Genomic DNA, 57,671 nt, shown 5'->3' with positions numbered 1-57,671 from the left:
TATTGAAAACCGAGTTGGATGATTAATCGAGTGATCGGTGAATTATGAATGACCTTGAACTGATATGTATGGAAGGATTTGCCATGAGGCAGATCCTTTTTTTAAACAATCTAACTTGCCAGGATGAACCGAAGTGGAATTTGTACGGGTATTGAAATCCCGCCCATTAACTAACCTCCAAGTAACATCATATTAATTTCTGCCTTCTAGATTGTTTGGCGCTTAGTTTCCCATTTTCCAACATCTAAATGATTAAGAAGGAATTAAATAGAGGCATCGCGAATAGGGCAATTAAGGAATCTTATTCAATGGAGGAATGGCAATGGGAAATTTAGAAATGGCGCTGTCCTTAAGAGGAAAGAAAGAATTCGAAAAATCCAATCGATTATTGATGGATCTGGCAAAGCAAAATCCCGTCGATGCGGTCATACAGTATCAATGTGCCTGGAGTTTGGATATTCTCGGACTGGAGGTAAAGGCGGTGCCCTATTATGAAGCTGCCCTCAAATTAGGTTTGCCGGAGGAAGACGCAAAAGGAGCCTACCTAGGGTTGGGTAGCACATATCGCACCATTGGGGAATATGAAAAAGCAAGACAGACATTGGAATCCGGGCTGACGATGTTTCCTGGGGATAAGGCTTTATTGGTATTCAGGGCCATGGCATTTTATAATTTGGGACAACATGATCTTGCGATGGAATCATTATTGAAGATAATTGCAGAAACCTCCAAGGATCAAGAAATACAATCTTATGCGAAGGCCATAGAATTCTATAGTGATAAACTGGATACAGTCTTCACATAATAGTGTTCATCCCCAAACTATCCACAAAGCCTGCATAAAACAAATCATTTTTACATATCCGAAATGAATTAATCGACAACATTCAACAAAAATGAAGGGCAATTTTTATCGATGGCTTGCTTTTAGCCATTTTACCGGATAAATGAATGTGGATAACCTTGAATTGTGGATAACTTTCTAGTGTTATTCACTACTTTTCCACAGGTCATCCACATATTCACGTTTATATGTTAAAAACACTGTAATCACGACTATGCAATCAGAAATTTGTTTTTGTAATGACTTAAGGCTAAAAGGGGATAAATATAGCGATAGCTATGATAATGGATATACAAAAAACCTGCCATTCCCTGCCCAGCTGGATAATCATTGGTCCAGCTATCTTTTTGACCGGCACGGATGAGATAGGAAATGCCCTTTTCAATTTCGGCTGTCGGCATATCGGATTGAGAAATCAATGCATCCACAGCCCAGGCTGTATGTGTCAGGGTACTGGCCCCGAGGGGGATATATTGTTCCTTGATGTCACTGTAACAAGATTCACCCCAGCCGCCATCTTTATTTTGAGTTTTTTTCAACCAAGCTAAGGCTTTTTGGATCGATGGATGTCGAGAGGATTGTCCTGCGGCCTTCATTCCAGTCAGTGCAGACCATGTGCCATATAGATAGCAGATTCCCCAGCGCCCATACCAGGATCCAGCATGCTCCTGGTTCTCCAATAGCCAATCCACCGCTCTTTTGCTGACTTCTTCAGGCTTCTTCATATTTGTATAGTTCCCTAGGAACTCCAGCGTTCTCCCTGTTAAATCGGCAGTCGAAGGGTCAGTCAGGAGATATTTGGAACCCTCTACAGGAATAAAATGCAGCCATTTATGGTCGTTATTCCGTTCGAAGGCAGGAAATCCGCCATCATCATTTTGCATGGAAATCGTGAAGGAGACGCCACGCTGCCAGCTGTCCCGATTATCAGGTTTTGTTTGCAGTTGTTTAGCCAACGCACGCAGTGAGGCAGTGGTATCATCCACATCCGGATTCATTGTATTTAAATCCGAGAACCCCCAGCCACCTGGAATTACGTTAGGGTTATGAATCTGCCAATCTCCATACATATAATGCTGGCGCGACAATAAGTATTGATTTGCATCCTCAACAGTTTGGTCTTTGGAAGGGATTCCTGCTTCTTGAAGGGCGTAACTGATTAAGGAGGTATTCCAAACATGGGGCGTTGTAAACTGGATATGTGTATGACCGTCAATAGAGCAGGCCATTCCCTTCAAACCAGCAACCGCTTTTAAAATCACCGGATCGTTTTTCGAATACCCAATTGAAAGGAGGGCAAAAATCATGAAAAAGGTAGAACCGAAATAATTGTACAGCGTTCCGTCTGGTTCCAGCCTGTCGAGCATAAACCTTTTCGTTGAATCCAAGGCTAAGGAATGCAAATAATCCGGATATCCAATTAACGTTTTGACACCTGATTGAAGTTTGGAGAAGAAGGATCGAAATTCATCGGTACGATATTCCTCCCATGCATGTTCCTCTGAACGTTCCGCCCTTGTTTGAAATAAATCTTTTAAACTAGGTGTGTTCGAGGTCTTGATCTGAAACTTTTTATGACCAAGTAAAAGCAGTGGAATCAGGTTGACCCGTCCATATACGGAAAGATCAAATATGCTGACGAAAAAGGTTGGCGGCAGTAAGACAACTTCGAGAGGAATGGGGAAAAAGCGGGGCCATTTATATTGTCCGGTGACTGTAAGCATCATTTTGGTTAACAATTTGGCCTGTTTGATTCCACCTTTGGAAAGAATGAATTGTTTGGCTTTCCTCATATGTGGATCCCGCTCATTTCGGAGTCCGCTAAAAAGAAGGCCATAGTAGGCCTCGATCGTAACTGTAACGTTACCATCCTTCTCGTCTTGGAAAAGTTTCCATGACCCGTTATCCGTTTGCCTGCTTTCGATTCTTTTCACTAAAGCTTCTATAAGTGAAGCATCGTCCATATCTAAACTTTTCAATAATATAATCATATAGGCATCTGCCGTTATTCCAGTGTCAAAGGGATAATTCCACGAACCATCAGCGGATTGGTCTTGTTTTATGCAATCAACAAGACGGTTCATTTCCAATTGTACATGTTGGTTCAAAGACGTTCCTCCTCTAAAATATTTTCAGTTTATATGTATATTCGGACGTTCCATATTGCATTCAAGAAATCATTTTTCCGAACCGTTTCTGAACACATAAAACGCTTTGGCAATGAAAGCTGCCAAAGCGTCTTTTAGGTATTATTCAAGAAGCACTATTTAACCGGTAATGAAGACTTTTGCATATAGCGGTAAATCGGGAGTTCCTTCCCCTTGTCAGCAGGGATGAAATTGAATGTCACATAACTGTCTATCCCTTCAGGTTCGAGTGCAAGGGAGATGAAGTTGGCGTCAGGCTGTGCCATGTCAAATACATAGCTACCTTTTGGGATATCCCGCTTTTTCGATGTTACGGCGGTCGTGACTTCCCTTGTGGAATGTCCGCTTTCAAGTTCAGTTGACACCTTTAAATCCTTGACTCTGTAGCTTTCGACGGATACTTTCATCGATTTTTTTAATTTTTTCACTTCTACACCCAATAGCTGAAGTTTCTTGGCGATATCTTTATATTCAGGTGGAAGGATATAAGCTGTCGGCCTATCTCTAACAAGGGTAGGGTAGGCTTCAGTAGAATCAACCCAATCTATGGAGGTATCGGCCAGTTTAGCGTTCGCTAAATCGACTACTGTCAATTTTTGATTCTTAATCAATTTGTTTTCGCTGGTAATGACAATTTTGTCCTTATCATTTACTTTTCGCCCTTTTTGTACGACTTCATTTTCTGCCTGCTTAACCGCCTTTTTAACTTTATTAGCCTGTTCGGCAGCCGTTTTTATGAATGCCGCCTGTGCTGTAGCTTGTGCAAAAACACGACGTTTAAAGTCTGCACGGCCAATATTGATTCCCCTTGTTTCAATTAAATAGGTCATTGTATTTTTCAAACCGAGGGCGTTTCGGCCGATCCGAGCTTCCGTACTCCCTTCAGTGGCGGTGAGGACTCCTTCATCAGAAGTATCGAGTGTATAGTAATCGTGATAGGAAAGCTTTTCTTTATCCAATGTTTTAAAAACATGGGGTAAAAGCAGTTCATCGGAAGCCTTTCGTAGCTGTTCTGGAATATTTAAATTTTTGGCTGAGGAGATGAGTAAATCATAGGAAGAGATCGACCCATTTGCACCTACCTTTTTAAGGGGAGCGGGATTCACAGTGTATTCATGTACATCAAGAATGACCTCAGGTTCGTACTCGTCGATTGACTGGTGTATCGTCTGAACTTCAGGGTACTCGACTTTTAAATAATCCCTATTCGCATCCATGTCATTGGAGGTATATCGTTTGAACTGATAAGAGCCGTCTGGATTCACGCGTGGGACGATGGCAATATTCACTTTATCAAGCACATCACCAAGCTTGCCTTCAGCCAACCATTGTGCAAGGACTAATGTAGATTCACCTGCAGCGGGTTCATTGCCATGAATCTGACCTTGTATCCATATCAATGGTTTATGGGTATCATTTTTCAGCTTTTTTGAATCCTTGCTGAAAAGTAGCATCGGGATATCGCGTCCTTCTGTGGATTTACCTATCGTACTGACTTGGATGTTTTTATTTTTACGGGTGAGGGACTTGATATAACCAATCATTTCTTCTTGGCTCGTAAAGGCAATCTTGTCTTGATTAAAGGCAGGGGTCTTGAAAGAAACGTTAGGGTCAGGGAAAAGGTGGGAGAGGTTATCAGGTTGAATATAGCTTGGACCATTTCCATAATAAGGGGTGAAATCTTCTGCCTTGGCGATGGTGTTCTGGCCAGGCAAGCCAGTGACAAGACCTAGTGTGACAACTGATACGATGGTTGGTATGATTTTTTTCACGAACGTCCTCCTCATTTACCTTTTTCCATAAATTATCATATATATTGCTAGTTATACAGTATAAACGCTGGAAATAGTAAAAAACAGGAAGTATCTACTAGATTGATAAAGCCGTTCCATGGCTTGTAGCCCAGGAAGTACACTCGGCTGCTCTTTATATATAGAGTGAATTTCGCAGGGGATGTTTTAGAAGGTTTTCCATAATAGGTGACTCTGATTCATCCGGCTAAACAAACGATAATAAAATAGTTGAAAGTAAAAATAGGTACGGATCAAGCAATTAGCTTGGCCGGTACCTATTTTAATTCAGCTTGTAACTGATGTAAAAGATCCTTTGAATCTTCCCCGCTCATTATTTGGCCGTTCACTTTTGCGTAGGGGGTTGTCTTACAAAGTTTACATTCACTTAAGCATTCATATTCCTTATATTGAATCCTCGGATTCGCTAGGAACTTACCATATTCAGTAACAGTTTGTTCATTAAGGAAGCGATCTAAATTATTTTGGCAAAATTCAATCTGGATTTTCTCTTTTTTAGTGAACACTTTGGAAAGGAAATTTTTCATCATATCGCTACTTTCGTTAGAAGAGTAAATATTTGTTATTTTGATTTTATCATTTTCTGTAACGAAATGCATGAAAGGATAATCCAAATTCACTACAAAAGACTATCCAGAATTTATCAAAGTAATTCCCTTGTATATGTTGACACCTGTCAAAGTAATGATAGAATAGGAGTTAATGTAATAATGATAATGAATCTCATTATCACAAGTGGAAGATCCTTGTAACTGATGATTCTGTTTCAATAGGTGTTTACAATAGTCTGTATTCATATATCTTTAATTAAAAATATTATCGCTGTATTTACTGAGATAGGAAGAGTAGGAAATGTAGATGAAGATAAGATATTTAGTCATGGCGTTAATTGTTTTATCATTTACTTCATTATTCATTGGTGTAAAAGATATTACCCCTCTTGATTTATTGAATCTAAGTGATGATAAAGTGCAAATCATGCTGCAAAGCCGTTTTCCTAGAATGGTGACAATAATCATTGCCGGCGTGGTGATGAGTATAAGCGGCCTGATCATGCAGCAATTGAGCCGCAATAAGTTTGTGTCACCGACGACTGCCGGTACCATGGATTCTGCAAGGCTTGGACTTCTTCTTGCCATTATCATTTTTCCATCGGCAGCACTTATCGAGAAAATGGCATTCGCTTTCATATTCGCATTGGCAGGTACATTCTTGTTCATGAAAATTCTTGATCAAGTTAAATATAAGGATACGATTTTCATCCCATTGGTTGGTTTGATGTTTGGCAATATCGTCGGATCCATCGCGACTTTCTTTGCCTATAGATATGATTTGATCCAAAGCCTCAACACTTGGATGAATGGGGACTTCTCGATGATCATGTCGGGAAGGTACGAACTTATATATGTAAGTATCCCTCTAGTCATTCTCGCATACTTCTTTGCCAATAAATTCACTGTGGCAGGGATGGGTGAGGAGTTTGCTATCAACCTAGGACTCAATTATAAGCTTATCGTCAATTTTGGGTTAATCATCGTTGCTTTATCCTCAACTGTCGTCCTGTTAACGGTGGGAACGATTCCTTTCATAGGCTTGATCGTACCAAATATTGTATCCCTTTACCTTGGTGACAATTTAAAAAAGAGTCTTTCTCATACAGCATTGCTAGGGGCAGTATTCCTATTGATCTGCGATATTCTGGGCAGGATCCTCATATATCCATTTGAAATCCCGATCGGACTCGTAGTTGGTGTGATAGGAAGCGCCGTATTTATCTATCTGATAATGAGGAGAAAGGCATATGAATAATAAAATTAGAATCATTATATTAGCTGTTCTTGCAGCAACTTTAACGGCAGGTTATATCTTTTGGGACCTTGGCCCGAATTGGGATTATGCACTGCCCAGAAGGGTTATCAAAATCATCGCCATCATCGTGGTTGGTTGTGCAATAGCTTTCTCAACAGTGATTTTCCAGACAGTCACGAATAATAAAATCCTGACACCAAGCATTTTAGGGTTGGACTCCATGTATATGCTGATCCAAACGGGAGTGATTTTCCTCTTCGGTTCAACGCATATCATGATCATGAATAAAAATCTCAATTTCCTGATTACACTTGCGGCCATGCTTATTTTTTCCAGCCTGCTGTTCAAGTTCATGTTCAAGAAAAACCGCAATATTTACTTCCTATTGTTGATCGGCATCATCTTCGGGACCTTATTCGGCAGCATGTCTTCATTTATGCAGGTATTGATTGACCCGAATGAATTTCAAATCATTCAAAATAAAATGTTCGCAAGCTTCAATAATGTCAACACGGACCTGTTAACGTTAGCCATTATTCTCATGATAGCTGCAATGATCTATTTCATGAGATTTTTGAAGTATTTAGATGTCATGTCCCTTGGAAGGGACCAAGCCATAAACTTGGGTGTGGATTATGATTTTGTCACGAAACGGGTTTTAATCGTTGTTACGATTTTAATTTCCATTTCAACGGCCCTGATCGGTCCGATCACGTTCCTCGGATTACTTGTTGCAAATGTGGCTTATCAATTCATTAAGTCCTATCAACATAAACATATCATCCCGGGTGCAATGCTGATCAGTGTGATTGCCTTGGTCGGCGGCCAATTCATTGTAGAGAGGATCTTTACGTTCTCTACCACATTGAGTGTCATTATCAACTTTGTTGGCGGTGTCTATTTCATCTATCTTCTATTAAAGGAGAATAAATCATGGTAGAAGTGAAAAATTTATTCAAAAAATATAATAATAAAACGGTTGTCGAGGATGTTTCCATTGAAATTAAGAAAGGGAAAATCACTTCCTTCATCGGTCCTAATGGAGCGGGGAAAAGTACAGTCCTTTCGATGATCAGCCGGCTCATTACCCGGGATTCGGGAGAAGTCTTGATTGACGGCAAGGATATGGGGAAATTCAATAGCAATGAACTTGCAAAAAAGATCGCCATCTTAAAGCAGGCTAATCACATCAATATCCGTTTAACGATTCGTGAACTCGTCGCCTTTGGCCGGTTTCCCTATTCACAAGGTAAACTGACTAAAGAGGATTGGGTTTATGTCGATGAAGCGATTGAATATATGGAGCTAGCCGATATGCAGGATAAATTTCTTGACCAGCTTAGCGGCGGACAACAACAACGGGCATTCATTGCCATGGTTATTGCACAGAACACGGAGTATGTACTTCTTGACGAACCTTTGAACAATCTGGATATGAAGCATTCCGTCCAAATCATGAAGGTATTGAGGAGATTGGCTGATGAATTAGGAAAAACGGTCATTATCGTCATTCATGATATTAATTTTGCTTCCTGTTATTCCGACTATATTGTCGCATTGAAGGATGGCAAGGTTGTTCATAATGGACCTACCGAACAAGTCATTAATTCGAATGTATTAAAGGAAATCTATGATATGGATATTGAAATCCAAAATATCAATGACAATAAGATTTGTGTGTACTTCACTTAAGTTTCATGCCATTTGGTTTTAAATTACTTTCAGTTCGTAACCGTTCCAGGATCATTTTGTACCCTCATTAAGCTATTAATAGTTGGCGGGCGCCCAAGATAATAGCCGCTTCCTGTTTATATGGCAGGGAATAATGGTGAGGGGATTCCTGGAAAGGTGAGGATTCAATATGTAATTTTAAATAATAAAATATTTTTCGAGGTGACCATAATGATTAAGAAGTTATCTTTACTGCTTTTAATTGCAATGCTGGCTGTAGTGGCTGTAGCTTGTGGAGCAGATAAGGAAAAAGAAGAATCAGGCACGAAGAAAGAAAGTGCTAAAAGCGAAGAAATTACAGTTAAGCACCAACTAGGGGAAACGAAAGTAAAAACAAACCCTAAAAAAGTCGTTGTATTCGATATGGGTGCTCTTGATACTCTTGATAAATTGGGTGTGGAAGTAGCAGCTGTTCCTCATGATGGCCTTCCAAAATACCTTTCTAAATATGAAGGCACAACTGAAAATGCTGGCGGATTAAAAGAGCCTGACTTCGAGAAAATCAACGAAATTGCTCCTGACTTAATCCTGATTTCTGGCCGTCAATCTGAAGCATATGAAGAATTAAGCAAAATTGCCCCTACTGTATTTGTGGGTGTAGATACAACAAAGTATATGGAATCCTTTAAAGAGAACGTAACACTTTTGGGTAAAATCTTCGATAAAAAAGAAGAAGCAGCTAAAGAATTGGCAAGTGTTGAAGAAAACATTAATGCTTTGAAAGAAAAAGCTCCAACTGACAAAACTGGTTTAATCGTTCTTTCCAGCGGTGGAAAAGTAAGTGCTTACGGACCCGATTCAAGATTTGGAATCATCCATGATGTATTCGGAGTACCTGCAGTAGATGATAAATTGGAAGTATCGACACATGGTCAAAGTATTTCTTTCGAATACATTGCTGAAAAGAATCCTGACTACCTATTCGTTGTAGACAGAGATGCGGTTGCCGGCGATGGTGCTGCAGCGAAAACAACAGTTGAAAATGACATCGTGAAAAATACAAAAGCTTTCAAAGAAGGCAACATCATTTATCTTGACCCTAACTACTGGTACTTATCAGGCGGCGGATTAGAATCCGTTGATGAGATGGTTACAGAAGTTTCAAAAGGTCTTAAGTAATATAAATATGGTTTAAAGCAATCCTGTCCTCGATCGAGGGCAGGATTTTTTATTTTTTTATAATAAAGCTGGCTGGAAATATATATACATAACAAGAGTTCAAAAATTCATTTGGATTGGACATCATAAAAAATGAGGAAATTAAACGTGTGTATATAACGGCTTATAGCGTCTTCCTATCTCAAGTAGGGGAAAAAGGACAAGGCTAATATAACACGCCTTTTGTAGGCTGCCAGGGCTCATTTGAGAGGTCTCGAAAGAAAATAAGGACTACATTACACAACCGAGGGGAAAAGTTTCTTCCTATTATAATGCCGCTTTTGTTTAAAATCATGATGTACGTTCTTGCATGAATGTTTCAGGATGGCTTTTGTACTTTTAATTTCAGTAAAAAGTGGAAAATAGAACCTTTAATGGGTTGAAAAATATCCACGATAAGTAAATCATGGACATCGATTAAACATAAGAAAAATCGAATTGGCGATGCTTTTCTCTTAAGGATATAAAGGAAATACTTGATGCCATATACTTTCAAGGGGAGATTAAATTAAAAAAGGAAAAATTTTAATGAAAAGAAATCAATACGGGAATGCTGTCGATATTACGCGAACTGGAAGAATGAAACAAGCTTCAAAACATTTGTTACATAATGGAATTTCAGAGTGTGAGGATCAGTTAGAAAAATGGGGGAGGCTAGGGCAGGCATTTGTTTTGAAAGGTATTTAAAAGCACGAGGGAGCCTGCCACAATGCAGCTGTCGAATTATCGGGAAAGGAATCCTGGGTATAGCTAATAGCTTTCAAAGATCCAAGAATAATATCTTTACATATTTTGTAATGTGCTGGTGTTTTTATAAAGAGTCGTTTATAATGGTAAAAGCCTGAAGGACGTAAAACTTATAAGTGACTGTCATCAGCAGTCACCGCAAAAAGTTACGGTGATATTTATTGGATTAAGACATTGAGTTCCTATATATTTGTTATAGGCGCGCTGAGCATTTGAGACGGGCGAAGCTCTGTTATTTTTCAAAGGCTTGTTCATAAGCTAAAGAAGTATTCTGGATATAAGAGTTATGGATGTGACAAAAGGTGGTTTTCACAATCTTGACTATCCGAGTGTAAGAATGCTATCATAAGTTTTGCGATTTTCCGTCTTTTGTAAGAATGTAAAAATTTATATAAATAAACCACTAGATTAATAGAGGTGAAAGCATGAATAATTTTCTTAAAAAAAGCCGGCATTTATTTGCAGATAACATACTAGGCTTTTTCTTTATTGCAGTAGTCTTGTTTTGGATAAAAACTTATATTGGATATCGAGTTGAATTTAACTTAGGTCTTGAAAATGGCCTGCAACAGTTCTTACTGTTCATAAACCCGATTAGCTCAGCCATTTTATTCTTTGGCCTGGCACTATTGGCTAAAGGGAAAAAATCGTTTAAATGGATCATCAGGTTAAACTTATTGTTGTCACTATGGTTATTTTTCAATATTGTTTACTACCGTTCATTTACCGATTTCATTACAATACCAACCTTGACGCAAGTGCAAAATGCCGGGGATTTGGGACCGAGTATTTTAGAATTATTTAAAGCTCATGATGTATTTTATTTCCTTGATACGGTTCTTTTGATTGTATTGTACAGATTCAAAGGCTTTAAAGTGGAAGACTTCAAAGTTAAACGCCGTACAGTTGGAATGGTTTACCTAGCGGGACTTGCAATTTTCGCAATCAATTTAGGACTTGCTGAAAAGGATCGCCCGCAATTATTATCAAGAACATTTGACCGGAACTATATCGTCAAATATTTGGGCATGTTCAACTATACGGTATATGATGCCGTTCAGAATACTAAAACATACGCTCAGCGTGCAACTGCAAACAGCACGGATATCGCAGAAGTGGTCAACTATACAAAGGCAACAAGCGCTGAACCGAACCCTAAGTATTTTGGTGCAGCTAAAGGGAAGAATGTCATCTATCTGCATTTGGAATCCATGCAGAATTTCTTGATTGATTATAAATTGAATGGGGAAGAAGTAACTCCATTTCTTAACTCACTTGCACATGATAAATCAGATTTCATGCACTTTGATAATTTCTTCCATCAAGTAGGCCAAGGTAAAACGGCGGATGCAGAATTCATGCTTGAAAATTCACTGTTCGGTTTACCACAGGGGGCAGCATTCACAAACAGATCCCAAAATACGTATCAAGCAGCACCAGCGATTTTAGGACAACAAGGATACACATCTGCTGTGTTCCATGGTAATTACAAATCTTTCTGGAACCGGGACAATATGTATAAGTCTCTTGGTTTTAATCAGTTCTTCGATGCAAACCATTATAATATGGAAAATAAAGAGGAAGTACTAAGTTATGGATTAATGGATAAGCCTTTCTTTAAAGAATCGATTCCAATGTTAGAAACGCTTAAACAGCCTTTCTATACAAAATTCATAACAGTATCTCATCATTTCCCATATGCCATGGACCAGGAAAAAGCAACAATCGGTAAACAAACGACAGGCGATGCTTCGGTTGATAATTACTTCCAGACTGCACGCTATGCCGATGAGGCGCTTAAAGAGTTTTTCGATTATCTGAAGGAATCTGGTCTATATGATAACTCGGTAATCGTAATGTACGGAGATCACTATGGTATTTCCGAAAACCATAAAGAAGCCATGTCGAAAGTGCTTGGCAAGGATGTTGGCGCATTTGAGAATGCCCAATTGCAACGTGTACCATTATTGATTCATGTTCCAGGTGTTGAAGGCGGGGAAATGCACCAATACGGAGGACAGATTGACCTACTTCCGACTTTATTGCATCTGTTAGGTGTTGAATCTAAAGATTATGTACAATTCGGTTCGGATTTATTGTCAAAAGATCATAATGAAGTAGTACCTTTCAGGAATGGCGATTTTGTAACACCAGATGTCACTTCCATTAAAGGGAAATACTACGATACGGATACAGGGGAATTGGTCGAGGAAAATGATGACATCCTCAATTATAAAAAGAGAGCTGAAACGATGCTCAATTTATCCGATAAAGTAGTGAACGGGGACTTACTCCGTTTCTATACTCCAAATGGTTTTAAACCGATAGACCCTACTGATTATGATTACACATATGATGAAGAAGGTTCAAAGGAAGATAAGACCGATAAATAAGGCTTTACGAAAAAACAGGCAGGAAGCAAAGGCTTCCTGCCTGTTTTTTATATGCATTAGATCATGCTTGATTGGTCATCATGGCAATATACTTTTTTATTTCTTCAGGCTTTCCTGCATACTTTTCTTCACGCTTTACGTCTTTCAACATTTTATCTTTTGCTTTCATCAGGATTTCTTCACCCATAGCTTGTGGCACGACGACGACACCATCTACATCCCCTATGATAATATCACCTGGAAATACGGTGACACCTCCACATGAGATCGGGATATTGGTTTCCCCTACACCGGCCTTACCACTTGATGCAACGGTCGTCCCTTTACTGAATACAGGGAAATTCAGATCTTTGATGGCTTTCAGATCACGAATGACACCATCGACTACGAGAGCGCCAATTTCCATAGTCTGCATCATGCCTACAACAAAGTCCCCAGCTATTGCCCGGTATGTATCTCCTTTGCTATCAACGACTATTATATCGCCCGGACGAGCCTCACCGATTGCTTTCAAGACGGCAGAATTATCACCTACGGGCACCTGTACCGTTAAAGCTCTTCCTGCAACATGATATTCTTCTTTTAAGGGTTTAATGCCCGATTCCAGATTGTTCAATCCTTCCATTGCATCCGAAATGGCTGTGGTGGGTAAATTCCTGAACTGTTGAATAAGAGTATCCATGAATATGATCCCTCCTTGAGTGTTTGAATATAGCCTAATTATACACAATTATCACAATTTTCTAATCATTAATTTCAAGGCGTTTTATTCAAGAATGATAAATGTGGAGAAGTGATATATGGAGGGTGAGGGAGCGTATGACTCAAGGAGTTCAAGGCAAATCCCTGTTTAATCAAACGTTTGATTAAACTTTATGGGACGGGAGGGTAAAATGAAATCCCCTTTTGCAGCATGTGTGATAGCCTTGGTTGGACATAGTCTTTCTAGATAGGGATCATGTTATATCGTTTAGAAAAAGTACTTGTAGACTGGATTCGAATGAGTGTGGATCATTCATCTCTCGACGCCTATTTCAAAAACAGAGGGTAACTGACCAAATAAAGAGCGGTTATAAGGATATCATCGAGTATCGGTTTTTCATGTTCATGAATGGAGTATACTATAAGCTGCTGTGTGCAGCCTTCAAGTTCCGTATGTGTATAATAGTTTGTTTCATTCCCTAGTGTCACCAAGCGGAAAATGTCAGTATTCCCTCTAACCTCTTCCTGATACGAATGCAAGTGTAGCGAAGAGGTATTTAATGGAGCCTGTTTACGGATGTTCACTAATGAGGAATCAACATTCGTCAAAGTAAGAGCAATACCAAGACAGAGGTTGCCAATGTAAGCCAAATTGGACTTAAAATTTCTGGATGAATGATTAAAAAAATGATTCCTGCTATGGTGGCAGCCTGCTGTATCGTTAGGTGTTTAATAAAGTGTATCCCAGCTTTAAAACAGGCTTTAAGCAGAGGCATATGATTCATTTTCATTCCTCCTTTTTCTTTCTTTCAATAATATGACCAGGCATAAAAGAAAATACATGGGGAATCGTTTTCTGCTTAAGTGTTACGGGTATAGTAAAGGTAAATAATGAAGGAGGAATCATAGGTGATTATTGTATACATTAGTCTTGCCCTCTTTATCGGATCAATTATCTATTTAGCTTTTTTCGCTTTCAAAACATTTAAGGAAACGAAGCCGACAATCGAAAATGTGACTGAAACGGTTACGCGCATTCAGGCAAAAACAGATCAGATTAAATCAGAGACAGATCAACTCGCCATGACACAGCAAGAAATCACTGAAGATGTACAATATAAAAAAGAGGCCGTTCAATATACAGTCGATGCTGCTAAACAAACACCTGAGCCCTTTAAACATATTTGGTTTTCAATTAAAGGTGACAAGTTAAAGCTAAGAAACAGAAGCGATGCATAATAAAATGATTAACAGGAATGGTCCAACAGTAATGTATAAAACGGAGGGAAAAAGCCCAGGAGGTTATGCTTCATGACCTTTTGGGCTTTTCCTGTAATTGGATGGATTCAAGTGGTTTAGTGTTCGTTGGTTTTGGTAGGAATTATCAGTCTGAAGGTCATTTCTTGTGAATAATCAACCCACTCCTTGCAAATAGTAATGTTAAACAATTTGAGAGGAGTGAAAAAATGAATTACAAAGCGATAGTATCAAGTGCGATGATGCTTCTACTGATTACTGGTTGTGCTACGAATAATAAGGAAGGTGCCAGTGAGAATCTTGGTCTGAATCGTACTAATCAGAATAATTATGATAATCCGATGAAGGTTAGCGACACAAGGCAAAATATAAATGATAATCAAAATAATGATAATGGCGTAAACGATATGAGGGTATCTGATGATATCTCAAATCGCGTCGAAGCCTTGAAGGATATAAAGAGCGCCAAAGTCATTGTGACTGACCATCATGCATATGTAGGTGCTGTATTAAATGACGATGCAGATAACGATAAGGATATCTCGGATGACCTGAAAAAAAGAGTAGCTGATGCAGTAAGGGGAGCCGACCCATCTGTAGACAAAGTGTATGTGTCGACTAACCCTGACTTTGTTCAAAGAATGAATGGATATGTGAATGACATTCAGAATGGAAAACCCGTTGCAGGATTCGTTGATGAGTTCCGTGAGCTTGTAACACGCATTTTTCCAAGCTCAAGGTAAAAGGTGAAAAATTAAATGAATGAAAAACAAAGACCTATCCGAGGATTTATTCCTAACTCCGGATAGGTCTTTTCCTGTTTTAAGGAATGAAATAACCATGGGTAACACAATCGGATCGGTCTTATGGATATCGGCATTCATGACTAACTTTATAGAGGGTGGTTACAATAATTGGGTAAGCTAAAAAACAAAAGGACAGGGAATAGGAGGTGGAGTAATGAAGTTTTTTAAGGGCAAAGAGGAAACGGATGCAACAGCTTTTCAGGATAATTCTAAGGATTTTTTTGAACTGCTTAAAAGGTTTGAAGCATCCAATGATTTTCTTACCTTCCAATTCCCGAATGAAGATGGGTATACCATTTCCTACTTTAAATCACTGGTTAGTGCGCAACAGCTCCACGAACAAGTATTGGCGGTCATCTCTAATCAACCAAAAAAGGATCTACAACAATTAAAAGACGATATTCCAATGGAAGATATAAAAGAGACAACGGATATAAGCGTCATTAAAAGGTTGGTTTTGGCGGGTTCGATCATGATCCGATACAAAAAATCTGATGGAAAGTGTTTGCTGATTCCATGCGGTCAAAGTGTGAAAAGGCAAACATCCATACCTGAGTCGGAATATACGGTCGCTGGCCCTAAGGAAGCCTTTGTTGAATCGCTTGATACGAATTTGAATCTAATTCGTAATCGGCTGCCCATTCCTGAATTGCAGTCCAAGGAATTTCGGGTAGGGAGCATCTCACAAACAAGGTTAGTCGTTCTTTATATAGATGGCATTGTTAATCAGCAGCTCATTGATACAGTCATGCAAAGAATAGATGATATAGATTATGATACGATCGTCGATATTTCGTTTGTAGGCCAGATGATCACGGATAATCGAAATTCGATGTTTCCGCAGCTCATTGATACTGAACGTCCTGACCATTTGGCCAGTGTATTATCGGAAGGGAAAATAGGGATAATGCTTGATGGGTCGCCACATGCATTAATTGGCCCCAACACCATCATTTCGTTTTTTTCGTCATTTGAAGATTATTTTCAAATTTGGAATCTTGGTACTTCATTTCGTTTGATTCGTCTTTTCGCCGTCCTCTTTTCCATTTTATCTTCGCCTCTGTATGTTGCCGTTTTAACCTATCATTATCAGGTGATCCCGACAGATTTGTTGCCCATTTTGATATCCTCCAGGGGAGTGATCCCTTTTCCACCGATCTTGGAAGCAATCGTTCTTGAAGGAACTATTGAATTACTGAGGGAAGCGGCGGTAAGGCTTCCTGCTAAGGTTGGCTCCACCATCGGTATTGTTGGGGGTATCGTCATTGGTTCAGCCGCTGTTGAAGCAGGATTTGTCAGTAATGTCCTATTGATGCTTGTCGCTTTGGCTGCCCTTGCTTCATTTACGTTGCCGATTTACCAAATCAGTAATACGATTCGTCTGATCCGCTTCCCTTTTCTATTTGCAGCTCAATTATACGGACTGTTTGGATTGGCTTTATGCAGTGCATTCATTTTAAGTCATTTATTGAAATTGACGTCGCTTGGCAGTCCATATTTAGAACCTCTTTACCCGTTAAGGTTACCTGACTTTAAAGATAGTTTAATTCGCCTGCCTTTTTCAAAGCAGATAAAACGCCCACAATTTCTGCGGACGGAAGATCGAATAAGGATAAGAAAGAAGGCAAAAACTCAAAACTCTCAAAGTGATATTGATGAATAAGACGTAGAAAGCGGTGAGTAGTATGGAAGTGAAACCAAATGAAACGAAATTAATTTCTCCCTTTTTAGTTTTTTTCCTCATGCCCGGTATGCAGATTGGAGTAGGGATATTGGGATTTGAACGGGTCATAGCGAAAGAAGCTGGGCAAGATGCCTGGATATCCGTCATAATTTCAGGATTAATCATAAATATTCTTCTGTGGATGTGTTACAAAATTTTAGGCAGGGGTCCACAAACGCTTGATTTGATCGCCATCCATCAAGATTTGTTTGGTAAATGGGTAGGAAATGGTTTCAATATTTTGTTCATCCTCTACTTTATCTTGATTTCCATCATTATTATCAGGACTTATTTAGAAGTCATTCAGGTTTGGATGTTCCCTAGTGTTAATGTTCTCATGCTATTAACCATCATTCTTATTCTCGTGTATAGCTATGTTGTGGGAGGGTTCAGGGTCATTACTGGCTTTTGTATAATCGGACTTATTATCGGATCGCCGTTATTTCTTTTGAATTATTTCCCACTTAAGCATGCCCACTTCGAAAACTTGGGTCCCTTTCTTGATCATTCTTTTTTGGAAATCATGAAGGCTTGTAAGAAGATGACCCTGAACTATCTTGGTTTTGAATTGATCCTGATTTATTATCCATTCATAAAAAGGCGTGAACACTCTCAAAAGTGGGCCCAATTAGGGGTGGTGTGTACAATGCTGATTTACTTAGTAACCATTATTGTTTCATTAGCCTACTATCATCAGGAACAGCTGAAGGATGTAATTTGGGCAACTTTGACGTTATGGAAAATTGTAGACCTTCCATTCATTGAAAGGTTCGAATACATAGGGGTTTCCGTATGGATGTTCATGGTTCTCCCGAATGTTTGCCTAGGGATATGGGCAGCGAGCAGAACAGCAAAAAGGGTATTCGGGGTTAGACAGAGGAAGATGCTAGTTTTCATCCTGCTTGTCATTTTAGTGTCCTGTTTTTTCTTAGATAACCGCAATAAGATCGATAGGTTTAACACACTCTTTTCTCAAATAGGTTTTTATATCATTTATTTGTACATTCCTCTTTTATTCATATGGCAGTCGATCGTTTATAAAGTAAGGGGTCATAAACCATGAAATTCCATTTGCTCTTGATTACATTAGGTTGCTTCTTAATGACGGCTTGCGGGGTGGAAAAGCAAATATTAGAAGATGTTTTAATTGCTGAAATCGTTGGTTATGATGATGCCGGCAGTAATAAAATTAAAGGTACGGTTGTTGTCAGCGTTCCTCAGCCTGGTGAGGAAAGTCTGGGTAAGGAAGTATATGAAGCGATCACCCATGATGTAAAGGCAGCTCGTCAGCAAGAAAATGCAAAAACACCATTTCCAATTGTCGGCGGGAGACTGACAGTCATTCTTTATGGCGAAGAATTGGCAAGAAAAGGTTTGAATGATTACGTCGATACATATAGGCGGGACCCAATGGTGGGACGGGATTTGTATTTAGCGATCGTCCATGGAAAAGCGGAGGATTTAGTTAAAATGGAACTGAAATTAATTAAAACTCCAGGGGTTCAAGTGAAAGAGTTGATCGAACAGAATATCAGGACTAATTTACCTGATGTAGATTTGCACAGGTATTTATATGCATGTCATGGTAAAGGAATTGATCCGGTCTTGCCGCTATTGGAAACAGCGGAAGAGCGAATACGGGTAAAAGGAATCGCCCTGTTTAAAAGGGACAGGTATATTGGTAAATACATTCCTTATGAGGATGGATTTTTATTCAAGGTCCTTAGTGAAAACTTTAAGCTGGGGAGCTATGAGATTAAATGGAAGGAAAATGAATATACAGAAATCAATAACGTGGAATCAAAAGTCCATTATGATATTTCGAATGCAAATCAAAATCCGAAGGTCAGGATTGAAGTGAATTTAAAAGCGAATCTGCTAGAGGTTCAAGGTTATGACTTGGGCAATCCGGTTGACGTGAAAAAAATTGAAGCTAAAGCAGAACATGTCATGGGTGAAAAATTAAATGAGATGGTAACTATGTTTCAGGATAACAATATAGATCCGATTGCACTTGGTGATATGGCTAAAAGTAAAACAAGGGATTTCAATCTAAAACATTGGGAGATAGCATATCCTCATATTCCAATTGAAGTGGATCTGGATATTGAAATGATTCAAACGGGAATAGCGGAATAAAAGAAGAATATTCTGAAGTTTTCCTCTTTATAATAGGGGTATTGGTGTAAATGTCAATGCGTTTAAAGAAGGGAGGAAAGGCATGTACAAAACATGGTGGAAAGAGGCAGTTGTGTATCAAGTGTACCCCCGGAGTTTTATGGATAGTAATGGAGATGGGATAGGGGATTTAAATGGAATATTGATGAAACTAGATTATTTACAGGAGTTGGGTGTGAATGTGTTATGGCTCTCACCTGTTTATCAATCTCCTAATGATGATAATGGGTATGATATCAGTGACTATCAATCAATCATGACAGAATTCGGAACCATGACTGATTTTGAATTGTTGCTGAAGGCCGTGCATGAACGAGGAATGAAAATCATAATGGATCTTGTGGTCAATCATTCCTCGGATGAACATTCTTGGTTCATGGAATCCCGATCCTCAAAAGATAATCCAAAGCGTGATTTTTATATTTGGAAACCTGGGAAGAATGGAGCCGAGCCAAATAATTGGGAGTCCATTTTTAAAGGTTCGGCATGGGGATATGATGAAGGAACGGATGAATTTTATTTACATCTATTCAGCAAGAAACAGCCGGATTTAAACTGGGAGAACCCTAAGCTTCGTGAAGAAATCTACAGCATGATGACCTGGTGGTTGGATAAAGGTGTCGATGGTTTTCGGATGGATGTCATCAACTTCCTCTCAAAAGATCAGAGCTATTCAGATGGAACCGTTCATCATGAGAAGAAGTATGGCGATGGAAGTCCTTTTTTCCTGAATGGCCCGCGTATACATGAGTTTTTACAGGAAATCAATCATCGGGTCCTATCTGGATATGACGTGATTACCGTTGGGGAAATGCCAGGCGTCACCCCGGAGGAAGCGCAATTGTTCACAGGAAAAGATCGTAATGAGCTACATATGGTCTTTCAATTCGAACATATGGATTTGGGGGGCGGACCAGCAGGGAAATGGAGTAACGATAAGTGGAAGCTAAGCGATTTAAAGCGTATTCTATCCAAGTGGCAAACTGGTTTAGAGGGCAATGGCTGGAACAGTTTATACTGGAACAACCATGATCAGCCCCGGATTGTCTCAAGGTTTGGGAATGATGGAAAGTACCGTATTGAAAGCGCAAAGATGCTTGCCGCTTGTCTTCATATGCTTCAAGGGACACCATATATATATCAAGGGGAAGAGCTGGGCATGACCAATGTTGCATTTGAAAGCATGGATGAATACCGGGATATCGAAACGCTGAATTCATATGACGAACTCGTCAATACACATGGCTGGTCAAAAGAGCGGATGATGTCAGCCGTCCATGCTCGCAGCCGGGATAATGCTAGGACACCGATGCAGTGGAATGACTCCCGGAATGCAGGATTCACGAAAGGGATTCCTTGGATTAAGGTTAATCCGAATTTTCCCGAGATTAATGCAGAAAGAGCCTACAATGATCAGAATTCCATTTTTCATTTTTATAAACGTCTTATCCAATTACGCAAACAGCATGAAATCATCGTTTACGGCCGTTTTGAACTGCTCTTGCCCGATGATGAACGAATATTTGCCTATACGAGAACGCTTGATGATGAAAAGCTGCTGGTGCTATGCAACTTTAAAGAGGAGCATGCCTCCTTTTCTTTGCCAGAAGAGCTACATTCCTATTCTAGTACAAGGCTGATCGGCAATTATGAACAGGAGGGAGAGGGGATCTCCATCAAACCTCTGAGTCCATATGAATGTCGTGTTTATCATTTGAAATGAAAAAAGGACATGGTCTCCTTCATTTGAGGAGACCATGTCCTTTTTACGTACTATTTTGATTTAAGATCACATTCCTCAAGGGGAATGATTTTCGTTTTGTGCTTAATTTTATAGCCGAACCATAGGACGAAGAATAGAACCAAGCCAATGTAGGAAACGAACATTGAATTCCAGTCGATCCCGTTGCTGCTGAAAGCCTGATAGCCTTGCCCAATGATAATGATAATACATAGAACAAGTGCGAATATAGGCCCGAATGGGAAGCCTTTGGCCCTGTATGGTAAAGCATTCAAATCAAGGCCTTGAGCTGCGTAGGCTTTGCGGAACCGATAGTGGGCAAGCGCTATCCCGACCCATGTTACGAATCCAGCCATACCTGAAGCATTCAATAACCAGATATAAACGACACCATCTCCGAAAAATGAAGCTGAGAATGCAACGCAGCCAACTAAAGAAGTCACGATAAGTGCATTCACGGGTACTCCTCTTTTATCTAACTTTCCAAGGAATTTTGGCGCTTTCCCATCACGTGCCAAGTCCCAGAGCATACGAGTTGAAGCGTACATGCCAGAGTTACCGGCAGAGAGTACGGATGATAAAATGATCGCGTTCATGATGGATGCTGCAAATGCAAGGCCAGCACGTTCAAATACGAGCGTAAATGGACTGACGGCAACATCTTGACTCAATAAACGTGAATCAGTAAACGGAATGATCATACCAATTACAAAAATGGCAAGGATATAGAATAAAATGATGCGCCAGAAAACGGATCTGATCGCCTTTGGGATATTTTTTTCTGGATCTTCGCTTTCACCAGCCGTCACTCCAAGCAATTCCGTTCCTTGGAACGAGAAACCGGCAGCCATGAAAACGCCTAAGATCGTGAAGAAACCACCGTTAAAGGGGCCATCACCCATAGTGAAATTTGAAAAACCAATTGGGTCATTCCCACCCATGATTCCGAGAATGATCAGAACCCCAGTGATCAAGAAAATGACGACTGTCACGACTTTGATCATAGCAAACCAGAACTCGGCCTCGCCAAAACCTTTAACGGACATATAATTAATAAGAAACATAATGATTAACGCGATACCACTCCAGATAAAGGAAGGACTATCAGGAAACCAGAACTTCATAATTAAGACAACGGCTGCCAATTCGGCGGCAATGGTGATTGCCCAGTTATACCAGTAGTTCCATCCAATCGCAAAACCGAAAGACGGGTCGACGAATTTGGAAGCATAAACACGGAATGAACCGGCCACCGGCATGAACGATGCCATTTCTGCGAGACTTGTCATTAAATAATAAACCATGATGCCGATGACCGCGTATGCCACCAAGGCACCGCCAGGTCCGGCCGAATGAATCGCACCGCCACTTGCTAAAAATAAACCTGTTCCAATCGTTCCACCCAATGAAATCATCATTAAGTGCCGCGCTTTCAGGCTCCTTTTCAATTCAGTAGGGCTTGATGCTTTTTCTGAATTTGACAATTGATGTTACACTCCTTTTTATTGGAAGGGAACGAAATATAAAAAAACAGCAGTCGAAAAAGATCGACGGCTGTTTATAATAAACCCGTTTATCCTTCCGAAGATAGCTCCCCACGTTTTTAGAAAAACGTGACAGTGATGTTCCTGTTCGGTAACACCGCCAGCAAGGATATACATGGAATATACCCAAACTTCGGCAACTTATCCTTTCAAACGGAGTCTTGAATTTTCCAGAATCTCGTCCGTTTTACTTTTATAAGCTGCAGCCTCTAACTCATCGGTAAATGAGGAAGTATTCAATTTTCTTAAATCGTCGCGCCAGCATTGTTGACGTCGTACGATCTTACTCAAGATATTCCTGAAATCATTAATTGATTGCTAGTAATTGAGTAAAGTTTACTATATCAAAATTATAAAATATTCTAATAGATATCGCAATCATTATTTTATGTGGTTATTTTTTCCTTGTTCTAGAAGGGTTGGCAAAAGGAAATAATCAAATTGCGACATACAAAAATAACATTAAACGCTCTTTCTTTTTATAAGGGCGTAGTCCAGCTTCACATGTTTGATTACTTCAGGATTCTCAAATAGATCCACTGCCATTTTACCGATCCATTCCAGCGGCAAGGAAATGGTCGTGATGTCGAGCATCTCACTAAGGCTATCATTATTGAAGCCGAGGATGGCGACATCGTTTGGAACTGTTATTCCCGATTTCTTAGCAGTAAGAATGAATCCTGCAGCCGTGTCATCATTAGTGATGATGATGGCTTCCGGTTTATCCATCATCGAATTCCACTCCTGAAACAATTGTTCACCGTCTTTGATGTGATAACTGCCTTCAAACTGCCATTCTTTATTGTTTATAAGTTGATGATTTCTCATGATATCATTAAAGGCCTTTGTTCGAAGAAAACTGTTCCTGCTCTTTTTACGGCCGAGACTGTAACCAATCTTCTTATATCCTTTAGCAATCACGTATTCAAGGGCACAGGAAAAGGCTGCATAATGATCTATGCTGATCGACGATAATTCAGCCTGGGCTGTATCTTCACATAAAATAATCGGACCGTATTTTTGATATTCCAATAGGACTTTCATTTCCGAAATTCTTGAACAAACGATAATGCCATCAAGTTGCTTCATTTGCAGCATGTTCAAGGCTTGAATTTCTTTCTCTCTTTCATAATGGGTTTCAAAGATGACTATATGGCAGCCTATTGCGTTAGCCTGCTTAGTAATTCCGTGCACGATTGCCCCGTAATAGGGGTGATTGGTGAAAGGGATGATAATGCCGATAAGGTTCGTTTTGCCCTTCGAAAGATGTATGGCATTGATGTTTCTTGAGTAATTCAAGCGATCGATGGCTTGTAAAACGCTCTCTCTTTTATCAGGGCTTACATATGGATGATTATTCAATACGCGAGACACTGTTGAGACAGATACACCTGCAAATTGAGCGATTTCTTTAATATTTGTCATGGGATCACCGTTTTTTCTTTTTTTATATTGTACCGTATGAAACCCATTTCAGAGCAAGAGAGCAGAATAAGGCTACTGAAGATTTTTACAGAAAGGGTCTTGTTCTGGTATGGGTTTCATCCTTTAAGATTGGTTTAAGTCTTAGAGGAGGAGGAAATCAAGATGGTCCAAACTTTAATCAGCCTGATTGTACTTTGCGGTATCGAATTGGGATTGGCGTACTTGGCAATATCTTTGAAGCCGGAAAAATGATGGAGCAGTACAAGCTTGATACTACTATGAAAATATCCCCCTTGGAATCCGCGATTACTCGTGAGTTTTAGCGCTTTACTCGTGAAATGCAGACATTTACTCGTGAGTTTTAGCGCTTTACTCGTGAAAACCGCGCATTTACTCGTGAATTTCATGTCGTCCCATCATAAACATTAGAAAAAAGCTTCCCTAGTTTATATTCACCATAACAACTCCACAATATAAATATAACTTCATCGTTACGTTTCATGTACCTATAGAAATGACTGACTGTCTGGAAGCTCCCTAGTAGAGATTCCAGACAGTTTTTGCTGTGTGTAAAAGACATTGGCCTTTTTGAAATGTTAAAAAAGAGTTGCACTTATTTCGTATAATTGTGTATAGTATAAAATAAGTTGTACAGAGGAAACTTTTTAGCATTTACGACAATGTAAAAAAATTTACACTTAAATTTGCATACGGTAAACATTTTTAGGGTAACGAAAAAGGGGAGGGAATATGATGGGTTTTCTAAAATCTATTGGGGGCGTTCTTGCTGCAATGCTGATTTTAACGGGGTGCGGCAATGACACGACCAAACAGGATAAGGACAATGGCAAGTTGAACGTAGTTGCTACGACAGGAATGATAGGGGACTTGGTTGAGAATATTGGCGGTAAACATGTCGAGGTCACCAGTTTAATGGGACCCGGAGTGGATCCCCATCTTTATAAAGCGACACAGGGCGATGTGAAGACACTGGATTCGGCAGATATGATTTTTTATAACGGGGTCCATCTAGAGGGGAAAATGACGGATATCTTTGAAATGATGAGCAAGGATAAACCGACGATTGCCGTAACGGAGGACTTCAAGGAGGAACAACTCCGTAAAGTGAGTGCAACGGAACATGATCCCCATGTATGGTTTGATGTAAAGCTCTGGATGGTTGCGGCGGAGTCAGTGAAGAAAGAGTTGATTGCCAATGATCCAGATCATGAAGCAGAGTTTCTTGATAATTATGAAGAGTATGTTCAGCAGTTGGAGGAACTTGATAAATATGTTCAAGATGAAATAAATAAAATACCAGAAGACCAACGGGTGCTAGTTACAGCACATGACGCTTTTGGATACTACGGTCAGTCCTATGGTTTGGACGTAAGAGGGCTTCAAGGGATCAATACATTATCGGAATATGGATCAAAAGATGTGACGGATATGCGGAATTACCTTGTGGAGAACAAAATAAAAGCGATTTTCATAGAGTCCAGCGTGCCAAGGAAGGCTATCGAGGCTGTCATTCAAGGAGCTGGGAAGCAAGGGCACAAAGTGAAAATCGGCGGTGAATTATTCTCGGATGCGATGGGTGAAAAAGGGACGGAAGAAGGAACATATATCGGTATGGTCCGTCATAATACAGAAACCATCGTCCATGCTTTGAAATAAGGGGAGGAAAAAAGATGGATCAAGCAGCTTTGAAGGTCGAGAATTTAACGATTGCATATCATAAGAAACCGGTTGTTGAAGATGTCTCATTTGAGGTGCCGGAAGGAAATTTAATCGGTATTATAGGCCCCAATGGAGCAGGGAAATCGACCTTGATAAAGGGAATACTCGAATTGATTCCAAAAATATCGGGAGAAATCACAATAAAGGGATCTACTTATAAATCGATGAGGAAGAGTATTGGCTATGTACCACAGCGGGAATCAGTAGATTGGGATTTTCCAACCAACGCGCTAGATGTAGTGATGATGGGTAGATATGGTCACCTCGGATGGCTGAAGCGACCAGGGAAGGCTGAAAGGCAGAAGGCGATGGAGTGCCTGGATAAAGTGGGGATGGTTGAATACGCTAACCGCCAGATCAGCCAGCTCTCGGGCGGACAGCAGCAACGGATTTTCCTGGCTCGTGCATTGGCCCAGGAAGCGGATATTTATTTTATGGATGAACCGTTCGTAGGGGTAGATGCAGCAACCGAGAAAGCAATCATACAATTGCTGATGGAATTGAAGGGAAAAGGCAAAACCGTTCTTGTTGTGCACCATGATCTATCGACTGTAAAGGAATATTTTGACTGGACGATGTTACTGAATAAAAAGGTGATGAAAATAGGTCCGACAGAAGAAGTTTTCATTCCTGAATACTTACAGGAAACTTACGGAGGCCGCCTGGCGATACTATCAGACACGAAGTCCGGCCTTTTATTAAAATGAGGTGTACACGATGAACATACTGGATATTATTACAGATCCTAATACAAGGTGGATTTTGCTTGGGACGATGTTCCTCGGATTAAGCAGTGGAGTCATCGGCAGTTTTGCCTACCTCAGAAAGCAGTCTTTGCTTGGAGACACGCTCGCACATGCAGCGTTACCCGGAATCTGCGTCGCTTTTATATTAACAGGGGTGAAATCCACTTCCTTCTTTTTGATTGGTGCGGCACTAGCAGGTTTAGTGGCTGTTTTCTTGATCAGTGTGCTCACGAGATACAGTAAGATCAAGCAGGATGCGGCCTTGGGAATTGTTTTATCTTCCTTCTTTGGTTTCGGAATTGTCATGCTTACGCAAATCCAGCAGAGCGAGTATGGAAACCAGAGTGGGTTGGATACCTTTCTATTCGGCCAGACGGCGTCAATGGTCATGTCCGATGTATATATGATGATGACGGTTTCCTTTATACTCATTTTCACTTGTACCGTGTTTTTTAAAGAATTCAAGCTACTGTCCTTTGACCCTGGTTTTGCCAAGGGGATGGGACTGCCGGTCGTTTTTCTGGATTATTTCATCATGATGCTGATCGTGGCAGCTGTAGTGATCGGTATCCAAGCCGTTGGTGTCGTATTGATGGCATCTCTACTAATCACGCCTGCGGTTTCTGCGAGGTACTGGACAGAGCGGCTGCATATCATGGTCATCCTTTCTGGGATATTCGGAATGTTGAGTGGTGTATCCGGCACGTTAATCAGTACAACTGTCAATGATTTGCCAACAGGACCGTTAATTGTTTTATCAGCGACGGTATGGTTTTTCTTTTCCATGCTTTTTGCACCTAAACGTGGAGTGCTTTCATCTGTATGGAGAAGGGTATCGACGAAAAAGAAATATTCTCTCGAACAGGAAAGAAGGAAAGGGAGCCATCCATCATGAATGATTTTTGGATTATCTTAGTAGGAGCATTAGTGGCGAGTTCATGCAGTGTATTAGGGTGTTTTTTAATAGTCAGGAAAATGACGTTGATAGGGGATGCCATCAGTCATTCCGTGTTACCCGGAATCGTATTGGCATTTTTAATAACCGGGACTCGTGACTCGGTTCCAATGCTGATCGGGGCAGCTGCGCTAGGCTTACTTACAGTATTCTTAATCCAGCTTTTCCAATCGTCGGGCGTTCAATCTGACGCAGCAATCGGAATTGTATTCACATCCCTTTTTGCAACGGGGATTGTACTGGTGAGCTTGTATACACAACAAATAGATTTTGACCTGGAACATGTCCTTTATGGAGAAATTGCCTATACACCCTGGAACACGATGACAATCGGTGGAATCGGGGCCGGACCAAAAGCGGTGTGGATTGTGGGCAGTTGTTTGATCTTGAATCTCATACTGATTTTCCTTTTCTTCAAACAGTTTAAACTCGTTTCCTTTGATCCATCACTTGCGGCTGCAATGGGAATCCCTGTCCTTTTCTTTCATTATTTATTGATGAGCCTCATTTCACTGACTACAGTGGCTTCTTTTGATAGTGTAGGCTCCATTTTAGTGGTGGGAATGCTTATCATACCTGCTGCAACAGCTTATCTGCTGTCAGACCGTTTAAGTCGGATGATTTTGGTCAGTATCGGTGTTGGAATACTGAGTTCTCTCATCGGTTATTATTCAGCTACCGTTTTGGATGCCTCGATATCTGGTTGCATGGTAAGTTCAGCCGCTTTATTATTCGGATTGGCCTTTCTCTTTTCCCCAAGCCATGGACTGGTGAGCAGATTCCTGAAACGGAGGAAGTCAAAGGAATCACATTCATAGTTTCCTCTCCCAGCAGGCTCCATGCGGATAACTTCATGGAGCCTGTAAACTATTCTTCGATATAGTTGTGATTTTATTTGTTTAAAGTATAATGAATAAGTGTATTTAAAGATATATCGCAGGAGCCTTTTTAAGGGAGAGTTAAGTATGGAAGAACAAAATAAATTTTCATCACGAATAGATTTTTCTTTGGTCACAATATTGCTGTTGTTATGCGTTGGAAGTTGCTTAGCAATCTATAGTGCCCAAACGACTGGACAGTACGCTGAAAACTTCTTAATTAAACAAATTTTTTGGTATATAGTGGGGATTGGGATCGTATTAGGTTTTATCACCCTGGATTCTGATCAGTTGAAAAAAATATCTTGGTATGCTTATGGATTCGGATTGTTTTTGTTATTATTGCTGATTCTTATGCCAAGTAGCATCGTACCAAATATAAATGGTGCAAGAAGTTGGTACGTCATTCCGGGAATTGGTTCGATTCAGCCCTCGGAATTCATGAAGGTTTTTCTGATTCTGGCTTTAGCAAATGTCATATCGAACCATCATCTTAAAAACACGCTGAAAACGATTCAAACGGATTTATGGCTGCTTGTTAAAATCGGTCTTGTGACCGGGGGCCCGCTATTGTTAATCATGCAACAGCCGGATTTAGGTACCTCGCTTGTCATCATGTCAATCATGCTCGGAATGGTTTTCATATCAGGGGTATCATGGAAGATTCTCTTGCCGATCGTATCGGGGGGAATTGTCGTTGCTTCCACGATCCTATACTTTGTCCTTTGGAAGCCAGAGCTTCTGGAAAAATACTTAGGGGTAAAATCCTATCAATTCGGACGTATCTATTCTTGGCTGGATCCATATAATTATGCGAGCTCCGAAGGGTATCACTTAACTAAATCCTTACTGGCTATCGGCTCCGGTCAGACCACAGGTAAGGGAATAGGCTCAAGGGAAGTATATCTGCCTGAGAGTCATTCGGATTTCATTTTCAGTATCATCGGTGAAGAATTTGGTTTTATCGGATCAAGCATCATAATATCCTTATTTTTCCTATTGATTTACCACATAACAAAAACGGGAATGGACACGAAAAATAACTTCTATACATATATCTGTGTTGGCGTTATAAGCATGTTGACGTTTCACGTTTTTCAAAATATCGGCATGACGGTAGGCCTTTTACCGATCACGGGCATTCCGCTTCCATTCATCAGTTATGGGGGAAGCTCGTTAATGGGGAACATGATGGCCATGGGCTTAATATTCAGCATTCGGTATCACTATAAGAAGTACATGTTTTCAACGGATATCTAAATTACAAAGCCGGCCCACCACGGGCCGGCTTTCTTTGTAGCAAAAAGACAAAAGGAGCTGAATCCAGCTCCTGCTTGCATGTTTATTGAATGTTTGATCCATATGGGAATTGGCTTTTATATCCGGAAAATTGTTGATACGACTGGCTTAAGCTGGTCGGTTGTGCACTTTCTAAACTATACCATCCTTTTTCGAACATAAGATTGTATAGCTCGCGCTGCATATCATGATTTTCTTTCGAGATGGAGAAGATGTCTTGGAATAACGATTGATTACTCATTTCATGCAAGGCAACGGAAAAGGAGTTACAGAAATACTTTTCAGTAGTAAGCATATCATTTATAAAATCCCGATCATTCATTTGCGGTGTCTTTGGCACAGGAGTTTCTGGATTTTGGACTTTGTTTTGATTGGGCATCAAGAACCCTCCTTTACTGAAATTGTTGTTGATTCTGATTTTGGTTTGGTGCCAAATGAGTCAGAATGGTATCGTAATGGCGCTGATGCATGAGTCCGCATCGGTTTAATGCATCGATGATTTGCGGGTCCTTGCATTGCGCGGCAAAAAAGTGTGCTTTTTTAATCGCATTCAGATTCCATGCAAGCATATCGGTTAAATATAAACTGTCTTTCACCGAAACCAATTCCGGCGGTTGTTTCATAAAACCGGTGGACTGCTGTGGGCTGTTAAACGAATTTTGCTGTTCCATCATTCTACCTCCTTAAGTGTTCTCTAAACGAATTTAATTTTCCCTTCATGAAATTTTTTATTCTGGCTTCTAAATATCTGAAAAATGAATTAAATGGTAAAATAATCTTGTGCATCTATTTTCCAAAAATGATTTGGAGGGAATGCAGATGGAGCAAATATTAAGAAACCTTTTTCTTTTTTTATCAAAGAATAAAAGCATGACGAAGGCAGCGAAAAAATATGGGTTACGATTTGGGGCATCCCGTTTCGTGGCTGGAGAATCATTGGAAATGGCATCTGCCGTCATTGCAGATTTAAACAGGAAAGGGCTTGCTGTAACCATTGATTATTTAGGGGAATTCATTGAAGATGAAAAAGAAGCAAGGAAGATGGCAGACCAGTGTATAGAAGCGATTCGCATGATTGCCAGAAACAGTCTGGAATCACAGTTATCTTTGAAATTGACTTCGATGGGCTTGGATTTGTCCGAACGAGTCGTGATGAATAATATGCGGAGGATTTTGGATGAAGCCAAAGCACATCAAGTGTTCGTAACACTTGACATGGAAGATTTTCCGCGCTGCAATCCGACTTTGGATGTATTCAAAAACTTAAAGGCTGAATATAATGAATTGGGGACTGTCATCCAAGCATATCTGTATCGGACTGAAAAAGATATCGAGGAGTTGAATGAATACCATCCGAATCTAAGACTTGTTAAAGGAGCTTATAAGGAATCGAGGGAAGTGGCTTTTTCCGAGAAAAATGATGTGGACGAAAATTTCAAGAAAATCATCAAGAAGCATTTGCTGAATGGCAATTACACCGCTGTTGCCACGCATGACGATAAAATCATTGATTATACGAGGGAATTGGTCAAAGAGCACGGAATTCCCGATGATCAATATGAATTTCAAATGTTATATGGCATACGTAATGAGAAGCAGCTAGAACTCGTAAAAGAAGGATATAAGGTAAGGGTATATGTTCCATATGGTACGGATTGGTATGGATACTTCATGCGCCGCCTTGCAGAGAGGCCGGCCAATATTGCTTTCGTTTTAAAAGGTCTATTCAAGAAATAGAGCGAAAGCCGGCCCGGATATGGGACGGCTGCTCAAATTAAGCATTTACTTTTTGAACTGATTGTTTTGGCTGTTCACTTTATTGATCCCATGTTGACGTTCACCGCCAGGGCCAGCATTGCCTTTAACACTTGCTGCACTTACAGCTGCTTTAGAAGGATTATCTTTACGCTTCATTTTATAGTCACCTCCTGCTCGTTATTTTCTACTGAACAGAGGAGAAATAACCAAAGGAGCTGTGGATAAAAAATATATTTTTTCCTGTTTAATCATTGCGGAATTTCCAAATATATTCTATATTAGTAATAAGAAAAAATATTCAAAATTTTTTGGATTAAAAATGAATGAGCATTCATTCAATACATTGCGTAAGGGGGATTTAAACTTGGTTCGACAAATACGAAAGGCTGCTGTTCTAGGGTCAGGAGTTATGGGATCAGGGATTGCTGCACATCTTGCTAACATCGGCATTCCGACTTTATTATTGGATATTGTACCTCGCGAACTCACTGAGGGTGAAAAGAAAAAGGGACTGACATTAGAAAATAAACAAGTACGTAACCGCATTAGCCAAACTGCGATTACAAAACTTTTAAAACAAAAACCAGCTCCGCTTTCGGCTAAGGGAAATCTTGCGTTGATCGAGGCGGGAAACTTGGAAGATGATATAAGCCGTTTAAAGGATGTCGACTGGGTCATCGAAGTGGTCGTTGAGAAACTGGAAGTTAAGCAAAGTGTATTTGCCCAAGTTGATCAACATCGTAAACCAGGAAGCATCATTTCATCGAATACATCTGGAATTTCAATCGAAGCGATGGCAGAAGGACGCTCCGAGGATTTTCAAAAGCACTTCCTGGGAACCCACTTCTTCAATCCACCGCGATATCTTAAATTGTTAGAAGTCATTCCGACTAAAGCAACTTCAACAGAAGTGCTCGATTACATGAAACGATTCGGCGAAGATGTACTGGGGAAAGGTGTCGTCGAAGCCAAGGATACACCAAACTTCATCGCTAACCGCATTGGCACTTACGGTTTGTTGGTCACCCTTCGGGAGATGCAAAAAGGCGGGTACAGTGTAGGTGAAGTCGACTCGGTTACAGGACCATTGATCGGAAGGGCAACCAGCGCGACTTTCCGGACACTTGATGTAGTTGGATTGGACACCTTTGCACATGTTGCCAAAAACGTATATGACCAGGTCGATGGTGAAGAAAAAGAAGTTTTCAAAATACCTGATTTCATGAAGGCAATGCTTAAGAATGGGTGGCTTGGAAGCAAGTCAGGCCAAGGGTTTTTCTTGAAAAAGGGCAAGGAAATCCTTGAACTGAATCCAGATACGCTTGAATATGATGCTCGAAAAAAATTAAAAACACCTTCTATGGAAATGGCAAAACAGGCCAAGGGTTTAGCTAATAAAATGAAAGCGCTCGTTTATAGCGAGGACCGTGCCGGCCAATTACTTTGGGATGTACTGAATCCAGTGCTTGTGTATTCTGCCCAATTGCTTGGAGACATTGCCGATGACATCGTGGCAATCGACCAAGCGATGAAATGGGGATTCGGTTGGTCCACAGGTCCTTTTGAAACCTGGGATGCGATAGGTGTAGAAAAATCGGTAGCACGTATGGAAACTGAAGGAATCACAGTTCCCCAATGGGTAAAGGATATGCTCGCTAAGGGCTTTACTTCATTCTATACAGAGGAAAGTGGCATCGTTCACTACTATGATAATGGTGAATATAAAGAACTCGTCGAAAATCCTAAAGTGATCAATCTTAAAGCAATCAAGAAGCAAAAAGGCGTAATCAAGAAAAACAGCGGTGCCAGCTTGATAGATATCGGTGATGGGGTGGCTCTCCTTGAATTCACTTCTCCCAATAATGCTATCGGCCTAGATATCATGCAAATGATCAATGCGGCAGTCGATGAAGCGGAAGCGAACTTTAAAGGCCTGGTCATCGGAAACCAAGGCAAAAACTTCTGTGTAGGCGCTAATATTGCAATGATGTTGATGGAAGCGCAAGATGACAATATTTTTGAACTGGATATGGTCATCAGCCAATTCCAAAAGGCCATGCTAAAAATTAAGTACAGTGCAGTTCCTGTAGTGGTGGCTCCTTTTAATATGACACTTGGCGGCGGTGCTGAAGTATCTCTTCCAGCTGCACGCATCCAGGCAACGACAGAAACATATATGGGTCTTGTAGAAGCAGGTGTAGGATTGATCCCAGGCGGTGGCGGGACAAAAGAGCTTTACGTGAAGACATTGAAGAATATGCCAAAGGGCGTCGACTTCGATTTACAAAAAGTGGCCAACCAAGTATTTGAAACGGTCGCCATGGCAAAAGTTTCGACCTCTGCTGAGGAAGCACGAGGGAATAATTTCCTTAATTCATCTGATGGAATAAGCGTGAATGCGGATCATCAGCTATATGATGCGAAGCAGGCAGTACTTTCCATGCATGAACAAGGTTATACCGCTCCAGCCCGTACAAAGATTCCTGTCGTAGGTGAAACGGGATATGCTGCACTTCTATTAGGGGCTGAATCCATGCGCCTTTCAGGATTCTTATCTGATCATGACCTCGTCATAGCGAAAGAGCTTGCATATGTCCTGGCAGGGGGAAAACTCCCATATGGTACAGAAGTAGATGAACAGTATATCTTGAACCTTGAAAAACAAGCGTTCCTAAAACTGATATCGACTCCTAAATCTCAGGCAAGGATGCAGCACATGCTTGTTAAAGGGAAACCACTGCGTAATTGATGAATAGATGAAGATATGGCCAAAACGAAGATTACTAGATCGATAGCTTAAAAATGAGTAAGGGGGATCCTCATGAAAGAAGCGGTAATAGTAGCTGGAGCAAGGACTCCGGTAGGAAGAGCGAAAAAAGGTTCTCTTGCTAGTGTACGCCCTGATGATTTAGGGGCTCTTGTTGTAAAGGAAACATTAAAGCGTGCAGGGAATTATGAGGGCACCATCGATGACCTGATTATCGGTTGTGCAATGCCTGAAGCCGAGCAAGGATTGAACATGGCGCGTAATATCGGCGCATTGGCAGGGTTGCCGTATACAGTACCGGCGATAACGATTAATCGTTATTGTTCAAGCGGGCTGCAAAGTATCGCGTATGGAGCGGAAAGGATCATGCTCGGCCAAAGTGATACAGTCATTGCAGGCGGAGCGGAATCCATGAGCCTTTTGCCAATGATGGGCCATGTAACACGTCCGAACGCGAGACTTGCGGAAACGGCACCGGAATATTATATGGGTATGGGTCACACTGCTGAAGCCGTTGCAAAAAAATACGGCATTTCCCGTGACGATCAAGATGCATTTTCAGTTAGAAGTCATCAAAAGGCGGCTAAGGCCATTGCAGAAGGAAAGTTTTCGGATGAGATCGTACCGGTTGACGTAACCCTTCGTTCAGTGGGACCAGATCTTAAGTTAAAGGAAAAATCATTTACTTTTACACAGGATGAGGGCGTTCGTCCAGGTACGACTGCTGAAGTGCTAAAAAAACTAAGACCTGCATTCTCTGTTACAGGATCCGTAACAGCAGGGAATTCATCACAAACGAGTGATGGTGCAGCCGCGGTCATGGTCATGGATGGGGAAAAGGCCTCTTCATTAGGGATGAAACCGATGGGTAAGTTCCGTTCCTTTGCTGTAGCAGGTGTACCACCTGAAATTATGGGCATCGGTCCAATCGCTGCCATTCCTAAAGCTTTGAAACTAGCAGGACTTGAGCTATCTGATATTGGTTTATTTGAATTGAACGAAGCCTTTGCTTCTCAATCCATACAAATCATTCGTGAGCTGGGATTGAATGAAGAGATTGTCAATGTTAATGGCGGAGCGATTGCCTTAGGCCACCCCCTTGGGTGTTCCGGAGCTAAATTGACATTAAGCCTGCTTCATGAAATGAAGCGAAGAAACCAACAATTCGGAGTTGTTACAATGTGTATCGGCGGCGGAATGGGCGCTGCTGGAGTATTCGAATTACTAGCGTAAACAACCTTTCCGGATGCTGTCAACATGCTTCCGGAAGATTTAATATATTTATACTTAGGAGGAAATGACATGTCCAATCAAACAAAAGATAACCTCATTAAAGGTGGAGCCTTTTTAGTAGAAGATATTTCGTATGATCAAGTGTTTACTCCGGAGGATTATTCCGATGAGCATAAAATGATTGCCAAAACTTCTGAAGATTTCGTTGTGAATGAAATTCTGCCGCAAGTTGAACATTTAGAAAACCATGAATTCGACCGTTCTGTTAAATTACTGAAGCATGCAGGTGAAATCGGTTTACTTGGTGCTGACGTTCCTGAAGAATACAGCGGATTGGGTCTAGATAAAATCAGTTCGGCGCTAATTACAGAAAAAATGGCTCTTGCAGGCGGCTTCGGAATTACGCATGGTGCACATGTAGGGATCGGATCTTTGCCAATCGTATTATTCGGCAATGAAGAACAAAAGAAAAAATACCTCCCCTTACTGGCAACAGGTGAAAAAATTGCCGCTTATGCTTTAACGGAGCCAAGCTCAGGATCGGATGCTTTAGGAGCAAAAACAACAGCGAAATTGAATGCAGAAGGAACACACTATATTTTAAATGGCGAAAAACAATGGATAACTAATGCCGGTTTTGCAGATGTCTTCTGTGTATACGCTAAAATCAACGGCGAACAATTCTCAGCCTTCATTGTTGAGCGTGAATATAAGGGCGTATCCACTGGTGCGGAAGAGAAGAAAATGGGCATTAAGAGCTCATCTACACGCACATTGATCCTGGAGGATGTTCATGTACCAATTGAAAACCTTTTGGGTGTAGCCGGAAAAGGGCATGTCATTGCTTTCAATATCTTGAATATTGGCCGTTATAAATTAGGTGTTGGTGCAGTCGGCGGATCTAAACGCGCTCTTGAAATTACAGCCGCTTATACAAATCAACGCCAACAGTTCAAAACAAAAATTTCTGATTTTAATTTGACAAAAGAGAAACTTGCAACAATGGCTTCTAAAATCTATGCAGCAGAAAGCTCAGTATACCGTACCGTTGGTCTTTATGATCAAAGACAAAGCAAGTTGACGGATGAACAAGTGAAAGATGGTAAATCAATGGCAGCAGCAATCGCTGAATATGCAATAGAGTGTTCTTTGAATAAATTCTTTGCATCTGAAGTATTGGATTACGTAACGGACGAAGGCGTGCAGCTTCATGGCGGTTATGGTTTCATGCAGGAATATGAAATTGAGAAAGCCTATCGTGATTCCCGTATTAACCGAATTTTTGAAGGCACAAATGAAATCAATCGCTTGCTTGTCCCGGGAACTTTCCTGAAAAAAGCACTTAAAGGAGAATTGCCGCTTCTTCAAAAAGCTCAAGGCCTGCAAGAGGAATTAATGATGATGATGCCGGAGGAACCTGGCGATGAGCCATTGGCACAAGAAAAAATGCTTGTTAGAAACGCCAAGAAAATCGGTATTTTGGCAGCTGGTCTTGCTGCACAGAAATACGGAACAAGACTTGATCAGGAACAAGAAATCCTCTCCAACATTGCTGATATAGCATCTCTTGCATATGCTGCAGAATCGGTGGTATTACGTACGGAAAAAGCCATTGCGGCCACCGGGCTGGAGAAGAACAAACAAAAAGTCCTTTACACTGAAATTTTCGTTCAAGAAGCTTTCAATGAAATAGAGCAGCATGCAAAGGAAACGTTAATTGCCGTAGAAACAGGCGATACTCTTCGCATCATGCTTTCTTCGCTTCGCAAGCTGACAAGACACAATCCAATCAATGTCATTGCGAAAAAACGTGAAGCTTCAGTTAAGGTTATCGAAACGGAAAAATACGCACTTTAAGAAATAAATTGAAATCTTAAAAGGGAATGCCCGTAATAGGCATTCCCTTTGCTTTGATGAAATCACGTTGGAAAATCAAAGGACATTTCGTTGTATTGCGTGGTGAAAACGGGTATTCTATTGGTAGGTGGTGAAATGATGGGATTAACATTATATTGGTACCCAAAATGCGGCACATGCCGTAATGCGAAGAAGTGGTTGGATAGTCATGAACTGCAATATGAAGCGATCCATATAGCGGAAAATCCACCTTCTCGAACTGAAATCGAACAACTTTATAAAAACAGCGGATTAGAGTTGAAGAAGTTTTTCAATACTAGCGGTCAAAAATATCGGGAGCTCGGGTTAAAGGATAAGCTGAAAGAAGCTTCTGAAACAGAGATGCTTGATATATTGTCCACTGATGGCATGCTGCTAAAAAGACCGATTGTAACGGATGGCACTAAAGTGACAGTGGGTTTCAAAGAAGAGCAATTCGAACAGGCTTGGAACTAAAATTACACAAAATATTTGGTTAATTTCTTACTTAAAACAAAGTTCTACCTTATAATGTAATAGATAAAACAAGATGTACATATGGAGGGAATTAATAATGACAACGCCAAAAGAACTTCGTTACACTAAAGAACATGAATGGGTCAAAACGGAAGATGGAACAGTCCGCATCGGAATAACAGCTTTTGCCCAGTCCGAACTTGGGGACATCGTTTTCGTCGAGCTTCCAGAGGTCGGGGATGAATTGAAAGCGAACGAGCCATTTGGAAGTGTTGAATCCGTTAAAACCGTTTCTGAGCTTTATGCTCCAATCAGTGGCAAGGTTGTTGAAGTGAACGATGATTTAAGTGACAACCCTGAGTATGTGAATGAATCTCCTTTTGAAAAAGCATGGATGATCGTGCTGGAACCAGCAAATAGCAGTGATATTGAAAACCTGATGAGCGCTGAAGAATATGAGAGCTTGATTAACGGGTAAAGCGAAGTAGAGGGGGCCAGATAATGGCCTGCTCTCTTTTTCATTTTGGTTATGGCAGTTGCGCACATAATTCGTGAGATGGAGTGATGACATGGAATGCGGCGAATTCGATAAAGTGATCATTGTAGAAGGCAGTTCCGATAGAAGAAAAGTTGCCTCCGTTTTAAATGAAGATGTGGAAATAAGATGTACGAATGGAACCATATCATTAACTAAGCTAGATGAATTTGTTGATGAATTAATGGATCGTGATGTCTATCTCCTTTTTGACGCAGATGAATCAGGAGAAAAGCTGCGGAAGCAATTCCGGAGGGAAATGCCGGAAGCGAACCACTTGTACATTAATAAAATGTACAAGGAAGTGGAAAGCTCGCCCGAACATCATATCGCAACTGTCCTTTTATCTGCCAATATGAATGTGAAAATGAAATATTTAAGTCAAAGGGTGAACGACTAATTGATGCGGGAATGGAAAGAAGAAGAGTGTCAGCTTGCTGTTGAAAAAGGGGAAACCTTTTGCTTATATTTATATACGCCTTTATGTGGTACCTGTCAGGTGGCTTCCAAGATGCTGACGATTTCATTGGAACTTTTCCCGGATTTTAAGGCAGGCAAAATGAACATGAATTATGTTCAAGCATTTGCGGAATCGTATGAAATTGAAAGCGTCCCTTGTTTATTGCTTTTCAAAGAAGGAAAGCTGTACAAAAAAATATATGCCTTTCAATCCGTTCCTTATTTGTATGGATTGCTTAAGGAAATTAGCTAAGAAACCAACCAGTTACGGGTTGGTTTTTTAGCTTTGTATAGGTAAGGGCCAAAATCTAAATAAAACAAAGAATATTCTAACTATTCATTGACTGGATAAATGTAAAATGCTATATTTTGAATTAAGAAAGTAACTGCTGAATTTAATAGTTCTTATCAAGAGTGGCGGAGGGACTGGCCCGACGAAGCCCGGCAACCGGTATAAATTTATATACGGTGCTAATTCCAGCAGAGTGTTGGCTCTGGAAGATGAGGTGTGTATGAAAACCTCTTCTTGTGGAAGTGGTTTTTTTGTTATTCAATGGATTTCCCGGTTTTATTATAATTCCAACTAAATCGATAGAAGAAGAGGAGAAAGCCTATGTCAGAGAAAAAGTTGCGTTTCGAAACATTGAGTGTTCATGGTGGTCTGCAAGCTGATGAAACAGGTGCCCGTGCAGTTCCTATTTACCAAAGCAATGCATACTTGTTCAAAGACACCGACCATGCAGCGAATTTATTTGGCTTAAAGGAGAATGGCTATATCTATTCTCGACTCCATAACCCCACGGTCAGCGTTTTCGAGGAAAGAATGGCCTTATTGGAAGGCGGGATCGGCGGATTGGCAACAGCAAGCGGAATGGCGGCCATTTCCCTGTCAATCTTAAATATTGCCGGTGCAGGGGATGAGATTGTTTCAGCCTCTACATTGTATGGTGGTACGTATAATCTTTTTGAAAATACTCTCCCTAAATATGGGATTAAAGTGAAATTCGTCTCCCCTGATGACCCTGAAAATTTTAAAAGGGCGATTACGCCAAAAACAAAAGCCATATTTGCTGAAACAATTGGAAATCCAAGCTTGAGGGTTTTAGATATCGAAGCAGTAGCGGATATCGCCCACGATGCCGGCATACCTTTAATTATCGATAATACCTTCGCTACACCATATCTTTGCAGACCCATTGATTTTGGAGCGGATATTGTCATCCACTCTGCTACAAAATGGCTATTGGGTAATGGAACGACATTAGGCGGTGTCATTGTGGACGGAGGGAAGTTCGACTGGAACTCGCCAAACTACCCTGGCTTTACCGAGCCTGATCCAAGCTACGATGGTCTCGTGTACTCGGAGGCAGTTGGACCCGCTGCTTTTATTACAAAAGCCCGTGTGCAATTACTTCGTGATTTAGGCCCTTCGTTAAGTGCCCAAAGTGCATTTCAGTTTACGCTTGGACTTGAAACGCTGCATGTAAGAATGAAAGAGCATATCTCGAACACCAAGTCTGTCATTCAATATTTGAGAAATCAACCGGCTGTGACCTGGGTTTCATATCCTGCTAATGAGGATCATCCGGATAAAGCCCTTGCAGATAAATACTTGCCTAAGGGAGCTGGAGCGGTTGTGACCTTCGGAATACAAGGTGACCGTGAGGCCGGAGCAAAACTTATCAATTCGGTTGAATTATGGTCCCATGTAGCGAATGTTGGGGATGCTAAGAGTTTAATCATCCATCCCGCCAGTACGACCCATCAACAATTGAATGAGGCAGGTCTGGCGAAAGCGGGTGTGAGTGCTGATCAAGTCCGACTATCCATTGGGATAGAAAATGTTGAGGATTTAATTGAAGATTTAGAGCAGGCAATTGAAAAAGCGACGAATATCGTCTCCTTGGCTTCTAAAACGATTTAAGGAAAAGACAAGTTCATATTATTATAGAAATATTATACATTGCACTCCTTTTTTATCTATGATAAAATTTCACCATACTAAAGAACTTAATGATGTACAAAATATTCTATATATTAGCTCTTATCAAGAGAGGTGGAGGGATGTGCCCGATGAAACCCGGCAACCGACAAGGAGATTTCCTTGGAAAGGTGCCAATTCACACAAAGTTTAATTACTTTGGAAGATGAGAGGAAGGCCAATCTTTTTACCTGCCTTTCTGCTCATGCAGAAAGGTTTTTTCTATTCCATATTGGGGTAACCTTTGCATGGGCAGCGAAATTGTTAAAAGCACAAACTAATTATGTAGAGAAATCAACTAAGTTCATAGGTTTTATTGGATAAAAGAGGTGAGTATTAATGATTACATTGACTAATGTCAGTAAGCTGTTTCGAACAGGAAAAGGAAGCAGTGAGACGATCAAGGCTGTAAATAATGTAAATGTTGAAATAAATAAAGGCGAGATTTTCGGTATTATTGGCTACAGTGGAGCTGGGAAAAGTACTTTGATCAGAATGCTCAATGGCTTGGAAACACCCACGGAGGGATCCGTTGTGGTGGCTGATAAGGAAATTTCTAAGATAAATGGGGCAAAGCTTCGTAAGGCCCGTCAAGAAATCAGCATGATTTTCCAACATTTCAATCTATTGTGGTCCAGGACCGTCCAGGAGAACATATCCTTTCCGTTGGAAATTGCAGGAGTTTCGAAATATGAACGCACCAAGCGTGTGAACGAATTAATCAAGTTAGTCGGACTGGAAGGCAGGGAAAAGGCTTATCCATCGCAATTGAGCGGTGGGCAAAAGCAAAGGGTGGGAATAGCCAGGGCTCTTGCCAATGATCCTAAAGTACTGCTATGTGATGAAGCGACTTCTGCTTTAGATCCACAGACTACTGATTCAATTCTTGAATTGCTTGTTGACATCAATCAGCGCCTTGGGCTAACGATTGTGTTGATAACACATGAGATGCATGTAATACGTAAAATCTGTCACCGTGTGGCTGTGATGGAAAGCGGGCAAGTTGTTGAACAGGGACCTGTGCTGGATGTTTTCAAGAATCCTAAAGAACAAATGACAAAGCGTTTCGTGCAACAGGTAACGGAACCGGAAGAAACGAAAGAAACAATGGACCATTTACTCGAACGCTTTCCTGCAGGTAAAGTTATTCAACTGACCTTTGTAGGGGACCATGCCGAAAGTCCGTTGATCACCAAGCTCGTACGTAACTTCGAGTTGGACGTCAATATCGTTCAAGGTAAGATATCCCAAACGAGAAGTGGTTCATATGGAACGCTGTTCATCCATCTTGATGGCACAGAGGATGAAATGCTCCGCGCAATCGAATTCATTAAAGAGCAGCAGGTAGGCGTGGAGGTGATTACTCATGCTTGAAGAATTATTGCCGAATGTGGATTGGGAAGACATTATTGAAGCAACGAAAGAAACACTATATATGACGAGCATCTCTGTAGTAGCTACCTTTTTTATAGGCATACTATTAGGGTTGATCCTGTTCTTGACAGGGAAAGGGAATATGTGGCAAAATCGGGCGGTTAACGTGGTCATGAGTGCTGTCGTTAATATATTCCGTTCCATTCCGTTTCTTATTTTGATCGTGCTGCTCATTCCATTCACTAAAGCACTTGTCGGTTCCATGATTGGTGAGAATGCTGCACTGCCAGCACTTATTATCGGTGCGGCCCCATTTTATGCACGTATGGTTGAAATCGGCCTCCGTGAAATCGATAAAGGTGTAATTGAAGCTGCTAAATCTATGGGGGCTAAAACGAGCACGATCATTTGGAAGGTACTGCTTCCAGAGTCGATGCCGGCCCTTATTTCCGGGATTACGGTAACATCGATTGCATTGGTCGGCTACACAGCAATGGCTGGTGTCATCGGTGCAGGAGGGCTTGGTAATCTAGCCTATCTGGACGGTTATCAAAGAAATCACAATGACGTTACTCTTGTAGCGACTATCGTTATTTTAATTATCGTCTTCATTATTCAAATTATTGGAGATATGATTACATCTAAATTGGACAAAAGATAAAGGGAGATGAATTGAATGAAAAAGTTTTTGGGATTTGCATTAATTTTAGTGTTATCGATCGCTTTGGCAGCTTGTGGAAGTGAAAAGGATAAAAGCGGCAGCGATACGGAAAAAGAATCGAAGAAATTAGTTGTAGGTGCATCAAATGTTCCGCATGCTGAAATCCTTGAGAAAGCAAAGCCAATACTTAAAGAAAAAGGCATCGATTTGGAAATCGAAACATTCCAGGACTATGTTTTACCGAATAAGGCGTTAAACGATAAGGAATTGGATGCTAACTATTTTCAACACTTACCTTTCTTAGAGTCGGCAATTAAAGAGAATGGATATGATTTCGTCAATGCGGGCGGGATCCACATCGAGCCTATCGGTTTATATTCACAAAAATATAAAAGCATCGATAAACTTCCTGATGGAGCAACGATCATTTTAAGCAGCTCTGTCGCTGACCATGGCCGTGCTTTATCACTGTTGGAAAGGAATGGCCTCATCAAGTTGAAAGAGGGCGTCGATAAAACGACAGCTACAACGAAAGACATCATTGAAAATAAGAAAAACTTTAAATTCGACGCTGAATATGAGGCGGCATTACTTCCGAAAATCTATGAAAGCGGCGAAGGCGATGCTGTTTTGATCAACTCTAACTATGCAATCGACGCTGGCTTGAATCCATTGAAAGATTCAATTGCGATCGAAGATTCCGAATCACCTTATGTGAATGTCATCGCTGTAAATAAAGGCGATGAAAATAAAGAAGAAATCAAAGCGCTTGTAGAAGTATTGCATTCTAAAGAAATCAAAGATTTCATCCTTAAGGAATACAAAGGTGCGGTTGTACCAGCGGATAAATGATTCAAGAGGAACGGCCTGATTTAATTCGGGTCGTTTTTTTTATGTTTAAAGTATGAAAAGTAGGGTAAAAGGTTAAAGAAAGAAATAAAATGAAACACAAATTTGAAAGGATGGTTCACTATCAATACTCTAGAGTTAAATGTAACAAGCGAAATGGAAAAGGCGATGCAGTCTTCACATGGGATTGGCTACAGTGAGTACAGTAGAAACTTAGACCTCCGTATCGAGGTTGAGAAGGAACGAGATAGGGAACATGAAAAGTGCAACAAAATGGTGCTAGACCTACAACGCAAAATTCACGGCTAAGCATATAAAAGAGTTCTTTAAAAGATCGGTCTGTAGAGGTAAAATGATAAGTGGTCCAGAAAATAAGGGTTTCCTTATTGGATTATCTTACATAACACCAAACAGTCCGGTTTTTTTCTTTTCAAAGTGAACCGTTCATGCCTTCCAACCAAATCTTTTGAACATATATTAATAAGAACAAAGATTTGCCGAATAATAAGATAATTTTAACAAAAGCTAAATAAGGCTTAATATGCTGTATGTTGGCTATAACTGTTAGTATTATTATAATTGGACAGGTTTTCACCATGTAAGAAGTAGAAACCCCTATCTATATTAGTTGATTCTAAATTGGATTTGTTATAAAATTGGAATGAGAATAAAGTGAGAATACTTTTACGAAAATTATAGTAAAGAAAGTTTTTCTTTCTGGTAATAAAATAGGAATTAGTTCACGGAGGTATTATTATGTCAGCTTCTACATTAACGGTTAAAGATCTTCACGTATCTATTGAAGGTAAAGAGATTTTAAAAGGGGTTAACCTTGAAGTTAAAGGTGGAGAAATCCATGCGATCATGGGACCCAATGGAACTGGTAAATCAACTTTATCATCAGCAATCATGGGTCACCCAAAATATGAAGTAACAAGCGGAAGCATCACATTCGATGGTGAAGACGTTTTGGAAATGGAAGTCGACGAGCGTGCTCGTGTCGGTCTATTCCTTGCTATGCAATATCCAAGTGAAATCAATGGTGTTACAAACGCCGACTTCTTACGTTCTTCCATTAATGCACGCCGTGAAGAAGGCGATGAAATTTCATTGATGAAATTCATCCGTCAGATGGACCAAAAAATGGAATTCCTTGAAATGGATGAAGATATGGCACAACGCTATTTAAATGAAGGTTTTTCCGGCGGAGAGAAAAAACGTAACGAGATTCTTCAATTAATGATGATTCAACCTAAAATTGCCATTTTAGATGAGATTGATTCAGGGCTTGATATCGATGCACTTAAAGTCGTTTCAAAAGGAATCAATGAAATGCGCGGAGAAGACTTTGGATGCTTGATCATCACTCACTACCAACGTCTATTGAATTACATCACTCCTGACTATGTACATGTTATGATGCAAGGACGTGTCGTAAAATCAGGTGGTCCTGAACTTGCTGCCCGCTTGGAAGCGGAAGGTTATGATTGGATCAAACAAGAATTGGGCATTGAAGACGAAACTGTTGGCGAAGAAGCGTAAGTAGGAGGATTTGCAATGACTACAGAAACGAAATTACCGTTTGAACAAGAGGATATAAGCTCTTATTCAACTAAAAATAACGAGCCTGCTTGGCTTTCAGAGCTTCGGATTCAAGCGTTTTCTGAATTTGAAAAGCTCCCGATGCCAAAGCCGGATAAAACGAAAATCGACAAATGGAATTTTACTTCTTTCAAGACCCATGCGGTTGAAAGTGAAGCTTTTGCCTCTATAGAAGAGCTTCCGGAAGAAATCAAATCCATCATTGAAGAAAATGGAAACTTATACATTCAACGCAACAATACGCCGGCACATATCAATCTGTCAGCAAATGTGAAAGAACAAGGCGTCATTTTTACGGATATTTTAACAGCGGCTCGTGACCATGCTGAGCTCGTGCAAAAATATTTCATGAAAGACGGCGTTAAAATAGATGAGCATCGTTTAACAGCACTTCATGCTGCATTGGTTAATGGGGGAGCATTCCTTTATGTTCCGAAAAATGTAGAAATCAAAGAGCCGATACAATCGGTATTCCTATTGGATAATCCTGATACTACACTTTTCAACCATGTATTGATCGTAGCGGAAGATAATAGCTCTGTCACATATGTAGAGAACTATTTCTCAACTGTTGAGTCTAACGAAGGGATTGCCAACATCGTAACTGAAGTATTTGCGAATGCAAATGCAAAAGTGGAATACGGGGCGGTCGATACCCTTTCAAAAGGCTTTACGACATACGTTAACCGCCGTGGGGTGGCAGGACGTGACGCTCGTATTGAGTGGGCACTTGGCCTGATGAACGATGGAAATACGATTTCAGATAACACAACATATCTAATGGGCGATGGCTCGCACGGTGATACTAAAACCGTTGTAGTCGGTCGCGGGGAACAAAAACAAAACTTTACGACAGCGATCATTCATTATGGCAAACGCTCTGAGGGCTATATCCTTAAGCACGGTGTCATGAAAGACGCCGCATCCTCCATTTTTAATGGAATTGGAAAAATAGAGTATGGTGCTACAAAGGCCAATGCCGAACAAGAATCACGCGTACTGATGTTAAGTGAAAAAGCACGTGGAGACGCCAATCCAATCCTTTTAATTGATGAAGATGATGTAACGGCTGGTCACGCTGCTTCTGTAGGTCGTGTTGACCCGCTTCAACTGTATTATTTAATGAGCCGTGGTATTACGAAGAAAGAAGCAGAAAGACTTGTCATTCACGGATTCTTGGCCCCTGTTGTTAACCAGCTTCCTATTGAGGGAGTTAAAAAACAATTAGTAGCGGTCATTGAAAGGAAAGTACAGTAATGAACCCATACGAAATTCGTAAGCTTTTTCCGATATTAGATCAAGAAGTCAACGGTCAGCCATTAGTTTATTTAGATAGTGCTGCGACCTCGCAAAAACCGGCTGCAGTGATTGAAGCGATTGAGCAATATTACCGTGGATACAACTCGAATGTTCACCGCGGAGTGCATACACTAGGAACAAAAGCTACGGATGCGTATGAAGGTGCACGTGAAAAGGTGCGTAAATTCATTAATGCTTCTTCTACAGAAGAAATCATCTTTACTAGAGGAACGACCACTTCTTTAAATACTGTAGCAAGAAGTTACGGTGGAGCAAATGTAAAAGAGGGTGACGAAATCGTCATCTCTTACATGGAGCACCACAGTAATATCATTCCATGGCAGCAGCTTGCCAAAGAAAAAGGCGCTGTACTGAAGTATATTCCGCTTCAAGAGGATGGCACGATTTCACTTGATGATGTGAGGGCTACAATTACGGATGCAACGAAAATCGTTTCTATCATGCAGGTTTCGAATGTACTTGGCGTTATCAATCCTGTGAAGGAAATCGCAAAAATTGCCCATGAACACAATGCTGTAATGGTAGTCGACGGGGCACAAAGCACGCCGCATCTAAAAGTGGATGTCCGTGATTTGGATTGTGATTTCTTTGCCTTCTCAGGCCATAAAATGGTCGGTCCAACAGGTATCGGCGTATTATATGGAAAAAAAGAACTTCTTGAAAAAATGGAGCCAATTGAATTCGGCGGAGAGATGATTGATTTCGTAGGCTTGTATGAGTCTACATGGAAAGAACTCCCGTGGAAATTCGAAGGCGGTACCCCAATCATTGCCGGCGCCATCGGCATGGGGGCTGCAATTGATTTCTTGGAGGAAATTGGCTTGGATCATATTGAACGGCATGAACATAAACTCGCCGCTTATGCAATGGAGAAAATGTCCGCAATCGAAGGGCTGACCATATACGGTCCTAAAGATTCAGAAAAGCGTGCGGGTGTAGTTACCTTTAATATGAATGACGTACATCCACATGATGTCGCTACCGTACTTGATGCAGATGGAATTGCTGTCCGTGCCGGTCATCACTGCGCACAGCCATTAATGAAATGGCTTGACGTGTCATCGACAGCAAGAGCAAGTTTCTATCTCTATAACACGGAAGAAGATATTGATAAGCTTGTGTCCGGGCTTGTTAAAACGAAGGAGTATTTCAGCAATGTCTTTTGATAACTTAGATACACTTTACCGTCAGGTCATTATGGATCATTATAAGAAACCACGTAACAAAGGTATGCTTGAGGATGGCAGCATGACAATCGATATGAACAATCCAACTTGCGGTGATCGGATTCGTTTAACGATGAAGATTGAAGATGGAAAAGTCAGCGATGTTAAATTCGATGGTGACGGATGTTCGATATCCATGAGTTCGGCTTCCATGATGACTCAAGCCATTAAGGGCAAAGACGTTGATACTGCTCTAGCGATGTCCGAGACTTTTTCCTTAATGATTCAGGGAAAAGAATACGACAATGAGATGGACCTTGGGGATATTGAAGCCCTTCAAGGTGTTTCTAAATTCCCAGCCCGAATCAAGTGTGCGACCCTAGCTTGGAAAGCCATGGAAAAGGGATTGAAGGAATAATTAAATTAAAATGAGCTGTTGTAATTCAGCCATTTGAAATGGAGGAATACGAGCTATGGCAAAGAAAATGCCTGAAATCGGCGATTATAAATATGGCTTTGCGGATAAAGATGTTTCCATCTTCCGTTCAAAGCGTGGTCTGACAAAAGAAATCGTGGAAGAAATTTCTCGAATGAAGGATGAACCGCAATGGATGCTTGATTTCCGTTTGAAATCATTGGAGCATTTTTACAACATGCCAATGCCTCAATGGGGCGGCGACATGCAGAGCCTGAACTTTGATGAAATCACATACTATGTTAAGCCATCAGAGAAATCAGAGAAGTCTTGGGATGAGGTTCCTGAAGAAATCAAACAGACTTTTGATAAATTGGGAATTCCTGAAGCCGAACAAAAATATCTTGCTGGCGTATCTGCTCAATATGAATCAGAAGTGGTTTACCACAGCATGAAAGTAGAATTGGAAGATTTGGGTATCGTCTTTAAAGATACGGACTCTGCACTTCGTGAAAATGAAGATATCTTCCGTGAGCATTTCGGTAAAACAATCCCGCCTACTGATAATAAGTTTTCGGCTTTGAATTCAGCTGTATGGTCAGGCGGATCTTTCATCTATGTTCCAAAAGGTGTTAAAGTGGATACTCCGCTTCAAGCTTATTTCCGAATCAACTCTGAAAACATGGGTCAATTCGAACGTACGCTAATCATTGTTGATGAAGGCGCATCCGTTCACTATGTAGAAGGTTGTACAGCACCTGTTTATACAACTAACTCCCTTCATAGTGCGGTTGTTGAAATCATCATTAAAAAAGATGCTTACTGCCGTTACACAACGATTCAAAACTGGGCAAACAACGTGTTTAACTTGGTTACGAAACGTGCGGTTTGTGATGCTAACGCAACAATGGAATGGATTGATGGTAACATCGGTTCTAAATTGACAATGAAATATCCTGCTGTCATCTTAAAAGGTGAAGGCGCTCGCGGTATGACATTATCGATTGCCATTGCTGGAAAAGGCCAACATCAAGATGCTGGAGCGAAAATGATTCATCTTGCGCCAAATACATCTTCAACTATCGTCTCAAAATCAATTTCTAAACAAGGCGGTAAAGTAACATACCGTGGTATCGTTCACTTCGGACGTAAAGCGGATGGTGCTCGTTCTAACATTGAATGTGATACATTAATCATGGATAATCAGTCTACATCTGATACAATTCCTTATAATGAAATCTTGAATGATAACATTTCCCTTGAACACGAAGCAAAGGTTTCCAAAGTATCGGAAGAGCAATTGTTCTACCTGATGAGCCGCGGAATCTCTGAGCAAGAAGCAACGGAAATGATCGTAATGGGCTTCATCGAACCATTTACAAAAGAACTTCCAATGGAATACGCGGTTGAAATGAACCGTCTGATCAAGTTCGAAATGGAAGGCTCCATCGGATAATAACCGACGGATCGCCTGAAAGGCGATTCAGCACAATCCATTCATACAAAAGCCTGCCAGGGAGACTTGGCAGGCTTTTTATTTTGGAAAGTGAAATCCGGCCGCCATTATGCAAAGATTAAATATGCCTATGCAAGGGTAAAAAAATAGTAAGGGAAAAGTCGGAAACGGGTCTTGTCAGCAGAAAGGAGTAATGGTGCAGATGATTTATGTTGGTGTGACTGGCTGGGGCGATCATGATAGTTTATATCATGGCGGGGTGCCCCAACGTGATAAACTGAAAGAGTATGGGGCTCATTTTCCCATTGTGGAGGTGGATGCCTCATTTTATGCAGTCCAGCCTAAGAGGAACAGTGAAAAGTGGGTGTCAGAGACACCTGCGTCCTTTCAATTTGTCGTTAAAGCCTATCAGGGGATGACAGGACATCAGCGTGGGGAAATTCCATTTGAAAGTAAAAAGGAAATGTTCAAAGCCTTTCGCGACTCTCTTGAAGCTTATCAGAAGGCCGGCAAGCTTGCTATGGTCCTATTTCAATTTCCACCATGGTTTGATTGTAAACGTGAGAATGTAAACTACCTACGATGGTGCAGAGCTGAGATGGGCGATATGCCAGTTGCCATAGAATTCCGGAATCAAAGCTGGTACAGATCCACCATGGTCCAGCAAACTTTGGATTTTATCCAAAAGGAAGGTTGGATTCATACTGTATGTGATGAGCCGCAGGCTGGAGAAGGGTCCATTCCTGTCGTCCTGCATCCGACTCATCCAGATAAAACCCTGATACGCTTTCATGGCCGAAATTTGCATGGTTGGCAGAAATCATCTTCGGGAGATAATTGGCGGGAAGTCAGGTATTTATACCGATATAATCATCAGGAATTAACTGAATGGGTGGAGAAGATCAGGATATTAGAAAAGCAATGTAAGGAGATATATGTCCTTTTCAATAATAACTCAGGCGGAGATGCCGCAGATAATGCCAAGCAAATGATTGAATTGCTTGGTATAGAATATGAAGGACTGGCTCCTAAGCAGCTTGGTTTGTTTTAACAGGCATTATATAATTAATGAAGTGATAACGTGACAAGCTAGTTATTGAGCGCTAGAATCACAAACAGATAAAGGCGGATTTTCTCATGGTATGGGTAGTATTAGTAGGTATCGGATTAATAGCGGGATCAATCGGCTCTCTTGTCGGTCTGGGCGGTGGCATCATCATTGTACCTTCTCTTTTGTATTTAGGTACATCTACAGATATAATCGATGAACTGACACCCCAGATTGCTGTCGGTGTATCAACCGTGATCATGATTTTTACCGGTTTATCATCTACTTTATCTTATTTAAAACATAAAGTGGTGGATTATAAGGCAGGCTTAGTCTTCTTCATAGGCAGTTCACCTGGTGGCATAATTGGAGCCTATGTGAATAGGAACCTTAACGTGGAAGCTTTCTCCTTGTATTTTGGAATTTTCATGGTTTTCATGGCTATCGTGCTATTAGTGAAAGATCGTTTGAAGCCCATGGTTTTCAAGCCTGGAAAAGGGAAGATCGTTAAAACGTATAAAACGGATAATGGACATTCATTTTCCTATGGATACCACCCTCTGATAGCTGTATTGATTACATTTGTCGTGGGTTTCAGCTCAGGGTTATTTGGAATTGGCGGTGGCGCCTTAATGGTCCCCGTAATGATGCTGCTTTTCTTCTTCCCTCCGCATATGGCAGTAGCGACTTCGATGTTCATGGTATTTTTGTCTTCCATCACTAATTCGATTACGCACATATCCCTTGGGAATGTAAATTGGCCATATGCTCTTGCCTTGATTCCGGGTGCATGGTTCGGTGCAAAATTGGGGGCATTCATTAATACGCGCCTAAATAGTGCGTCACTTGAAAATATGTTGAAAATAGTGCTGATAATCATTGGTTTACGTCTTATATACCAAGGTATTACAGGATAAACGAGGAGGGAAAATGATGTCAGAAATCATTCATTTGTATCACACCAATGATCTCCATAGTCATTTTGAGAATTGGCCTCGTATTGATAAGTTTCTTAAAGAAAGAAGACAACTTCATCAAGAGACGGGAGAAGAAGCGATCATACTTGATATAGGTGATCATGTGGATCGCTGGCATCCATATACAGAAGGTACGTTGGGGAAAGGAAATATTGATCTGCTGAATGAAGCGGGCTATCAATATGTGACCATCGGCAATAATGAAGGGATCACTTTACCCCATGATGCGCTAGATTCCCTATATGATGCGGCAAAGTTCAGGGTCTTGGCAGCAAATATTTATTACCGGGATAATGAAAGGCCTGAATGGGCGCTGCCATATTGGATACATACAACGCTAAAGGGCACCAAAATCGCCATGATAGGTTTGACAGCTTTTTTTCAAAAGTTTTACACTGCGATGGGCTGGGAATTAACAGAGCCATTCGTGGAGTTGAAGGCACAGCTTGAACGGGTTAAAACGGAGGCAGATGTAATCATCATCCTGTCTCACCTGGGCATCCATGATGATGAGAGGATGGCAGAGGACTTCCCCGAGATTGACGTCATACTTGGCGCGCATACACACCACATCCTTCACCAAGGGAAATTGGTCAATGATACGCTCCTCTGTGGTGCCGGAAAATATGGATTTTTCGTTGGGCAGGTGGAAATGACCGTCAATCAGGAAAAGAGAGTCAGCAAGAAGAGTGCCATTCTTTATGATACCAATGATTTTTCGGAATTAGAGGATGAACGGTCATGGATTGAAGCAATGTACCAGGCCGGCGGGGAAACGCTTCAGCAAGTTGTAGTGGATTTACCTGAATCTCTGGAAAATGATTGGTTCAAAGTAAGTGCCCTTACGAAAATACTAGGGGAGGCACTAAGGGAGTGGAGTAAGGCTGATTGTACCTTTTTGAATGCGGGTCTTCTGCTCGATGGATTGCCTAAAGGGCCTGTCACCAAAGGGGACATTCATAAAATCTGTCCACACCCCATCAATCCTTGCATCGTTGAAGTTAATGGGAATGAATTAAAAGAAATCTTAATGCAATCGAGAAATGAGGAGTGGCCTCATATTCAAGTGAAAGGTTTCGGTTTCCGCGGGAAAGTCATGGGTGTCATGCACTATGATCAAATTGAATTTAAAGAAACGGACAATGGAATAGTAAAAGGAATCTTGATAAATGGGAAGAAACTGCATCCTGACAAGTCCTATAAACTGGCTATTCCTGATATGTTCACGTTTGGGCACTTCTTTCCAAGTATCCATCGCTCCAATCGTAAAGAATACCTATTACCGGAATTCTTACGGGATATCCTTTCATGGAAGTTGAAAAAATTATATCCGGACGCCTAACGCTAAATCACGGTTCCGCCCTTTTTTTCATAAAGTATGGGGAAGAGAGGGGCGAAACCAATTGATCAGCATGATACCGATAATACTTGATAATCATACATTCCTAGCCATTTCTGTCCGACTTCCCAAAACGAATTTGCTTGCTGTAGCGTCCGAGAAAGGATATATAATGTGCGGTGCGTTAGATGTAGGACTACTAAATGATAAATTAAGAGATCGCAAAATACTTGCAGGCAGGGCCACGGGTGTTACCTCGATTGAAGAGCTTTTGGATGCACCGCTTGAATCGGTTACATGGGAGGCTGTGGAGCAGGGCATCCATCCAGGAATGCTTGGTAAGGAGGCATTAATCAAAATGATTTGAAAAGGTGGGCTTTCTTTTTTATCCAGAAGGGGGCCTTGTTTTAATTCATCAAGTAATCCGAATATTTATCAATAAATATTTATAAACAGATTCATATAACAGAATATTTTCCGATAATCCTTATAAAGGAAAGAAACGGTTTGATCTACAAATATTGAATGGGGAATGGAGTACAAGTATGAGGCTAGCTATTACAAAGTCACTCAGCCCTGGTGCCAGGCTCGGAAAAAACATCTATAATGAGCGAGGCCATGTCCTATTGTGTGAGGGGCTAACATTAACGCAGAAAATGATCGATCGACTGGTGTCCCTTAATATTCCCTTTGTATACATTCAAGATTCAAGGACGGATGACATTATTCCAAAGCCGCCAGTATCCGGGAAACTAAGGAGAGAAGCCATTAATACGATTGAAACCACTTTCCTGGACATGAAAAACAACATCAACCTGGATGCCTCGTTCACGATAGAGCAGGCAAACGTCAAGTTCACTCAATTAGTCCGAAACATCATGGACGAGTTGAATAGGAATAAAGAGTTAATGACTTTATTGGCCGACGTCTATACATACGATGATTATATCTTTACTCATTCCTTAAATGTGACTTTATATACCCTTGCGATCGGAATGGAATTAAATATAAATAAAAAAAATTTGGAGATTCTTGGGCTAGGGACGATTTTACACGATGTCGGGAAAATGCTCGTGCCTTTGGATATCCTTCGGAAACCTGGTAAGTTGACGGAAATGGAGTTTGAACAAATCCAAAAACATGCTGATTATGGATTTCATCTAATTAAAAAGGTTCATACCGTTTCACTTTTAGTTGCAAATTGTGCCTATCAGCATCATGAAAGGTTAGATGGATCAGGGTATCCTCGTGGCATAAAAGGGGATGAAATTCATTATTTTGGTAAGATCATTGCCGTTGCCGACGTATTTGATGCCGTGACTTCCAGTCGGGTTTACCGTAAGGCCATGCTGCCGCATCAGGGGTTGGAAGTTCTTTATGCAGGAGTTGGGAAAAAGTTCGATAATACGATCATCGAGGCTTTCCGCCGGGCAGTTGCGATCTACCCAAATGGTCTTTCAATAGAATTGAATGATGGGAGAAAAGGGGTCGTATCCGCTCAAAATGAGGGAATAGGTGACCGGCCCATGATAAGGATCCTTGAAGAAAATGGGGAGCAGATAAAAGAGCCATATGAAGTGGACTTGAATAAAAGCCTGCATTTATTGATCGTGAAATGTTTGAATATACAAGAACCAGCCTAACCAAAAGGAATAAGCTGGTTTTTTCATTCCTTGTTTTCCTTCATGATGGCAGGTGCGACCGAACTGTTTCCATTACTATAATAGCTTGGTACATCACCTTCTATAAGCAGACTGCCGACTGTCACCTCCTGACTCACTTTGGTCTCTTCAGTAAAAGAGGGAATGACGATTTGAATATTGACATCAAAATCCACAATCAATTCATAATAAACATTATTGATTCCTGCGTTTGTCAGTTTTGTCCTCAAATCCGATTCAACATTCCCAATGACTGACATTTTTACTGGGATTTCAGGTCCAAAGTTGGAAAGAAGGTTATTCCCCGTTACGACGCCTAAGGGGATATAGTAGACCACGCTATTATATTGTTCATCATTTATTTTGGCCGAACCCGTTTTAAAAGGATTTCCCTGTTTGATGCCAAGCTTCTTTTGAATATCCTTTGTAATGTTGGCGCGCAATTCACTATATATGACTGGATTGAAGCTATAGGAAGAACTGGAGTCCTTGCTACCCTCGTTGTTGGTGATGATTTTTTTCATATCAACCTTTGCTATATTCTCATCAACTGATTCATGAATCGTTTCTGTTGCAATCCGTTTAATTTCATACTCGGCTACACTCATGATCACTGGTTCGATGGCTTTATCAACATACCAAAGCGTCATGATGCTCGATATGATGAAAAGGATAAATGAATAGAGAAATACTTTTCGGGTTGGAAGAGGCCCCTTTTTTCGAAATTTCTTTGGGCGAAATCTTTTTCGGAACACGCTGTAGCCCCCTTTATTAATACCTATGCATCAAGTTCAGGGGATTATGTTCGAATCAAAAAAAAGCAGCGAAAATTCCTCGCCGCTTACTTTTTCCTTTTAGCCAAATCCTTCCTTTCCCACATTTTTAAATAAGGGTAAGGGTCAAAACTCCATTCTGTGATACCGTTGTCTTTGTACATCCCGTAATGCAGATGCGGAGGAAATTTACCGGATGTTCCCGGAGGACCGTAACCTGTACTGCCAACACCTCCGATGACTTGTCCGGGCTCTACGATTTGTCCGACTTTCAATCCTTTGGCAAAACCGCTTAAATGGGCAAAGTAATGATACGTATTATTTAAATCACGTATCCCGATCCGCCAACCTCCATATTTATTCCAGCCTTTCATTTCAATGATGCCATAGCTCGTAGATCGAACGGGAAGGCTATAATCCGCAAAGATATCAGTACCCTCATGGATTCTCCTTCCTCCCCAACCACGAGCGCTTCCCCACGTATTTAAATACGTATAATGGGTCCTTACTGGAACAGGGAAAGCTTTTTCCTGTAAATCCAGCCGGCCATATTTCTTATAAATCTCTGCATTGCCAATGATGATGCTGACCGCTTTATCCCGTTTGTAATAATCCCAAAGGCCGATCCGGATATTATCTTCATCCGTACCATAAGTATGGAGATGCTTCGAAAAAGCATATAAACGATCGGTATCATTAGTAACATCAGCTTTTCCATCACCATTTCCATCCTGGCCCAATCCATCAAAAAAAGTGATCGTGAGCGGGTTCACATCGTTTAAGTTAGGATTAAGGGCTCCTCTCCACTTAGTGGGCTCGATGTTTATCCCGATTAAGCCCTTTGCAGGCTCTAAATCCCGCCGGGCGAGCCTTAGGCTATGTTCATATTGATCAGCCCCAGCAAGATAATACCATGGAACCTGGAGGGTAGCTTCCATATTTTTATATAGCTCCATTCGCCCTGCATAAACTTCAGGGGGATCGGCCGCATTAGCTACTTGGCTTGGTGAATTGAAAACAAACAAACAAGCTATGGTAAAAAGGATTAATTTTTTCAACGGGGCAGGCTCCTTTCATGACACTCTTTCGTATTTATAAAGACATCAGTCCGTCCATCTTTTATAGTTTTGCTGATTTAGCTTTAAACATGAAAAATAAATAATGGGAATCAATCTATAACTTGTATAAATGCTTTATTATTGTTAAAGTAGGGTGTGTTAATTTCTATAGAATGGAGTGACATTTTGATGTCTTCTACAAATAAAGAAATTCTTCGTAAACCAGATTGGTTAAAAATAAAGCTTAATACTAATGAAAATTACATCGGCTTAAAAAATATGATGCGGGAGAAAAACCTGCATACTGTCTGTGAAGAAGCAAAATGTCCGAATATTCATGAATGCTGGGCAGTTAGAAGAACGGCAACATTCATGATTTTAGGTGAAATATGTACAAGGGCATGCCGTTTTTGTGCTGTTACGACTGGACGTCCAAATGAGTTGGATTGGGCTGAACCAGAGCGCGTTGCTGATTCCGTTGTATTGATGAATTTAAAGCATGTGGTCATTACGGCAGTTGCCCGTGATGATTTAAAGGATGGAGGCGCAGAAGTTTTTGCTGAAACGGTTCGTGCCATCCGACGCAAGAATCCATTTACATCGATTGAGGTATTACCGTCGGATATGGGTGGAGTGTATGAAAATATTAAGACTTTGATGGATGCAAAACCTGACATTCTGAACCATAATATTGAGACAGTCAGAAGTTTATCCGACCGTGTTCGTGCCCAAGCTAAATATGACCGTTCATTGGAGCTTTTAAGAAGGGCGAAGGAACTGTATCCGGAGATTCCAACAAAGTCCAGTTTAATGGTCGGCCTAGGAGAGACGAGAGAGGGAATCCTCGAAACGATGGATGATCTAAGGGCGAATAATGTGGATATCATGACGATCGGTCAATATTTGCAGCCGACTAAAAAGCATTTAAAGGTGTTGAAATACTACACGCCTGAGGAGTTTGCCGAGTTGAAAGAACGTGCATTGGAGAAAGGCTTCAGCCACTGTGAATCCGGTCCGCTTGTCCGTTCTTCCTACCATGCAGATGAACAGGTTAATGCAGCTGCAAAACATAAGCAAGCCAAAGGTGAAGAAATATTGAAATAGAGTGAAATAAAGGACCGAATAAATTGAAGTGAACCCAAAAAGTTAGACACTTTATTTAATTAGGCAGCCTTGAGGGCATGAATCCGGTAATCTACCGGGCTCATGCCTTTTAATTTTACCTTGATTCGTTGATGATTGTAGTAATGGAT

56 protein-coding genes and 3 riboswitches (1 of these 59 running past the window's edge) are annotated in these 57,671 nt (G+C 40.8%); of the genes, 42 read left to right on the top strand and 14 right to left on the bottom strand.

The features are described 5' to 3' along the window. Both LQ203_RS23790 and LQ203_RS23785 read left to right on the top strand, forming a co-directional pair. Positions 1-26, top strand: the 3' end of a protein-coding gene (locus LQ203_RS23790) for a PepSY domain-containing protein (protein WP_230161955.1). 523 nt of this gene lie to the left of the window's left edge; only the last 26 of its 549 coding nucleotides appear in the window; its start codon lies off the left edge, out of view; the stop codon is at positions 24-26. A gap of 296 nt (positions 27-322) precedes the next feature. Next, positions 323-805 (top strand): tetratricopeptide repeat protein, encoded by a 483-nt coding sequence (locus LQ203_RS23785; RefSeq protein ID WP_230161952.1) that lies wholly within the window; start codon positions 323-325, stop codon positions 803-805. 251 nt (positions 806-1,056) lie between these two features. Here LQ203_RS23785 and shc read toward each other — a convergent pair whose 3' ends face one another. From shc to LQ203_RS27745, 3 genes are all read right to left on the bottom strand, one after another. Further along, positions 1,057-2,952, bottom strand: coding sequence for a squalene--hopene cyclase (shc, locus tag LQ203_RS23780; protein WP_356715294.1), 1,896 nt, complete (start codon positions 2,950-2,952; stop codon positions 1,057-1,059). A 155-nt stretch (positions 2,953-3,107) separates the two neighbouring features. Then, a complete protein-coding gene (locus LQ203_RS23775; protein WP_230161950.1) occupies positions 3,108-4,763 on the bottom strand; it encodes a M14 family metallopeptidase in 1,656 nt (551 codons plus the stop codon). A 296-nt stretch (positions 4,764-5,059) separates the two neighbouring features. Then, entirely contained in the window at positions 5,060-5,329 is a 270-nt protein-coding gene (locus tag LQ203_RS27745; protein WP_356715301.1) for a DUF1450 domain-containing protein, read from the bottom strand. 331 nt (positions 5,330-5,660) lie between these two features. Here LQ203_RS27745 and LQ203_RS23770 point away from each other — a divergent pair, with 331 nt between their 5' ends. The 6 genes from LQ203_RS23770 to LQ203_RS23745 all read left to right on the top strand — a co-directional run bounded on the left by LQ203_RS23770 (position 5,661) and on the right by LQ203_RS23745 (position 12,640). Next, positions 5,661-6,611, top strand: coding sequence for an ABC transporter permease (locus LQ203_RS23770; RefSeq protein ID WP_230161948.1), 951 nt, complete (start codon positions 5,661-5,663; stop codon positions 6,609-6,611). Next, positions 6,604-7,551 (top strand): iron chelate uptake ABC transporter family permease subunit, encoded by a 948-nt coding sequence (locus LQ203_RS23765; protein ID WP_230161946.1) that lies wholly within the window; start codon positions 6,604-6,606, stop codon positions 7,549-7,551. The genes LQ203_RS23770 and LQ203_RS23765 overlap by 8 nt, the downstream gene beginning before the upstream one ends. Then, the gene (locus LQ203_RS23760) at positions 7,545-8,303 is read left to right on the top strand and encodes an ABC transporter ATP-binding protein (protein WP_230161944.1); all 759 of its coding nucleotides are present in this window, start codon (positions 7,545-7,547) and stop codon (positions 8,301-8,303) included. Before LQ203_RS23765 ends, LQ203_RS23760 begins: the two co-directional genes overlap by 7 nt. A gap of 210 nt (positions 8,304-8,513) precedes the next feature. After that, positions 8,514-9,461: a siderophore ABC transporter substrate-binding protein gene (locus LQ203_RS23755; protein ID WP_290370642.1), complete on the top strand. Its 948-nt coding sequence runs from the start codon at positions 8,514-8,516 to the stop codon at positions 9,459-9,461. 567 nt (positions 9,462-10,028) lie between these two features. Continuing rightward, positions 10,029-10,187, top strand: coding sequence for a hypothetical protein (locus LQ203_RS23750; protein ID WP_230161943.1), 159 nt, complete (start codon positions 10,029-10,031; stop codon positions 10,185-10,187). Positions 10,188-10,672: 485 nt separating this feature from the next. Then, positions 10,673-12,640, top strand: a complete 1,968-nt coding sequence (locus tag LQ203_RS23745) for an LTA synthase family protein (protein WP_230161941.1) — start codon at positions 10,673-10,675, stop codon at positions 12,638-12,640. A gap of 61 nt (positions 12,641-12,701) precedes the next feature. Here LQ203_RS23745 and LQ203_RS23740 read toward each other — a convergent pair whose 3' ends face one another. The 3 genes from LQ203_RS23740 to LQ203_RS23730 all read right to left on the bottom strand — a co-directional run bounded on the left by LQ203_RS23740 (position 12,702) and on the right by LQ203_RS23730 (position 14,127). After that, complete coding sequence (locus LQ203_RS23740; protein ID WP_230161939.1) at positions 12,702-13,322, bottom strand: RraA family protein; 621 nt, start codon at positions 13,320-13,322, stop codon at positions 12,702-12,704. A 347-nt stretch (positions 13,323-13,669) separates the two neighbouring features. Then, positions 13,670-13,951 (bottom strand): hypothetical protein, encoded by a 282-nt coding sequence (locus tag LQ203_RS23735; RefSeq protein WP_230161937.1) that lies wholly within the window; start codon positions 13,949-13,951, stop codon positions 13,670-13,672. Beyond that, a complete protein-coding gene (locus tag LQ203_RS23730) occupies positions 13,948-14,127 on the bottom strand; it encodes a hypothetical protein (protein ID WP_230161936.1) in 180 nt (59 codons plus the stop codon). The genes LQ203_RS23735 and LQ203_RS23730 overlap by 4 nt, the downstream gene beginning before the upstream one ends. A 124-nt stretch (positions 14,128-14,251) precedes the next feature. On the opposite strand from LQ203_RS23730, the gene LQ203_RS23725 reads away from it, so the two are divergent. The 6 genes from LQ203_RS23725 (at position 14,252) to LQ203_RS23700 (ending at position 21,029) form a co-directional block, all read left to right on the top strand. Next, positions 14,252-14,581 (top strand): DUF948 domain-containing protein, encoded by a 330-nt coding sequence (locus LQ203_RS23725; protein ID WP_230161934.1) that lies wholly within the window; start codon positions 14,252-14,254, stop codon positions 14,579-14,581. 227 nt (positions 14,582-14,808) lie between these two features. Next, positions 14,809-15,342 carry a YhcN/YlaJ family sporulation lipoprotein gene (locus LQ203_RS23720; RefSeq protein ID WP_230161932.1) on the top strand — a complete coding sequence of 178 codons (534 nt, stop codon included), beginning with the start codon at positions 14,809-14,811 and terminating at the stop codon, positions 15,340-15,342. A 217-nt stretch (positions 15,343-15,559) separates the two neighbouring features. Further along, positions 15,560-17,068 (top strand): spore germination protein, encoded by a 1,509-nt coding sequence (locus LQ203_RS23715; protein ID WP_230161930.1) that lies wholly within the window; start codon positions 15,560-15,562, stop codon positions 17,066-17,068. Positions 17,069-17,090: 22 nt separating this feature from the next. Beyond that, positions 17,091-18,191, top strand: coding sequence for a GerAB/ArcD/ProY family transporter (locus tag LQ203_RS23710; RefSeq protein WP_230161928.1), 1,101 nt, complete (start codon positions 17,091-17,093; stop codon positions 18,189-18,191). Beyond that, positions 18,188-19,267 (top strand): Ger(x)C family spore germination protein, encoded by a 1,080-nt coding sequence (locus LQ203_RS23705; protein ID WP_230161925.1) that lies wholly within the window; start codon positions 18,188-18,190, stop codon positions 19,265-19,267. The genes LQ203_RS23710 and LQ203_RS23705 overlap by 4 nt, the downstream gene beginning before the upstream one ends. An 82-nt stretch (positions 19,268-19,349) precedes the next feature. Next, complete coding sequence (locus tag LQ203_RS23700; RefSeq protein WP_230161923.1) at positions 19,350-21,029, top strand: alpha-glucosidase; 1,680 nt, start codon at positions 19,350-19,352, stop codon at positions 21,027-21,029. Between the two features lie 50 nt (positions 21,030-21,079). Here the strand turns inward: LQ203_RS23700 and LQ203_RS23695 are convergent, their stop codons facing one another. Beyond that, the gene (locus tag LQ203_RS23695; protein WP_230161921.1) at positions 21,080-22,531 is read right to left on the bottom strand and encodes an amino acid permease; all 1,452 of its coding nucleotides are present in this window, start codon (positions 22,529-22,531) and stop codon (positions 21,080-21,082) included. Between the two features lie 96 nt (positions 22,532-22,627). Next, a riboswitch (Lysine riboswitch) is annotated at positions 22,628-22,811 on the bottom strand. Positions 22,812-23,053: 242 nt separating this feature from the next. After that, the gene (locus LQ203_RS23690; protein WP_230161919.1) at positions 23,054-24,016 is read right to left on the bottom strand and encodes a LacI family DNA-binding transcriptional regulator; all 963 of its coding nucleotides are present in this window, start codon (positions 24,014-24,016) and stop codon (positions 23,054-23,056) included. 753 nt (positions 24,017-24,769) lie between these two features. Between LQ203_RS23690 and LQ203_RS23685 the strand changes: the two genes are divergently transcribed. The 5 genes from LQ203_RS23685 (at position 24,770) to LQ203_RS23665 (ending at position 29,595) form a co-directional block, all read left to right on the top strand. After that, complete coding sequence (locus LQ203_RS23685) at positions 24,770-25,693, top strand: zinc ABC transporter substrate-binding protein (RefSeq protein WP_230161917.1); 924 nt, start codon at positions 24,770-24,772, stop codon at positions 25,691-25,693. A gap of 14 nt (positions 25,694-25,707) precedes the next feature. After that, positions 25,708-26,463, top strand: a complete 756-nt coding sequence (locus LQ203_RS23680; protein WP_230161915.1) for a metal ABC transporter ATP-binding protein — start codon at positions 25,708-25,710, stop codon at positions 26,461-26,463. A gap of 10 nt (positions 26,464-26,473) precedes the next feature. After that, positions 26,474-27,397: a metal ABC transporter permease gene (locus tag LQ203_RS23675; RefSeq protein WP_230161913.1), complete on the top strand. Its 924-nt coding sequence runs from the start codon at positions 26,474-26,476 to the stop codon at positions 27,395-27,397. Continuing rightward, a complete protein-coding gene (locus LQ203_RS23670) occupies positions 27,394-28,275 on the top strand; it encodes a metal ABC transporter permease (protein WP_290370639.1) in 882 nt (293 codons plus the stop codon). The genes LQ203_RS23675 and LQ203_RS23670 overlap by 4 nt, the downstream gene beginning before the upstream one ends. A gap of 147 nt (positions 28,276-28,422) precedes the next feature. Then, on the top strand, positions 28,423-29,595 hold the full coding sequence (locus LQ203_RS23665; protein WP_230161911.1) for an FtsW/RodA/SpoVE family cell cycle protein: 1,173 nt from the start codon (positions 28,423-28,425) through the stop codon (positions 29,593-29,595). An 82-nt stretch (positions 29,596-29,677) separates the two neighbouring features. On the opposite strand, the gene LQ203_RS23660 is transcribed toward LQ203_RS23665, so the two are convergent. Together LQ203_RS23660 and LQ203_RS23655 are read right to left on the bottom strand one after the other, a co-directional pair. Next, the gene (locus LQ203_RS23660; RefSeq protein WP_230161909.1) at positions 29,678-30,013 is read right to left on the bottom strand and encodes a spore coat protein; all 336 of its coding nucleotides are present in this window, start codon (positions 30,011-30,013) and stop codon (positions 29,678-29,680) included. Positions 30,014-30,026: 13 nt separating this feature from the next. After that, on the bottom strand, positions 30,027-30,305 hold the full coding sequence (locus LQ203_RS23655) for a hypothetical protein (protein WP_230161907.1): 279 nt from the start codon (positions 30,303-30,305) through the stop codon (positions 30,027-30,029). Positions 30,306-30,453: 148 nt separating this feature from the next. On the opposite strand from LQ203_RS23655, the gene LQ203_RS23650 reads away from it, so the two are divergent. Further along, positions 30,454-31,371, top strand: coding sequence for a proline dehydrogenase (locus LQ203_RS23650; RefSeq protein ID WP_230161905.1), 918 nt, complete (start codon positions 30,454-30,456; stop codon positions 31,369-31,371). Positions 31,372-31,416: 45 nt separating this feature from the next. Here LQ203_RS23650 and LQ203_RS23645 read toward each other — a convergent pair whose 3' ends face one another. Next, entirely contained in the window at positions 31,417-31,548 is a 132-nt protein-coding gene (locus LQ203_RS23645; protein ID WP_083232278.1) for a YuzL family protein, read from the bottom strand. 208 nt (positions 31,549-31,756) lie between these two features. Between LQ203_RS23645 and LQ203_RS23640 the strand changes: the two genes are divergently transcribed. The 21 genes from LQ203_RS23640 to LQ203_RS23540 all read left to right on the top strand — a co-directional run bounded on the left by LQ203_RS23640 (position 31,757) and on the right by LQ203_RS23540 (position 54,569). Beyond that, positions 31,757-34,141, top strand: a complete 2,385-nt coding sequence (locus tag LQ203_RS23640) for a 3-hydroxyacyl-CoA dehydrogenase/enoyl-CoA hydratase family protein (RefSeq protein WP_230161903.1) — start codon at positions 31,757-31,759, stop codon at positions 34,139-34,141. Positions 34,142-34,213: 72 nt separating this feature from the next. Then, entirely contained in the window at positions 34,214-35,392 is a 1,179-nt protein-coding gene (locus LQ203_RS23635; RefSeq protein ID WP_137023769.1) for an acetyl-CoA C-acetyltransferase, read from the top strand. Positions 35,393-35,461: 69 nt separating this feature from the next. After that, on the top strand, positions 35,462-37,249 hold the full coding sequence (locus LQ203_RS23630; RefSeq protein WP_230161900.1) for an acyl-CoA dehydrogenase family protein: 1,788 nt from the start codon (positions 35,462-35,464) through the stop codon (positions 37,247-37,249). A gap of 138 nt (positions 37,250-37,387) precedes the next feature. Next, complete coding sequence (locus LQ203_RS23625) at positions 37,388-37,744, top strand: arsenate reductase family protein (protein WP_230161898.1); 357 nt, start codon at positions 37,388-37,390, stop codon at positions 37,742-37,744. Between the two features lie 97 nt (positions 37,745-37,841). After that, positions 37,842-38,222: a glycine cleavage system protein GcvH gene (gene gcvH / locus LQ203_RS23620; RefSeq protein WP_230161895.1), complete on the top strand. Its 381-nt coding sequence runs from the start codon at positions 37,842-37,844 to the stop codon at positions 38,220-38,222. A gap of 91 nt (positions 38,223-38,313) precedes the next feature. Next, positions 38,314-38,679, top strand: coding sequence for a toprim domain-containing protein (locus LQ203_RS23615; RefSeq protein ID WP_230161893.1), 366 nt, complete (start codon positions 38,314-38,316; stop codon positions 38,677-38,679). 3 nt (positions 38,680-38,682) lie between these two features. Beyond that, the gene (locus LQ203_RS23610) at positions 38,683-38,991 is read left to right on the top strand and encodes a thioredoxin family protein (protein WP_230161965.1); all 309 of its coding nucleotides are present in this window, start codon (positions 38,683-38,685) and stop codon (positions 38,989-38,991) included. 149 nt (positions 38,992-39,140) lie between these two features. Then, positions 39,141-39,246: riboswitch (SAM riboswitch) on the top strand. Positions 39,247-39,351: 105 nt separating this feature from the next. After that, positions 39,352-40,662 (top strand): O-acetylhomoserine aminocarboxypropyltransferase/cysteine synthase family protein, encoded by a 1,311-nt coding sequence (locus tag LQ203_RS23605; RefSeq protein ID WP_230161891.1) that lies wholly within the window; start codon positions 39,352-39,354, stop codon positions 40,660-40,662. A 117-nt stretch (positions 40,663-40,779) separates the two neighbouring features. After that, positions 40,780-40,892, top strand: a riboswitch (SAM riboswitch). A 166-nt stretch (positions 40,893-41,058) separates the two neighbouring features. Beyond that, positions 41,059-42,093, top strand: coding sequence for a methionine ABC transporter ATP-binding protein (locus tag LQ203_RS23600; RefSeq protein WP_230161889.1), 1,035 nt, complete (start codon positions 41,059-41,061; stop codon positions 42,091-42,093). Then, entirely contained in the window at positions 42,086-42,754 is a 669-nt protein-coding gene (locus tag LQ203_RS23595; protein WP_230161887.1) for a methionine ABC transporter permease, read from the top strand. The genes LQ203_RS23600 and LQ203_RS23595 overlap by 8 nt, the downstream gene beginning before the upstream one ends. A gap of 15 nt (positions 42,755-42,769) precedes the next feature. After that, positions 42,770-43,606: a MetQ/NlpA family ABC transporter substrate-binding protein gene (locus LQ203_RS23590; protein ID WP_230161885.1), complete on the top strand. Its 837-nt coding sequence runs from the start codon at positions 42,770-42,772 to the stop codon at positions 43,604-43,606. Between the two features lie 753 nt (positions 43,607-44,359). Then, positions 44,360-45,145, top strand: coding sequence for a Fe-S cluster assembly ATPase SufC (gene sufC / locus LQ203_RS23585; protein ID WP_230161883.1), 786 nt, complete (start codon positions 44,360-44,362; stop codon positions 45,143-45,145). Between the two features lie 15 nt (positions 45,146-45,160). After that, positions 45,161-46,462 carry a Fe-S cluster assembly protein SufD gene (gene sufD / locus LQ203_RS23580; protein WP_230161881.1) on the top strand — a complete coding sequence of 434 codons (1,302 nt, stop codon included), beginning with the start codon at positions 45,161-45,163 and terminating at the stop codon, positions 46,460-46,462. Continuing rightward, the gene (locus LQ203_RS23575) at positions 46,462-47,691 is read left to right on the top strand and encodes a cysteine desulfurase (protein WP_230161879.1); all 1,230 of its coding nucleotides are present in this window, start codon (positions 46,462-46,464) and stop codon (positions 47,689-47,691) included. The genes sufD and LQ203_RS23575 overlap by 1 nt, the downstream gene beginning before the upstream one ends. Continuing rightward, positions 47,681-48,109 (top strand): Fe-S cluster assembly sulfur transfer protein SufU, encoded by a 429-nt coding sequence (gene sufU, locus LQ203_RS23570; protein ID WP_230161877.1) that lies wholly within the window; start codon positions 47,681-47,683, stop codon positions 48,107-48,109. The genes LQ203_RS23575 and sufU overlap by 11 nt, the downstream gene beginning before the upstream one ends. A 55-nt stretch (positions 48,110-48,164) precedes the next feature. After that, entirely contained in the window at positions 48,165-49,562 is a 1,398-nt protein-coding gene (sufB, locus tag LQ203_RS23565; protein ID WP_230161875.1) for a Fe-S cluster assembly protein SufB, read from the top strand. Between the two features lie 202 nt (positions 49,563-49,764). Beyond that, a complete protein-coding gene (locus LQ203_RS23560; RefSeq protein WP_230161873.1) occupies positions 49,765-50,613 on the top strand; it encodes a DUF72 domain-containing protein in 849 nt (282 codons plus the stop codon). Between the two features lie 86 nt (positions 50,614-50,699). Then, positions 50,700-51,527 (top strand): sulfite exporter TauE/SafE family protein, encoded by an 828-nt coding sequence (locus tag LQ203_RS23555; protein ID WP_230161871.1) that lies wholly within the window; start codon positions 50,700-50,702, stop codon positions 51,525-51,527. A gap of 16 nt (positions 51,528-51,543) precedes the next feature. Then, the gene (locus LQ203_RS23550) at positions 51,544-52,929 is read left to right on the top strand and encodes a bifunctional UDP-sugar hydrolase/5'-nucleotidase (protein WP_230161869.1); all 1,386 of its coding nucleotides are present in this window, start codon (positions 51,544-51,546) and stop codon (positions 52,927-52,929) included. A 61-nt stretch (positions 52,930-52,990) separates the two neighbouring features. Further along, positions 52,991-53,293 carry a DUF1805 domain-containing protein gene (locus LQ203_RS23545; RefSeq protein WP_230161867.1) on the top strand — a complete coding sequence of 101 codons (303 nt, stop codon included), beginning with the start codon at positions 52,991-52,993 and terminating at the stop codon, positions 53,291-53,293. A 178-nt stretch (positions 53,294-53,471) separates the two neighbouring features. Further along, positions 53,472-54,569, top strand: a complete 1,098-nt coding sequence (locus tag LQ203_RS23540) for an HD-GYP domain-containing protein (protein ID WP_230161865.1) — start codon at positions 53,472-53,474, stop codon at positions 54,567-54,569. Between the two features lie 23 nt (positions 54,570-54,592). Here the strand turns inward: LQ203_RS23540 and yunB are convergent, their stop codons facing one another. Together yunB and LQ203_RS23530 are read right to left on the bottom strand one after the other, a co-directional pair. Continuing rightward, a complete protein-coding gene (gene yunB / locus LQ203_RS23535) occupies positions 54,593-55,342 on the bottom strand; it encodes a sporulation protein YunB (RefSeq protein WP_230161863.1) in 750 nt (249 codons plus the stop codon). An 86-nt stretch (positions 55,343-55,428) separates the two neighbouring features. After that, positions 55,429-56,394: a M23 family metallopeptidase gene (locus LQ203_RS23530; RefSeq protein ID WP_230161963.1), complete on the bottom strand. Its 966-nt coding sequence runs from the start codon at positions 56,392-56,394 to the stop codon at positions 55,429-55,431. Between the two features lie 213 nt (positions 56,395-56,607). Between LQ203_RS23530 and lipA the strand changes: the two genes are divergently transcribed. Further along, a complete protein-coding gene (gene lipA, locus LQ203_RS23525) occupies positions 56,608-57,522 on the top strand; it encodes a lipoyl synthase (protein ID WP_230161861.1) in 915 nt (304 codons plus the stop codon). A 59-nt stretch (positions 57,523-57,581) separates the two neighbouring features. On the opposite strand, the gene LQ203_RS23520 is transcribed toward lipA, so the two are convergent. Next, positions 57,582-57,671: IS3 family transposase (locus tag LQ203_RS23520; protein ID WP_230156708.1), on the bottom strand; the 90-nt coding region annotated here is incomplete at its 5' end.

It is taken from the genome of Peribacillus sp. Bi96, assembly GCF_918698115.1.
GTDB lineage: Bacteria > Bacillota > Bacilli > Bacillales > DSM-1321 > Peribacillus.
This window is presented reverse-complemented; position numbering and strand designations above follow the sequence as displayed.

Bases quoted from the DNA above. Each gene is read 5' to 3' on its own strand.
- LQ203_RS23715 (WP_230161930.1), top strand. From the start codon at position 15,560: ATGAAGTTTTTTAAGGGCAAAGAGGAAACGGATGCAACAGCTTTTCAG.
- LQ203_RS23555 (WP_230161871.1), top strand. From the start codon at position 50,700: ATGGTATGGGTAGTATTAGTAGGTATCGGATTAATAGCGGGATCAATC.
- LQ203_RS23600 (WP_230161889.1), top strand. From the start codon at position 41,059: ATGATTACATTGACTAATGTCAGTAAGCTGTTTCGAACAGGAAAAGGA.
- sufD (WP_230161881.1), top strand. From the start codon at position 45,161: ATGACTACAGAAACGAAATTACCGTTTGAACAAGAGGATATAAGCTCT.
- LQ203_RS23625 (WP_230161898.1), top strand. From the start codon at position 37,388: ATGGGATTAACATTATATTGGTACCCAAAATGCGGCACATGCCGTAAT.
- LQ203_RS23700 (WP_230161923.1), top strand. From the start codon at position 19,350: ATGTACAAAACATGGTGGAAAGAGGCAGTTGTGTATCAAGTGTACCCC.
- LQ203_RS23560 (WP_230161873.1), top strand. From the start codon at position 49,765: ATGATTTATGTTGGTGTGACTGGCTGGGGCGATCATGATAGTTTATAT.
- LQ203_RS23745 (WP_230161941.1), top strand. From the start codon at position 10,673: ATGAATAATTTTCTTAAAAAAAGCCGGCATTTATTTGCAGATAACATA.
- sufB (WP_230161875.1), top strand. From the start codon at position 48,165: ATGGCAAAGAAAATGCCTGAAATCGGCGATTATAAATATGGCTTTGCG.
- LQ203_RS23665 (WP_230161911.1), top strand. From the start codon at position 28,423: ATGGAAGAACAAAATAAATTTTCATCACGAATAGATTTTTCTTTGGTC.
- LQ203_RS23610 (WP_230161965.1), top strand. From the start codon at position 38,683: ATGCGGGAATGGAAAGAAGAAGAGTGTCAGCTTGCTGTTGAAAAAGGG.
- LQ203_RS23760 (WP_230161944.1), top strand. From the start codon at position 7,545: ATGGTAGAAGTGAAAAATTTATTCAAAAAATATAATAATAAAACGGTT.
- LQ203_RS23605 (WP_230161891.1), top strand. From the start codon at position 39,352: ATGTCAGAGAAAAAGTTGCGTTTCGAAACATTGAGTGTTCATGGTGGT.
- gcvH (WP_230161895.1), top strand. From the start codon at position 37,842: ATGACAACGCCAAAAGAACTTCGTTACACTAAAGAACATGAATGGGTC.
- LQ203_RS23650 (WP_230161905.1), top strand. From the start codon at position 30,454: ATGGAGCAAATATTAAGAAACCTTTTTCTTTTTTTATCAAAGAATAAA.
- sufC (WP_230161883.1), top strand. From the start codon at position 44,360: ATGTCAGCTTCTACATTAACGGTTAAAGATCTTCACGTATCTATTGAA.
- LQ203_RS23635 (WP_137023769.1), top strand. From the start codon at position 34,214: ATGAAAGAAGCGGTAATAGTAGCTGGAGCAAGGACTCCGGTAGGAAGA.
- LQ203_RS23590 (WP_230161885.1), top strand. From the start codon at position 42,770: ATGAAAAAGTTTTTGGGATTTGCATTAATTTTAGTGTTATCGATCGCT.
- LQ203_RS27745 (WP_356715301.1), bottom strand. From the start codon at position 5,329: ATGAAAAATTTCCTTTCCAAAGTGTTCACTAAAAAAGAGAAAATCCAG.
- LQ203_RS23630 (WP_230161900.1), top strand. From the start codon at position 35,462: ATGTCCAATCAAACAAAAGATAACCTCATTAAAGGTGGAGCCTTTTTA.
- LQ203_RS23645 (WP_083232278.1), bottom strand. From the start codon at position 31,548: ATGAAGCGTAAAGATAATCCTTCTAAAGCAGCTGTAAGTGCAGCAAGT.
- LQ203_RS23550 (WP_230161869.1), top strand. From the start codon at position 51,544: ATGTCAGAAATCATTCATTTGTATCACACCAATGATCTCCATAGTCAT.
- sufU (WP_230161877.1), top strand. From the start codon at position 47,681: ATGTCTTTTGATAACTTAGATACACTTTACCGTCAGGTCATTATGGAT.
- LQ203_RS23740 (WP_230161939.1), bottom strand. From the start codon at position 13,322: ATGGATACTCTTATTCAACAGTTCAGGAATTTACCCACCACAGCCATT.
- LQ203_RS23670 (WP_290370639.1), top strand. From the start codon at position 27,394: ATGAATGATTTTTGGATTATCTTAGTAGGAGCATTAGTGGCGAGTTCA.
- LQ203_RS23710 (WP_230161928.1), top strand. From the start codon at position 17,091: ATGGAAGTGAAACCAAATGAAACGAAATTAATTTCTCCCTTTTTAGTT.
- LQ203_RS23655 (WP_230161907.1), bottom strand. From the start codon at position 30,305: ATGGAACAGCAAAATTCGTTTAACAGCCCACAGCAGTCCACCGGTTTT.
- LQ203_RS23785 (WP_230161952.1), top strand. From the start codon at position 323: ATGGGAAATTTAGAAATGGCGCTGTCCTTAAGAGGAAAGAAAGAATTC.
- LQ203_RS23705 (WP_230161925.1), top strand. From the start codon at position 18,188: ATGAAATTCCATTTGCTCTTGATTACATTAGGTTGCTTCTTAATGACG.
- LQ203_RS23765 (WP_230161946.1), top strand. From the start codon at position 6,604: ATGAATAATAAAATTAGAATCATTATATTAGCTGTTCTTGCAGCAACT.
- LQ203_RS23685 (WP_230161917.1), top strand. From the start codon at position 24,770: ATGGGTTTTCTAAAATCTATTGGGGGCGTTCTTGCTGCAATGCTGATT.
- LQ203_RS23615 (WP_230161893.1), top strand. From the start codon at position 38,314: ATGGAATGCGGCGAATTCGATAAAGTGATCATTGTAGAAGGCAGTTCC.
- LQ203_RS23595 (WP_230161887.1), top strand. From the start codon at position 42,086: ATGCTTGAAGAATTATTGCCGAATGTGGATTGGGAAGACATTATTGAA.
- LQ203_RS23770 (WP_230161948.1), top strand. From the start codon at position 5,661: ATGAAGATAAGATATTTAGTCATGGCGTTAATTGTTTTATCATTTACT.
- LQ203_RS23675 (WP_230161913.1), top strand. From the start codon at position 26,474: ATGAACATACTGGATATTATTACAGATCCTAATACAAGGTGGATTTTG.
- LQ203_RS23660 (WP_230161909.1), bottom strand. From the start codon at position 30,013: ATGCCCAATCAAAACAAAGTCCAAAATCCAGAAACTCCTGTGCCAAAG.
- lipA (WP_230161861.1), top strand. From the start codon at position 56,608: ATGTCTTCTACAAATAAAGAAATTCTTCGTAAACCAGATTGGTTAAAA.
- LQ203_RS23730 (WP_230161936.1), bottom strand. From the start codon at position 14,127: ATGAATCATATGCCTCTGCTTAAAGCCTGTTTTAAAGCTGGGATACAC.
- LQ203_RS23690 (WP_230161919.1), bottom strand. From the start codon at position 24,016: ATGACAAATATTAAAGAAATCGCTCAATTTGCAGGTGTATCTGTCTCA.
- LQ203_RS23750 (WP_230161943.1), top strand. From the start codon at position 10,029: ATGAAAAGAAATCAATACGGGAATGCTGTCGATATTACGCGAACTGGA.
- LQ203_RS23755 (WP_290370642.1), top strand. From the start codon at position 8,514: ATGATTAAGAAGTTATCTTTACTGCTTTTAATTGCAATGCTGGCTGTA.
- LQ203_RS23575 (WP_230161879.1), top strand. From the start codon at position 46,462: ATGAACCCATACGAAATTCGTAAGCTTTTTCCGATATTAGATCAAGAA.
- LQ203_RS23680 (WP_230161915.1), top strand. From the start codon at position 25,708: ATGGATCAAGCAGCTTTGAAGGTCGAGAATTTAACGATTGCATATCAT.
- LQ203_RS23540 (WP_230161865.1), top strand. From the start codon at position 53,472: ATGAGGCTAGCTATTACAAAGTCACTCAGCCCTGGTGCCAGGCTCGGA.
- LQ203_RS23720 (WP_230161932.1), top strand. From the start codon at position 14,809: ATGAATTACAAAGCGATAGTATCAAGTGCGATGATGCTTCTACTGATT.